We start from the raw sequence: 57,671 nt of genomic DNA on the forward strand, positions 1-57,671 counted from the left end.
CATAATGTCATATTTATCATAAAAGTGAGCATAGAACGTAGCACGGTTAACAGTTGCGCGTTCAGTTATATCCTTCACTGTAATGGTTTGTAACTTTTTTTCTTTAGCAATGTCACGAAAGGCATCCATCAATAATTTTTTTGTTCTAGTAATTCGTGGATCAATATGTGTTGTCGTCATTGACTTCGCACCTCCTTAAATAAGTTGCAAATAATATAATTTATACAAATTATCTGGCTTTAGTTCATGAATGTCAATGTGCTTGATTTGTAATGAGTAAAAATAAATATAAAATTGAACATTAAAAATAAGGGAGTGGGACAGAAATCTAATTTTTCTAATAAAATTTCGTCGTCCCACCCCGGCACAGCTGACTAGAATTGAAAAAAGCTTGATATAAGCGCATTTTCAATTCAGTCAGCCACTGCCAATATAAAAAACTGAGGCTAAGACATGTGATATGTCCCAGCCTCTTATTTATGGCTAGATAAAGTATATATCTAAATATATTATTATTTATATTTATTGAGCAATTCTTTCCCATTTTGGTATAATATGGCTTCTAAAGTTGAACTTGAGACAATGTCATTTTCTTCTAGTTGCTCTGAAAGTACATGAACTGCTTTATGTGGCGTGTATGGCGAATCAGAGCCATATATAATTTTGTTTTCATCGGCCCAAGGTAAAAGGTTAGCCAACTGATAAGGAATCACAATACCAGCCAAATCGAAATGAAGGTGTTTCATTACTTGCTCCAAATCATCAGTGTTGTTGCTATGATTAAACGTTTCATTACCTATCTTCACACGTTGCGCTATGATTGGTAATACAGCCCCACCATGAGGGACAATCCATTGAATATGAGGATACTTACTAAAAACGTTTTGCTGACTCATATAAATAATTGTACGGGTCGTATCAAAAATAAATTCCATTAAAGGTGGCAAGATCACATCTTTCATGACCGCTACACTTGGCTTTGGTTCATTTGGATGGATTGCAACAATCGCATGTCTAGCATTTAATTTAGCTAGTACATCGTCAATCACTGGCTCACCTAGATAAATACCTCTCGCATTTGTAGGTAATGTGAAACCTAAAGCGTTGTGTTTATCTAGTGCATGGTCAATGGTTTCAATACTTTCTTCCACAAATGGTAATGGTAATGTTGCGAGAAATCCTAACTTATCAGGATGTTCTGCCACAATTTGAGCGCCATATTGGTTCACTTCTTCTGTAAGTGGCAAGATATCTTCATCAAGTGCAGCACTAATATGTGGGCTAGAAATAGATAACACGCCAAATTCAATATCTAAAGCACGCATTAGTTTCAGATATGCATCCACTGAAAAAGTGGGCGTGGATATGCCATCGCCTTTACCTTTAAAACATTCATCTAAATAATCATTGTAACCAGGTGAAATATAATGCGCATGCCAATCTATTTTTTTCATTGATAACACTTCCTTTAATTTTTATAATTAGCACATGTTCTATAAATTTAATTACAGGTTTTTAGTAACACGTTAGCAAATTCATTAGCTTTTTAAACGTAGCCTAAACGATCAAGCTTATGTTTGTATCATTTAAATAAAAAATTTCATAATAACTCTTCAAATTTTTAATTACTATTGTAATTGTTCCCTGTTTTTTATTATTTTAAATATTTCATATTTGAATTATTAATATGGTTTTTGGTGTGAATATGGGTTAGTTATTGTTATTAATACCATGTTAAAAAGTAGTATGATAGTAATGTAGCAAGATTTCGAAATAAAGAATTGGAAATATCGCAAAGTTTAAGAGGAATATTTTGTTATAGCAAATTTTAGTATTAGTTATAATTTTAAGGTTTGAAATGAGCAGCACGTCTAAAATATTTTGATTGGAGTGAAGCATATGAGTAAAAAGATTATTATGGATTGTGATCCAGGACATGATGACGCAATTGCTTTAATTTTAGCTGGTGCAAAAAACAGCTCACTTGATGTCTTAGCAGTAACTACAGTGGCAGGTAATCAATCTGTTGAAAAAAACACAAAGAACGCATTGAATGTGCTTGAAGTTATGGGGAGAGGAGATATCAATGTCTCAGTTGGTGCAACACGTCCGTTAATTAAGCCAGCTTCATTTGCCTCGCAAATTCATGGCAACACTGGTTTGGATGGTCCAAAATTACCTGAAGTACCGTCTCTTAAACCTACGCCTGATCATGCTGCTGATGTCATTATTAAAACATTAAAGCAAAGTGAAGCACCAGTTACCATTGTTGCGACAGGCCCATTAACTAACATAGCAACTGCATTAATTAAAGATCCAAGTATCACGCAATATATCGATTCTATAACAATCATGGGAGGCGGTACGTTTGGTAGCTACCACCCACAACCCCCATCTAAATTTTATAGTCAATGTGCGTGACGTTCATTGAGTTAGGGGTGCGATTTTTACCGTGGCCATGTCCTCGATAGAAATTATATTCAATATTAGATATTGAGGCGTTTATCAAATCTTCTTTATCGTTGCTGGCCATCTTGTCCCATACATTGAGTATGAGGTCGTGGGTGGCCTCTATTTGTTTGTGATTGTCTCTCTTTTCCTTTTTCCTTAGTTGCTGTCTGTTGTGCTGGTCGAGCAGGTCGTCAGTTTCTTTGATTAGAGACTGAAACTCTTCATCACTCATTAAGTCCATAGCCCATGCTTGCTGGTACTTCTTACGCTGTCTCTTAATCTTGTCTACATCAATGACGCTTTGCTCTTCCTGCTCTTCTGTGTCCTCGACATTGACCTCTATTTCGCCGTGCTGAATAAAATCAATGAAAGCTCTCTCTACTTCTTTTGATTGTATCGTGATGTTCTCGGCTGACTTATCGCTCCGACAACGGTCACAAATGTAGCGTTCGTCATAATCAACTGAGCCGTCCCTTTTTGTCCGTTTGCTGGTGTTGAGTGTGAGTGAGTGGGCACAATTAGGGCAGGTCAGCTTGCCTCTGAAAATAGCAGTGTGCTTAATACCTCGTGAGTGTGTGCGTTGTGAAATGCTTTGCATGTAGATTGTATAATCCTCTTCACTGATGACAGGCTCGTGCGTATTCTCGACGTACACATCGCCTATATGCGTGTGGCCACGAGACACTGGTGCTGTCAGGACGTAACTAATCATTGACTTGTCCCAGCGTTGGCCTTTAGGTGGATTGTATATAGAGTTGTTGAGCTCTTCTGTAATGCCTCGTATGCTGACGCCAGCTTTTGCCCTCCTGACGATATAATGCACGATTTCTTTTTTGTCATTAGGGTAGAGTTTACCCTCAATCTTGTCATAGAAGAATGGGGGCACTGTTGTGTACACCCCTTTTTCTGTTGCTACTCGACGGCCTTGCGTAGTTCTCTCGGTAATTGTTGACCGTTCCCATTCGGCCATAGCACCTACCAGCGTTATGAACAATTTGCCGATTGCACTTGTAGTGTCGAATACCTCGGTTGCTGAACGGAATTTAACATCTTTTTCTTCAAAAGTATCAAGTAGACTCATAAGGTCACGCACTGAGCGTGTGAGCCTATCAAGTTTGTATACTAGCACGAGGTCAAACTCGTTTAATCTGTTGAGCAAGTTTTGCAGTCCTGCTCTGTTGATATTGCTGGCAGATTGCCCAGCGTCCACAAAGAACTCGAAATCTTCCCAATCATGAACTTGACAGTATGCTTTTAAGCGTTGCTCTTGTCCCTCGATAGAGTAACCCTCATTGGCCTGCTCTAAAGTCGAGACTCTTGTATAAATTGCAACTTTTTTCATAATATCGAAACCCTTTCTAAAATATAACTTAATTTAATTATCACAGAACACTGTTGAATTCAACCCTTTAAATCTGAAATAGTATTTGCTAAAGTGTTACATGCTTGACTAAAAATTCTGAAAAGAGGGATTGAATTTATGAAAAAGGGATTATTTGGGTGTTTAGGCTGTCTCGGTGTTGTGGTTGTAATTGTCATCATAATTGCTGTGATTGCAACCGTTTTTGGTGGTGGCGATAGCTCCAGCTCTAACAAAGATGAAACGAAAGACGCCAAAATAGGCGAAAAAGTAAAAGTTGATGACCTTGAGTACACAGTTAACAGTGTTGAAACGGCAGACTCAGTAGGTAATCAATACGTTTCAAGTAACGCTGACGGCAAATACATAGTTGCAGATGTTACAGTTAAAAATAATGGCGATAAAGCTATTACTATTGATACAGAATTGTTTAAAATAATTGATGGCGACGCAACAAATGGTGCAGATGCCTCAGCATCTACTGACGCCAACACGTCAGCCTCAGACCCGAGTGACATTGGTTTCTTTTTAGAAAAACTTAACCCTGGTAATGAAAAAACAGGTAAAGTAGTGTTTGATGTATCTGAGTCAACTGCTCAATCAGATAAGACAAAAATGCAAGTCAAATCAGGCATGTTCGGAAATCAAAAAGCTAACATAAAACTGAATTAATACATTTTGACCTCACATACTATGTGGGGTTTTTTGTTGTTTAAAAATCACAAGCTCTTAAAAAATTAATATAGCCGTCAGGTGTTCTCAGTTGTGGCTCTGTGAGATATTGGTCAATGCCACTAGCAAGACAATCCTCGAGCTGGTACATAGAGACACGGACGGCTTTAAAACTTATATTGAAAGTATTTGCTATTTCATACGAGCTTTTCCTCCTATATTCGTAGCGTTTATGCAATGGAAACAGCAAATTTCCTGCAAATGTATCGGCCTCAAATTCTTCTTTTGTGTACTCAATGTCAGACTTATCAGGGTCATATATAGACTTTCCTGTATGGTTTAGTTTGACGTGACCGTATTCGTGAGCAAGCGTAAAACGTAATCTCTTTGAGTATCTCAAGGCATTATATACAATTATAGATTTTCTCCCTTTTCTAAAATGAAATGCCTCATAAGATTGGCCAATTTTGGAAACATCTGACCTGCTGATACCTGACAATTTAGCAAATTCGCCGAAAGTAAATAATTCGACATCAGGGTCGCTGTTAATAATCCCTTTTATATCTATTGGAAATTTATTCTCATATCCAAGTATCAGATTTGCAGTTTCTATTGCACGCGTAAACGCCTCATTTTCTTCATAATTCAAATGTAAAACTCCCTTAACGATTAGTTACTTATCATCTTTTGTCATTTCTTCCCAATTTTCAAAGAACGCCTCAAATACTTTGATAGCTTTTTTCCTATCTTCTTCGCTCATGTTTTGAGCAGCACGTTGCATGATACGAATATCCTGAGACATTTCAATGTCAGATGGTTCTGTTGTATCGTCGGCTAAAAATTCCAAAGAAACATTGAAGTAGTTTGCGACTTTCTTTAAGTTCTCTACGCTAGGGCTACTTTTAGCCCAACGCTTAATTTGCCCGTTAGAAATACCAGTTTCACGTTCTAAGTGAGCTATAGAAATTCCTTCTTTATCACACATGTTTTTTATTTTCTCATATAAATTCAAAATTTTTTGCTCCCTTTAAAACACTGTCATATCAACGGTTAGTTAATTCTCTAACTACTCCAATAGCGAAAAAGCTAAAATTAATTGTTGCATTATAGCTAATTCTCTATTATAGTATGACATGTGCTATTGATTAGCTTACAAACACAGCAAATAGATATTTAGTTCTCCAAAACGTAAATTTCAATTATAAGGCTGTTGTTGTAAGGTTTTAACACGTAGCAACTAAAAAGCAATACTCAAAAAATGCAACCCCATCCAACGGGATAAGTATGTCTAATTAGCTAATTACTACATTTTTAATATTAGCATATTAGCTAATTCGGTGTAAAGAGTTTTCAGTAACATTTTAGAGTATACGCTAAAAAGGAGGTAAAAAATGAGCAGTTTCGGTTCAGATGTATTTGAAGAGCTTGAACGTAAAGGCATAACACAAAGACAGTTAGCTCAAGCGTTAGGCATATCAGCGCCATACTTAAACGACATATTAAATGGGCGTCGAGAGGCTACATTGCAGAAAGAACGAATTAGAGCGTATCTAAAAGAAAAAGAGGAGGCTAAGCATGGCCAACGATAAGAAAAGTCCTGAAGAATACATGCCTCAAAGAGTAGCTCAGTTTTGGTATGAGTTTATGAAAGCGAGGGGCTATGTATAGTGAAAACTCTAACAACAAGTTTTTATACAGTAACTTTGTCAGTGGCTATCGGTTTAGCAGTTGCGATGATGTTCGATGTTTATATCGGGACAGTTGTCTCATTTGCAGTCGGGGCTATGACAGAGCTCACATTCTCAGAAATGGAAGAAAACAAAAAAGGCCTCACTCGCTCCAACGAGTAAGACCAGCATTAAGAAAATTAATTGTACGAACATTGTAAATCAAATTAGGAGGTAGCGCAAATGCTAACTAAAGAAATCAAGGACATGTCAGAGAACGAAATCACAGAATTATTAAGCGATAAAACTAAAGAGTTGTATGAACTTGTAAACCAAATCAATAAAGAAACAGAACACACAGCTGTGACCTTAGCACATGCTGGGCTTGCCCAAGACCTTGAAGAGGGTACGCAAATAATCGGACAAGGGACAATGGTCGGAAGTTCTCAACACCTAACAGCTCTACTAAGCAATGATGAAGATATGGAGCATATAGCCTATATGCTAACAATGAAAAGTATCGTATCAGAAATGCAAGAGGAGGCTGACGAGTAATGTTAGAAACTATCCTACAAGAAATCAGAGACGAGCTAAGACGCTCTAACGATTTGAAATCTAAACAGTTGCAGGACTTCACTAACACAGCAGAAGAGCCAGCAGGCTGGACGCAGTTGCCACAAGAAGAGCCTAAACAAGAGGCGCCAGCTAAGGAAGAGCCTAAGCGAGAAGAGGCACCAGCAACAGCTGAGGCACCTGACGAGGCTACATTCAAGAAAGCTATTGCTCAAATCATCAAAAGTGGTACTAAAGAGGAAAAAGACAAAGTTAAGGCTCTAATCAAAGAGTCAGGCGCCTCTAAGGTAAGCGACGTTCAAACTGACAAGCGTCAAAGCATTATGGACGCTATTGAGGCGATGTAATGACTTCACAAAACCACTCAAGCAGAAAGCACGCATATTTGTCAGCGAGTAGTGCCAATCAGTGGTTGAATTGTCCTCCCAGCATTAAAGCAAGTGAGGGCATAGGCGATAAGACAACAACATTTGCAGAAGAGGGAACATTCGCTCATGAGCTGTCAGAGCTGTATTTCGTAAGGCTCTACGATGGTATGACTGAGGATAAGTTCCAGCAAGAACTAGAACGGTACAAGCAAAATGAATATTACTCAGAAGAGTTAAGAGAATACGTTGAGCAGTATGTCGATATCGTAGAGGAAAAAGTCAACGAGGCAAGAGCTCAAGACGAGCCTATCCTGTTTTTTGAACACAGACTTGACCTCACGAGATATGTACCCGAGTCATTCGGTACAGGCGACGTAATTATCTACTACAACGGCACAGTTGAGATTGTAGACCTCAAATTCGGCAAAGGCGTCGAAGTGTCAGCCCTTAACAATCCGCAGTTAAGGCTGTACGGGCTAGGTGCCTATGAGCTACTCAAAGACTTTGAGGACGTTCACACAGTCAAGACAACAATCATACAGCCGAGGTTGCACAATGTATCATCTGAGAGCATGACAGCTGACGACTTAGTCAGTTGGGGGCTTAACGTAGTTAGGCCTCAAGCCTTGAAAGCCATCGAGGGCAAGGGCGAATTTAAACCAGGCAATCATTGCCGTTTTTGTAAGATACGCCACTCGTGCAGAGCTAGAGCAGAGGCAAACTTGAACGCCAGCAAAGAGCAGACGACCCCAACGACGCTCACTGACGACGAGCTTGCTGAGCTACTTCACAAACTACCTGATATTAAACGCTGGGCTAGTGATGTTGAAGAGTATTGCAGAGAGCAGGCGCTTGAAAACAATCGCAATTTTGACGGCTGGAAAGTGGTCGAGGGCAGAGCAAGTAGAAAATATGTTGATAACGAACAGGTTTTTGAAAGGCTCAAGGAGCACTACGACCCTGATGAAGTATCAGAAACAAAAGTGTTAAGCATATCTAAACTAGAGAAACAAATCGGCAAGAAGAAAGTCGCTGAGCTATTAAGTGACCTAGTAGAAAAGCCCCAGGGCAAACCGACTCTAGTGACTGAGGACGACAAACGTCAACCTATCACTAACAGTGCTGAAAGTGATTTTACTGAGTTTATTAATAAATAAAAGGCTACGGCCATTAATACTATATTATGCAACAAATCAAACTATATTATAAATCAAATTTAAAGGAGTTTTTCACAATGGCAGAACAATTAAAAACAAGAGTAATGGTATACGCAAGAGCGAGCTACGCACACATTTTTGAACCTCAAGCAATCAACGAGGGCGATGAACCTAAGTACAACGTGAGCTTAATTATCGACAAAAATGACGAAAAATCAATAAACAATATCAACAAAGCAATTGAGAACGCTAAGCAAAACGGTAAGGAAAAATTCGGTGGTAAGATACCAGCTAACCTTTCAACACCTTTACGTGATGGCGACACAGACAGAGAGGACGATGAGGCTTATCAAAACGCTTATTTCTTAAATGCTAAAACGAAACGTAAACCTCAAGTATTAGACATGGACGGTCAACGCACTGACGACCCTGACGAGGTTTACAGTGGTTGCTATATCCGAGTAACAGTCAATTTCTATCCTTATGCAGTATCAGGAAGTAAAGGCATTGCGTGTGGATTAGGTAATATCATGAAAGCTAAAGACGGCGAACCACTTGCTGGTGGAGGCGCTAAAGCAGAGGACGAGTTCGCAGAGTTTATCGACCTTGATAACGACAACCTAGATGAACTGTTTGACTAATCAATCAAGGGAGGCAACGTCATGACAGTAATGCACATTGATATTGAAACCTACAGTAGTTATAACTTGAAAGATACAGGGGCTTATCGGTACGCCGAGGCTCCTGACTTTGAAATATTAATCATTGCTTTTTCTATTGATGGCCAGCAAGTACAGGCTATTGATATGCACGACATAGATGACAGATTGTACAAACAATTTAAATGGCATTTACTCGACCCCGAAGTCGAGAAACGAGCTTTTAATGCGTCATTTGAGCGTGTTTGTTTAGCAAAGCATTTCAGAACAGCAATGCCACCTGACGAGTGGGCTTGTGACATGGTCGACGCAACTCGTGTTGGCCTACCAGCCTCACTTGAAAAATGTGCAGAGGTGCTGGAAGTAGATGCACAAAAAGACAAAGCAGGTAAGGCCTTAATCAGATATTTTTCAGTTCCTTGCAAACCAACAAAAGTGAACGGTGGCCGAACTCGAAATCTACCTGAACATGACACAGAGAAATGGAAACAGTTTATTGATTACTGTATCAAAGACGTTGAGGCTGAAATGGCCATCGGCGAAGAGATATCAGACTTTGAGGTGCTACCTAGTGAGCAGGAATTGTGGACGATTGACCAACACATAAATGACAGAGGCGTTCACATTGACCGTCAGCTCATGCTGGGGGCTTATGAACTAGATAAAATCAGCCAGGCACAACTCGCAGAACAAGCTCAAAAGCTGACAGGGCTCGACAATCCTAATAGCCAGCAACAACTCATGGCATGGTTTCGTGAGCAGGGCGTTGAGATTGAGAACTTGCAAAAGAAAACAGTCGGCGAGTACCTAGAGAAAACGTCAGGCAGAGCTCACAAGATGTTAGAGCTACGACAGCAAATGAGCAAGACCAGCGTAAAGAAATACAACAAAATGTATGACATGGCATGTGAGGACGACCGTATTAGAGGCATGTTCCAATTCTTCGGAGCTGGCACAGGCCGATGGGCAGGCAGGGGGGTTCAAATGCAGAACCTCACTAAGCACAAAATGACTGATGAAGAGCTAGACATAGCAAGAGAGTCAATCAAACAGCAGGACTTCGATTGGTTAGACCTGACACTCGAGTACAGCTATCAGGATATACTCAGCCAGCTTGTAAGAACGACATTTACAGCAGAACAAGGCTATCAGCTAGCTGTCAGTGACTTCTCAGCCATTGAGGCTCGAGTCATTGCATGGTATGCAGGCGAGCAGTGGCGATTAGATGTGTTCAATACACACGGCAAGATATACGAGGCGTCAGCGTCTCAAATGTTCGATGTTCCTGTAGAGAGTATCGGCAAGGACAGCCCTTTGAGGCAAAAAGGTAAAGTAGCCGAGCTTGCACTCGGTTATCAAGGAGGAGCAGGCGCCCTCAAATCAATGGGAGCCCTAGACATGGGCATTGCTGAGGACGAGCTCAAGCCCTTAGTTGATAGCTGGCGAGAGGCAAACCCGAATATCAAGTCATTTTGGTATAACTGTCAGAACTCAGCAATCAAAGCTATTCGTAGTGGTAAACCACAAATGGCAAACGGGGTTAAGTTCTACACTTATCGAGGCCACCTAATACTAGAGTTGCCAAACGGTCGCTGTATTGTCTACAGAGACGCAAAGACAACGCAAAACAGCTGGGGCTCGACAGTCGTTGAGTTTCAAGGCTTAGACATAAATCGTAAATGGACGACAGTTAAAACATATGGAGGCAAGCTGGTCGAGAACATTGTACAAGCTACAGCACGAGACCTGTTAGGCGTATCAATGGCCAGGCTCGAGAAACAAGGCTACAAGATAGTGGCTCATGTGCACGATGAACTAATTCTCGAAGTACCTGACGACCAGCACGACCATTTGAAAGATATAGAGGATATTATGAGCCTGCCTGTTGATTGGTCTGAGGGCTTGAACTTAAACAGCGACGGCTTTGTGAGTCCGTTCTACATGAAAGATTAAAAAGAGCTAACTAATGACTAAATTTTTAGAGATAGTTTCCCAAATAACATTTTACCTATTAGTCGGTTTGGTATACGGAACAGCTCTTGTGGCGTTTCTTTTTGGGATTATCTTACTTATATTGCTAGTTATCCTATAGGAGGTAAAACATGAGCGCACTAGATGGCGTGAGCGAGTGGGGCACTTACAAGGTGCCTGTCAAGCTCACTATTGAATATGACGCAGAGGTTACTGTTACAGCGAATAACTGGGACGATGTCTCAGAGAAAATAGACGAATATGTAAGCGAATATTATGACGACATGGCAAGTGAAGTTATGGCCATGACTGGAAAATCAGAGTTGAAGAAATGGGAGGAACGAATGTAATGCACTTTGAGGGAAGAACCAAATACCCAACAACACCGAACGGCGAGATTATATGGCTAGATGACGCAGACAGAATGAAATTAAAATCGTTATTCGTGTCATTAGACGATGTTCAGACAAGACTCGACAACGGCTGGAAACCTTACGAGGCTATCAATTTCAGTAATAAATATAAAATACATGACGGGGGAATTTGCTATTCGCACAATACAGGCGAGCGCACAGTCTACATTCCTGCTGATGAAATGGAAAAGGCAGAAATTGAGGTCGGGCTTGACCCAAGAACAATTGCTAAACGTTTGAACAGAGGTTTTTCAGTACAAGAGGCACTGACAAAAGCACCTGTGACCAACGACTTTAATGAAGTGAAAAAGGACATTGAAGAGCAGAAAATCAAACAGCGTAAACAAGAAGAGCGCAGACGTAGAAAAATGGAAGAGTACAAAGCTCGTAAGTACAGAGAGCGTAAACCTCATTTATTCGATGGCACACCCCAACAGCACACGCTGGGCGAGTATACACAGCATTTAATGGAAAATAACATATTCCCAAAGGTGGTTAAATAATGACAACAATAAACATGTTAAATAAAGGCGATATAGTTTCTTTCGAGTACCCTATCGACTCAGGTTTTGAGGTTACAGCAGAAGTAACTGAGCTACACCATGATGTTATGAGAGCAACGGTCTACGATGGAACAGAAACGTATCAAATAGACGACTCATTGAAAATTACAGTTATACAGCCATCTGAGACAGTTGAAGAGCAACACTATCAGAGCAATACTGATGACGGCATAGACCTCATTGACTTTTGGTACATGCAAATGACACCCGAAGAGTTTCAAGGTGCTATGAAGTCAAATCTGCAAAGATATTCAACTCGTTTAGGTCGTAAAGATGACCGTATAAAAGAGCTCAAGAAAATTGAGGATTACGCAAGACGCTACAGAGAGAAACTCGAGCAGGAGGCTAAATAATGGATATCGAAAACATTGAACTCGGCGACGTTCACAGAAAGCTAGCAGACATTATGGAACAAGCCGAGAACTTAATCCAGGAAAAGAACGAGCTCAAGAGACACAACGAGCACCTCAGAGAGCTGGCGCGAGCTCAGCAGGACAAACTCAACAATATCTATGAGGCGTCAGCTAGGGCGCAACATGAGGCTAAGTTGTGGGAATATCGCTATCGCCACATTGAGCGCTGGGTGCAGGGGCGACTTGAAATCACACCAGCAAGCATACATTACGACAGCATGAGACTAGCCCTAATTAGATTTAAGAAACTCGACTTGCATGAACTATATTAAACAAGCCTTAAAGGTTAAGGGCGTGAGAGCGTCAATCATAAGGAGGAATAGCAAAATGGAAAACATGCAAACATTAGTAGAAAGCATAGAAGATTGGTCAGTAGATAAAGGGTTAAACAACTCAGACCCTAACAAGCAAATGCTTAAAGTAGTCGAAGAAATCGGCGAGTTAAGTCAAGGCCTAGTGAAAGACGACAGAGACCAGGTCGTAGACAGCATAGGCGACGCAGTTGTGACCCTTGTCATCTTATCTCAACAGCTAGGGTTATCTATCGAAGATTGTACGGCCTACGCTTATGACGAAATTAAAGACCGTAAAGGCGAAATGCGCAACGGTTCATTTATCAAGGAGGCTGACCTTAATGACTGATTTAATAAATGCAACTTTTCACGGCGTAACTATTGCTACTAGCACTGCAAAGTATATTTTCTTTGTTGATGTACAAAAGTAAATAAGCCTCAAAGCGGTTTTAGGTAGGCGAAATCTTATTTTTTGAGCGACATGTATACAGTGAAACAAAAGGCTATAGATGCTCCGATTGCTGACAAAATACTAAAAATAATAGTAGTATCTGAGGGTTTAGTTGATAGTAAAACTATAGTGAAAATAAAAACAATAATAGGCACGCCAACATAACAAAAAAATAATAATTTTAAGAATAGAGGCTTAGTTAGCAACTTTGTTACTGATCCCCAAAAAAATATAACTGCTAATGAAAGAAGAACTAAAGTAAAGGATACCTGCACCCCGATTAACCAATTATTTTGTAGAGCAGTTACTATTATTCCTAAATTCGTATTACTAGCTTCTTTATTTATGTTAAGGATTGTAAGTTTTGCGTATTTAAAAAAATTGTAAAAAATACATACAGCTACTGTAAAGCAGATTATACGAGAAATAACTACTGTTAAAGGTTTATTTACTACAGATAAAATTTTATTCCAATAGGATTTAACATTATTTATTTTCAAAATATTACTTCCCCTTTTCACTCCGTTTATTTAGACATAATTATGCAAGAAAATTTTGAATTTAGCAAAACAATTTTAAAAAATATAAACATTACATTAGGAGGACGTGTAAATAATGGCTAGTAAAACAATACAGCAAATTGAAGATGAATACGAATTATCAAGACATTATGAAATTAAGGTCGATGGCGACGCAGTATTAAGAGATAACAAGAATGTCTATGAGGCTTTACAACATCTTGAGGCAATAGAGAAATACTTAGTCGTTGAGCCTGACAATTGGGCAGGCCACATCTATATAGATATAAACGATTAGAAAGGAGCAAAACAGCTATGCACGAATTAGACAATATCACTCCATTAGAGCAGCTACAATATAATGGCAAAATGACATACGCACAAGCGACTAGCAGGCTATCAAGCTATTGGCGTAACACTGAGAAGAGTTGGAGCGAATTATTGCAAAAGCTCTCAGTGACTACTAGAACACAGGAAACTATCGCAGAATACAACACAATGAAAAAAGCTGAGCAATCAGAAATTAAAGACGTGGGAGGCTTTGTCGGAGGATATCTCAAAGAGGGCAAACGCCGTAAAGGCTATGTGATGAACCGTTCAATGCTGACGCTAGACATTGACTTTGCTGACGAGAACATGGACGAAATCATCGAAATGTTTTTCGGTTACGCCTACGCTGTGTACTCAACGCATAAGCATAGAGCTACGACGCCACGCCTGCGCTTTGTTGTTCCACTTAAAAGGCACGTCAACGGCGACGAGTATGAGGCTGTAGCTCGTAAGGTTGCAGAGTCAATCGGCATTGATTACTTTGACGATACGACCTATCAGCCACACAGGCTCATGTATTGGCCAAGTACAAGCGCCGACGCTGAATATCTGTTCACGTATCAGGACGCACCTTTTATCGACCCTGACGACGTGCTGGCTGAGTACAAAGACTGGAAAGACCCTCTTGAATGGCCGTACTCAGAACGTGAAACAGCAAGCTACAAACGACTAGCTGACAAGCAAGGCGACCCACACAATAAACCTGGTATCGTTGGTGCGTTCTGTAGAGCCTACGACATACACGACGTAATAGAGCATTACTTGTCTGACGTCTACGAGCAATACGACGACACACGCTACACATATGTAGGAGGCTCAACAGCTGGGGGCTTAGTAATCTATGAAAATGGCAAGTTCGCCTATTCTCATCATGGTACAGACCCAGCAGGAGGCGAGCTATGCAACAGCTTTGACCTATTACGTGTACACAAGTTCGGCATACAAGACGAAGAGACGCCCGAAGATACGCCAATTAATCGCCTACCATCTTACATTTCAATGCAGAAACTCGCACAGAACGACGGCGAAGTTAAAATAAATATGATGATGGAAACATACGAGGCTGAGGACGATTTCAGCGATTACATTGATAAGGCTGAACGTGACGAGCGTCGTGAGCACTACAAATGGGCGACACAGCTCGACGTGGATAAGCAAGGTAATGTGCTGGCCACAACGCCTAACATTGGCTTAATCCTACGCCATGATGACAAGCTCAAGGGCAAGATTGCCTACGACGAGTTTAACAATCGCCTTAGTGTCCTGGGCTCAACGCCGTGGCGCAAAGAGGACACAGTGAGCTATTGGCGTGACGCTGATGACGCAGGACTGCGCATTTACTTAGAGCAGGAGCACGGTATCTACAATAGAAGTAAAACAGATGACGCTGTGAACGAAATCGCTACAGAGAACAAGTTCCACCCTGTCAGAGATTACCTTGACGGGCTAGAGTGGGACGGTGTCGAAAGATTAGACACGTTATTCATTGATTATTTAGGCGTGGAAGATACAGAGCTCAACAGAGCTGTGACGAGAAAAGCCTTTACGGCTGGTGTAGCTCGTATTTACCAGCCTGGTATTAAGTTCGACTACATGACAACGCTATACGGTGGTCAAGGTCAGTATAAATCAACGGTATTGCGCAAAATGGGTGGTGCATGGTTCAGTGAGTCTCTTACAAGCGTGACAGGCAAAGAGGCCTATGAGGCATTGCAGGGAACGTGGCTTATTGAAATGGCTGAGCTGGCTGCTACCAAAAAAGCAGAGGTAGAGGCTATTAAGCACTTTATCAGTAAACAGGTCGACTCATTCCGTGTAGCTTACGGGCGACATGCTGAGGACTTCCCTCGTCAATGCGTATTCTTCGGAACAACGAACAAAATAGATTTCTTACGTGATGAAACAGGAGGGCGTCGCTTTTGGGCGTTAGCCGTAGATAAGCGCAACGCTAGCAAGAACATTAATGAGCTAGATGACCCAGCACTCACTAAGCAGTTATGGGCAGAGGCAAAACAACGCTACAACGACGGCGAAAAACTGTACTTGCCTAGTCACTTAGAGGACAAAATGGGCGAACGTCAAGCCGTGCATACCGAAGAAAGTGTTTATCAAGGTATCGTTGAGGAGTTCATCGACACGCCTGTTCCTTACACACAGGACTACAGCTGGCGTGACTTAGACCTAGACACGAAACGTGCGTATATTCAGTCAGGCAATCCTGACGTGTTACCTCAAGAGCCAGCAGGTTATGAGTACAGAGACCGTATTTGTGTATCTGAGGTGTGGTGTGAATGTTTAGGAAAAGACAAAGGTAATTTCCCTAGAATGATACAAACTGAATTGAAATCAGTGCTAAAAAGTTTAAAAGGTTGGGAACCTTATACGGGAAATAATCGAGGCAGATTGAAATTTGGTATAGGATATGGAGCCCAAAAAGCGTTTTCAAGGGTCGAAAATGAGTAAATTGTCAGACTTCTTGCGTTGCCCATGCGTTGCCCTGCTTTTTGGAGCTGGGACACGGGGCAAGCCCTTGAGCCTGTAAGGCTGGGAGGCTAACGTTGCCCTGGTTCCATAAAAGTTGCCATCTTCTCAAAAACCACTCACAGGCAATTTATTGCGTTGCCCTACTTTTGGGACACGCAGAAAAACCTGCGTTGCCCTGGTTCCACTTGGTTGCCCTAAAATTTTAAGCAGGGCAACGGCCTCAGCCCTTATATATCAAGTGATTGAGCCCTATCGTTGCCCTGGTTCCATAAAAACTCCCTCTGAGTTAAAGAATAGAGTATAGGGAATATAGAGAGTGTAATAATATACCCTGTACTCCCTAACACGTATTTTTATAAGTTTGGCGAAAAAATTTAGAGATTTTTGGGCAACGCAAGGGTTTAGCCTTACGGGCAGTAGGCGTGAGGGTAGTTGCCATGTAAAATTACATTAAAAATGGGTATAAAACTACATTTTAGCAAGGAAATGATGAAAAAATGAGAGAAAGCAAAATCGAAGAATATCTCAAAAATGAAGTTGGGAAATATTCAGGGTTATGTCTGAAATTTACTTCATCTGTTTCAGGTGTTCCTGACAGAATTGTGATACTTCCTGAAAATAGAATTTATTTTGTTGAGTTGAAACAAGAAAAGGGTCGACTCTCAAAAATACAAAAATATATGCACAGACAATTTGAGAAAAGAGGCGTACCTGTTTATGTTCCTTACTCAAAAAGTGATGTTGATAAATTTATAAATGAGGTGGTCAAGAATGGCAATTGATTTTAAGCCATATGACTATCAGGCTTATGCGATAGATAAAATCATAGATAACAAAAGGTTCGGACTCTTCTTAGATATGGGACTCGGTAAGACAGTTTCAACTCTAACAGCAATAGAGCAACTCAAATATGATTATCTCGATGTAGACAAAGTGCTGGTCATAGCTCCTAAGCGTGTAGCAGAGGACACATGGGCACAAGAAGTTGATAAATGGACGCACTTAACTCATTTAGATGTTTCGCTTGTGCTGGGCACACCTAAGCAACGAGAGCAGGCACTAGAGAGAAACGCAGACATATATGTCACGAACAAAGAAAACACGAAATGGATATGTGAAAGATTTAAAAAAGATTGGCCGTTCGATATGGTCGTGATTGATGAACTATCCACATTCAAGAACTCAGACAGCCAACGCTTTAAGATACTTAAAAAGAAATGGCCATTGTTTGATAGGTTCGTAGGACTTACAGGAACGCCAGCACCTAAAAATATTATGGACTTATGGGCTCAGATATATTTGATTGATGGAGGCGAGCGTTTAGGAAAGTTCAAAACACATTTTAGACAAAGATACTTTTATCCAACGCACCAAATATCAGATAACGTTTTTAATTGGGAATTGAAAAATGGCTCGAAAGATGAAATCTACAAAATGATTAGTGATGTTACAGTCAGCATGGAAAGTAAAGACTATTTGAAAATGCCTGAACGTGTCGACACAGTCAAAGAGTCTAAGCTAAGTAAAAAAGAGAGAGCCTTGTATGACGAATTAGAGCAGAACATGGTCATAGAGAACGACATAGACGACGATAAAGATATAGTGGCATTAAACTCAGCCAGCTTGAGTAATAAGCTGTTACAAATGTCTAACGGTGCCGTTTATGCTGACGATGGTTCTATTACTCACATACATGATAAGAAATTAGAGTTGTTAGACGAGATAGTCGAAGAGTCACAAGGCCAGCCAATACTTGTTATGTATAACTACAAACATGATAAAGAGAGATTGCTAGAACGCTATAGCTTTGCTGAGACCTTAGACAGTGACGACTATATGGAGCGCTGGAACAATGGCGAAATACAAATGCTTATCACACACCCAGCAAGTGCAGGACACGGGCTCAATTTACAGTATGGAGGTTCAATCATGGTTTGGTTTGGCCTAACTTGGAACCTTGAATATTATGAGCAGGCCAATGCTCGACTGTACAGACAGGGTCAAAAGAAAACAACTGTTATTCATCATCTACTTACTGAGAACAGCATTGACCAAAAAGTCTATGAGTCACTCAAAAATAAGAAACTTGGTCAGAATGAACTTATGAACGCAGTAAAAGCACGTTTACTTTAATTCTGAGGCCTCTCAGCCTCCACACATTGAACATAAATACAAAATAGGATAAATACCCTAAAAATAGATTAAAAGCTAAAATAAGGCTTTTAAATTAGTTTATACGCTATGGAGGTTAAAACATGAAAATATTTCAAAAGTTGATTGAGATTTTAATATACACAGTTTTTACAGCAATTATTCTAGGAATAGCATTGATAATACTAGGGTTGTTGCTTGCAGGAATACAAAGCATTTACACATTCTTATTTTAGGAGGTCACATCATGCAAGAATTGAAAAAGGTTGATTATGCAAAATTAGAGGATTACATCGAGAACTTAGACAGATACAGAGAAGAATTGAAGTTCAGAGAATATGAGCTCATGAGTAATCATGAACCTGACAACCCCGAGGGTGGCAAAGCAAATTTTGTTAGCAATCCTATTGAGCAACATGTCATTAAATGTAACCAGGACGCACAATATAGACGCTTGCAGGACGTTGTGAACGGTACTGAAAAATACTTAAATCAATGTGACGATGAAACGATAGAGATATTTAGGCTCAAGTTTTGGGACAAGCCCTTTGATTGCAACACATGGAACGCTATTGCTGATAGATACTACATAAGCCACTCAGGAATGAGACGATACAAGACAGCACAACTTGAAAAATTAGCAAAATTTATTGGTTATATTTAAATTTGGTTTTTATACCTATGGAAAACCAGGAATTACGGGGTTATTATGGTAATGTGTTCAAATTTGATGGACACTAGCAGTGATTACGGATAATCTTGGCTTGTTTATTCGACTTCTTCTAATTTTATATTGCGACACAGACCTAATTTTTCTTTTATAGTACATTCTTATTTTACTCCTTTAAGTCGGCTGAGAGCACCTCAGTCGGCTATTTTAATGCTATAATTTAATTAGTATATTGTAAAAGGGGTTTTTAAATGGATAATGAAAAATTTAGAGCAGGATTAGGGAAATCGTTTGACCATACTAAGAAACCAAAAGCACTTGGTGCCTTTTTTGAAAGTGCGAGTCATATAGAACCATCAAGTGAGACTATGAAAGAAAAGATGAAACCAGCAAATCATTCAACATTAATGTCTACTCCCGAACCAGTTATATTTGATAGAATTAGCGAGCTTAGAGAACATTTGAATGAAACATATTATATAGAGATGGCAGACAAAGCTGAGACGAAACAACTACAAATCAAGCAAACCCAGTATCTAAAAAGTATAGCAGAAAATATGGATTTCATAGCAAACCAATTTAAAATGACTTCAACGGCTTTAATTACATTGAACGCTACTATGGATAAAATGGGAGTAACATTTTCTGATATACAAAAAGACGTAGAAGAAAATAAAGCAATAAATGCTGAAATCTTTGAAGTATTAGAAAAGACCCGTATATCTAATGAAGAAGAGAGACTAAAAGCGACTGAAAGTCTGTTAACTAAAATAAACGACAAGGCTAAACTTGCAGAAATACCAGCCAATATAATAAGTCTTATAAATTTTATAATGCAGTTTTACAAATAGATTTCCCACAGCACCCGTTGAGGTGCTATTTTTATGGTAAACTTACTGTATAAAATAAAGGGAGGCAATAAAATATGAATAACGAAATTAATTCTGAAAATGAAAACAATATCGCTTTAGTGAATGGGACTATAGGAAATGAGATAAGCCCTACTTTAACCAAATTAATTAAACAATATTACAACGATATCGAAAAAATCATGACAAGCGCCTATGAAAATTTCTTTATTCTAAAAGGTTTTATCGAAACTGAAAATGGTGAAATTACAGACGAACTTTATTCAAGAGTGTTCGTTAAGGAAAAAGAAAGAATTAATATTTTTACTGAGCGAGATAACAGCTCGGAAACAGTCGTTACAACTATTCCAACAAAGCGAGTTGATAATACAGAGGCTCACTATAAGGTTATAGATGATGAACACGTAATGGCAGGCTTTACTGTTTACTATGAAAACGGCCAATCGTACGAACTTCATATACAGCCTGATAGTACAAGAGTTGAGGTTGTAGCTGACTTGTTCCAATTTTTAACAGACGATTCTCGTTACGTTTAAAATAAATAGATTTCCCCAGCACCCGTTGAGGTGCTTTTTTTATACATAAATTTAACAAGTTATTAACGTGAAAGAGGTGGTATTTGGCATGGCACGTCAAACATTATACGAAAAACTAGATATTAAAGATAAACTGACATTAGTTGAGGGCTGGAAAAGAGACGGCCTTACAGACGAGCAGATTGCTCACAATTTAGGAGTGTCTAAGCACTCAGTTATCAAGTGGAAAAAAGAGAAACCCGACTTTATGGACGCCATAAAAAAGGGCAAAGAAACGTCAGACTATGAGCTAGAGAACGCTCTACACAAGAGGGCAACAGGCTATTATTACAAAGAGGAAACAGTGACAAATAAAGGCGATGTAGTCGAGATTGAGAAATACGAACACGCAAACCCTACCAGCCTAATATTCGCACTGAAAAACAGGCTCCCAGCTAAATATAGAGATAAGGTTGAGCAAGAAATTACTCAGCGTAACATTGATTTGAATATCGGAGCTTATGACGATGACGACGGCGACAATTAATCTTAACTTTCCTAAGCCAGCAAAAGTGTTTAACAGAAATATTTTCAATATCCTAACAGACTACAGCCATTTCACAGAGGTGCATTATGGAGGTGGTTCGTCAGGTAAGTCGCACGGCGTAGTTCAGAAAGTCGTGCTCAAAGCCTTACAGGATTGGAAATATCCACGCAAGATACTTTGGCTCAGGAAAGTCGGGGCAACGATTGCAGACAGCCTATTCCAGGACGTGAAAGGTTGCCTGGTTGACTTTGCAATTTGGGACTTTTGCGAGTGGAACAAAACAGATAATCGTATCACATTGCCTAATGGGGCTGTGTTCCTGTTCAAGGGTATGGATAATAGCGAGAAAATCAAATCAATTAAAGGTATCAGTGATGTAGTTATGGAAGAGGCCTCAGAGTTTCACTTGAACGACTACACACAGCTCACTTTAAGGCTGAGAGAACGTAAGCATTTAAACAAACAAATATTCTTGATGTTCAACCCTGTGAGCAAGCTCAATTGGGTATATAAATATTTCTTTACAGGCGAGCCACACAAGAACACGCTTATACAGCAATCAAGCTACAAGGATAATAAGTTTCTTGATGAAATGACTCGTCAGAACTTGGAGGACTTGGCCAGCAGGAACCCAGCCTATTATAAAATATATGCGCTGGGCGAATTTGCTACGCTCGATAAGCTGGTGTTTCCTAAACATACTGAAAGGCTCATAAGCCCTGATGAAGTTAAGCACCTACCGTCATACTTCGGCTTAGACTTTGGTTACATTAATGACCCTAGTGCTTTGATACACGTCAAAATGGACACTAGGAACAAACAGCTATATATCGTTGATGAATACGTCAAAACAGGCATGTTAAACGATGAAATAGCAAACGTAATCAAGCAGTTAGGCTATGCAAAAGAACGCATAACAGCAGACAGTGCTGAGAAGAAATCAATTGCAGAGATAAAGCGTAAAGGCATTGAGCGTATTAAGCCAGCAATGAAAGGCGCTGACAGTATCATGTCAGGCATACAGTTTATAAGCCAGTTCGACATTATAGTCGACGAGCGCTGTACTAAGACGATTGAAGAGCTTAATAACTATACTTGGAAAAAAGACAAGAACACAGATGAATATTACAACGAACCAGTTGATACATACAATCACAGCATAGACGCCCTACGCTACAGCGTTGAAGAGCTTATGTTGAGAGATAAAAAGGGCAAGAAATCAGCCAATCAGTTAAGACGAATAAAAAACCATTTCTAGGAGGTGCGACGTTTGGGCTCACACTATCACGTAACTAACAAACATAAATACAATTTGAAGTTTGGCAGAGAGGCAAACAGAGACATTCTTGCTAACTCGGCCGAAGAGCTAGAGAACATTGACGTGCTTAACAGCATTGTCAGTGAGCACAAGAACAACCAAGTGCCCCGTTTGCAGGTGCGGAGGATTACTTCCTAAGCCAAAACACAGGCATACTTGAGGGACAGCGCAGAAAAGACTCAGAGAAAGCTGACCATCGTGCAGTTCATAACTTTGCTAAATACATATCGCAGTTTATTGTTGGGTACCTGACAGGCAATCCGATAACGTTCACTCACAAAGATGAAGAGACGCAACAGGCAATCTATGACCTGAACGACCAAAACGACGGCGACGCTGTGAACAGTGATGTCGCATTAGACTTGAGCATATACGGCCGTGCATATGAGATTGTGTTCAGAGACGAATACGGGCTCGATAGGTTCATGACCTTAGACCCTAAGAGCACATTTGTCGTATACAACCACGACATTGATAAGAAAGTCATTGCAGGCGTTCGCTACTATGACACAGTAGACAAGGAAAACCTCAAGACAAATCACATTGATGTGTACACAGATACGCACATTCACCACTATGTAATCAAGGACGGCGCAACTCAGACAGTTGAGAGCTACCAGCACTTTTATAACGATGTACCAATTGTTGAGTATCTGAACAATAAATTTAAGCAGGGCGACTTTGAGAACGTGCTCAGCTTGATTGACTTGTACGACTCAGCACAGTCAGACACAGCAAACTACATGAGTGACACTAATGACGCAATGCTGGCACTAATCGGCAACGCTGAACTTGATGGCGAGGACGCTAAGGCGTTCAAAGACGCCAACATGATACATATTAGACCTGAAATCAATGCAAACGGTGGCGAGGGCAAAGCTGACGCTAAGTACATATACAAGCAGTATGACGTGCAGGGCTCAGAGGCCTACAAGACTAGATTGCAAGATGACATTCACAAGTTCACGAATACGCCTGACATGAACGACGAGAAATTCTCAGGCCAGCAGTCAGGCGAGTCAATGAAATACAAACTATTTGGCTTAGAGCAATCAAGAGCCACTAAAGAGCGACTGTTCAAAAAAGGCTTAATGAAACGCTACAAGTTGCTACTCAACAACAAGAACATTGAGGGCACTAAGACACATGACCATGAAATAATTGACATAGCGTTCACGCCTAACTTACCGAAGTCTATGAAAGACAACGTGGAAATGGTCAACATGCTTGCTGGTACCGTATCAGAGAAAACTCGACTTGGCCTCTTAGACTTTATCGACGACCCTAGTGCAGAGCTAGAGAAGATACAAGATGAAGAGGACGAACAAATCGACAGAGCTGACAAACGTGAGTATAGTTTCGAGGCACCAGCAACGAGTGACGACCCACTGAAAGAGTGATAAGCTATGACAGAAAGTAAAAAGTATTGGCGTGAGAGAGCAGAGCGAATAATGGCCATTGAGGCTAAAAAAGATGACGAGGTTATCGAAGAAGTTCGCAAGATTACCAGCTCGACAATGAGCCACTTAGCCAATGAGATATACAGCTTTTATGCTAAGTATGCAAATGCTGAGGGCATAACAGTCGACGAGGCTAAGAAGAAAATACAAAAGACTGATATCAGAGAGTTCGAGGACAGAGTCGCTCAATACGTTAAGAATAAAGATTTCAGCGAGAAAGCCAATGCTGAGCTGAGACAATACAACACTAAAATGTATGTCAGCAGAGAGCGTATGCTCTTGCAACAGCTATCAGTAATCATGGCCAATGGCACAGCCCTCACAGAGGTTGAGCTTGAGAAATACCTGACTGAGTCAGTAGACAGAGAAGTCGAAAGGCAATCAGGTATCTTAGGCCAATCAGTGAGGATAAAGCCGAACCATGTCAGAGCGATTGTAAACTCTGATTTCTACGGGCAAACGTGGAGCGAGAGACTTTGGGGCAACATGGACGAGACACGCAAGCAGGTGCTCAAGACCGTGCAGAACTCATTGCTACGAGGTCGACACCCCAACGAGTTTGTTCCTGAACTTAAAAAGAAAATGGGCGTATCTACCTCAGACGCTAAGCGATTGCTTATCACTGAAACGTCAAGAGTTCAGTCAGAGGCTCAAAAGCTACACTATCAAGCTACGATGGACGGCGACTCTGAAATCGAGTTCGTTGCTAAGCTAGATGAGAGAACCTCAGACGAGTGCAGGCACCACAACGGCGACAGAATAAAAGTAAAAGACATTGTGGTCGGTGTGAACGTTCCACCACTACACGCTCATTGCAGGTCGACAACGATACCAGCTAAGACAAATTGGCGTGACGAGTTCTTCAAAGAACGTGAGGGACGCTATAACCTTGATGACTTCGAGCTCATAGACGATGAGGACGAAAAGGACGACGTTATCGACTTAGGCATGGATTGGGACGAAGAGGACAACGAGCCTGACGAGCACAAGTTCAACGACAACCTATCAGACGCATTAGGCGAAGAGCAAACAGCAGAGCTTAAACGCAAGCTAGATATTAATATGAACGCTGACGGTGCTCAAGAGTATCGCAAAATATGGAACCACTTCGCAGATGATATGGTTATCGAGCGACCTAATGGACGCAAAGGTGCCCACTTCAACCCAATGAGTGAAAAGGTTGTAATGAGTACGGACAACCTAGCTGAGCGTGATGTAATCGGTATAGGCAACAATAAACGTGAGGGCGATGACAACTACAGCACAGTAATTCACGAGTTCTCACATATGATTGACCACGCAGTTATCAGAGACCTGAAAGGCTCTAAGAACTTGTTGAGTGGTGCTTTCTCAGCAGACCCTACCAACTATGAGGCAGATGAAAAAGGGAACGTTGAGACGCTAGCAGAGGTAATCAAAAAAGAGCTAGACGCTAAGGCAAAAGCAGAGCTCAAAGTGCTTAAAGACGCACACAAGAACGGCGACACTGAGACCTGGAACCATGCTTATAAGCCACGTTTAAATAATGGCCGTACAGTCATGGTCAGAAAGCTCAGAGAACAGTATCATGTAGGACATTCAAGTGGTTTGTCAGACATGATTGAGGCAGCGACAAATGGCATATTCAATATTGAATACGGTCACGGTAAATCTTACTGGAAGAAACACCCAGCATACAAAACACCTCTACAAGCGAACCTCGAGGCCTTTGCAGAAATGTCAGAGGCGTTTATGGACGAAAACAAGAGGGAAATATATGAAAAAGAATTACCTAAATCGTACGCTCTCTATATTCAAATGATTAAAACAATTGTTGAAAGGTTGGGGCTGTAAATGGAAGAGCTAGAACAAGCAAAAAAAGATTACAAGGATAAGTTCGGCGAGTTGCCACCTATGATGTTTTTAAGAGGCATGACACCAGCAGAGCAAGTCAGTGCTATCAATGAACGTATTGCAGATGGTAAGGACTTCGGGGAACACGCCAATGAGGAGGACGAGCTATCATGAACGGACAAGGCATAGGCTATTTGAAACTGATAGCACAGAGCCTACACGGCATACACAAAGAGCTTATCAAGCTAAACAACACGCACCCAGCCAACAGAGCTGAGGGCAATGCAGAGAAACCAAAAAGCACAAGAGAGTTAGACCCTAAAGACTTTATATAAGCTACTTCCCTATTGCTGGGAGGTGGCTTTTTATTATGCCCAAAACGTGCTGATGGCGTAAAAAGCATGTATGGAAATCAGAGCCGACGGGCTATAAATGGAGGCAAATACATATGAGTAAAAAACTAAGATTAAACTTACAGCACTTCGCTGAGCAAGGCGACAATCCTCAGGGCGAACCTGACACAGATAACCAAACAGACGAAAACCTTGAGGGCAAGGACGACCAGCAAGGCGAAAAGACGTTCACACAAGAAGAGGTTGACCAAATTCTTAAAGAACGTTTAGCACGTGAGAAGAAAAACAAAGAGGACGCAGTCAAAGAGGCTGAGAAGTTGGCGAAAATGAACAAAGACCAAAAGGCTGAGTATGAGCGAGAGCAAATGCAAAAAGAGCTGGACGCTTACAAGGCTAAAGAGGCACGCAACGAAATGAAACAGACAGCTAAGGACATGCTCAAGGAAAAAGACATTGGAGCAGATGACGAGTTGCTTGAGATTGTTACAGCTGACACAGCCGACCAAACAAGCGAGAACGTTAAGGCTTTTACAGATGTACTTAACAGAATGGTTAAAGAGCAGGTTCAAGCTAAGCTGACACAGGGCACGCCTAAGAGCTTTCAAGCTACAGGCTCATTGAGTCGTGAGGATATCATGAACATTCAAGACGACTCACAGCGACAAAGAGCAATCGCTCAAAACAGACACTTATTCTAAATAAACTATCGGAGGTTTTACATAATGGCAGTAGAAAATAACTTAATTGATGTAGAGGCATTAGGCGAGGCAAAGTCGATTGACTTCGCAAACAAAATGGGCGAGCGCTTAAACAAATTATTTAAGGCATTAAGTATCACAAACAAAATTCCAATGAACGTTGGTTCAGCATTAAAACAATATCGTTTCAATGTAGTAGAGTCAGAGGCTCCTAACGGCAATGTTGAAGAGGGCGAAATCATTCCGTTAACTAAAGTTGAACGTGAACTTGTTAACATCACAGAGCTTGAGTTCCGTAAGTTCCGTAAGTCAACATCAGCTGAGGCTATTCAGTCACACGGTTATGACTTAGCAATCAACCGTACAGACGCAGAGCTTATTCGCTATGTGCAGAAGAAATTCAGAACTGACTTCTTTAACTCTATTGAGGACGCTGTGAACAACGCAGACCGTACAAACACTGAGGCGTTATCAGGTAAGAATTTACAAGGTGCGTTATCTCGTGGCCGTGCTAACTTATCAGTATTACTTGATGATGAAGTGACGCCAATCGCATTAGTTAACCCTAACGACGTAGCAGGCCACTTAGCAGATGGTTTTATCAACTCAAACGGTTCTCAATTCGGTTTAAACTTATTGACACCATATGTAGGTGTGCAAGTAATCGAGTTCGCAGACGTACCACAAGGCACTGTATACATGACTACAGCTGAAAACTTAAACGTTGCTTACGCTAACCCACAAGGCGAAATGAGCAGAGCGTTCAACTTTGCCTCAGACCAAACAGGCTTTGTAGGTGTCATTCATGACATTCAACCACAACGTTTAACAGCTGATACTGTATATGCGTCAGCAATCTCAATGTTCCCTGAAAACGTGGACGCAGTTATCGCTGTAGACATTACAGGCGAGCAAGCTGACGGTGGTTCTACAGACCAATCAGCAGAAACAGTCTAATACATAGGAGGCTACAATCGTATGAAAGTTCAATACAAAGTAGTCCGACCGTTCATTGATAAAGACACTCAAAAGCGTTATGCAATCGGGGACATTTACGAGTGTTCCCTTAAACGCTTTAAGGAGCTGTTTTTTAAAGACAATGCTCACAATGAGCAATACATATCAGTAGACGTGACGGACAATGCAAAGAAAGCTGAATTGTTAGAAGTAGCAGAGGCGCATGACATCAAAGTTACTGAGGACAATACGAAAGCTGAAATATTAAAAGCATTGGAGGGGTAATATGGCGTACATTGACGGCGTAAAGCTCCTTATAGGTTTGAATGATAATAAGCAAGATGACCAGCTTGAAAAGATAATCGACGTTACGGAAAAACGCTTAATATCCATGTTCCCTAAAGACGTAGAGGCAGTGCCTAGTTCCCTTGATTGGGTCGTCGAAGAGGTAGCAGTTAAGCGTTACAACCGTATAGGCGCCGAGGGTATGAGCTCCGAGAGCATTGACGGTCGCTCAACAAAGTTTCAAGAGAATGACTTTGACGAGTACCTATCAATCATCGAGGACGAGTTCCCGTCTACTTCCAGCAAAAAAGGGAGTATCAAGTTCTATTGAGATATGAACATAGAGCTACCCTTGTTAAAGAGGGACAAAAGCAATACAACCCTGACACTGGGAAGTATGAAAATGCTGGTCAGCAAATTTACGACTCAGTTCCTTGCAACAAGTCGCCTCTCTCGCCTCAGCGTACAGCTGTAGAGTTCGGGGAGGTTACTCGTGATATAAGTATCATAAGACTAAACAATCGCTTTGACGAGGCTGTGACGCACGCCTATATAGATGGCGTTAAATACCTCATAGTTAGGCCTGTTAGATATAGACGAGACACAGTTTTCTATATTGAAGAGGTTAACTAAATGAGGATAACAGGCGTTAACAAACTCATTAAGAGAATACAGAGAAACCAACAGACCATTGACGACGACGTCGACCACATTCTGAAAGAAAACGCTAAAGAGTTTAGAGCAGATACAGTGCTGGAGGCTCGTAAAGTCATGGTCAAAGGTTACTGGACGGGCAATCTCGCCAGCATGATTGAAGATACTAAGCAGGAAAAAATGAGTTACATTATCACATCAAACGCACATTATTCAGGCTTTCTTGAGTACGGCACCAGGTACATGGAGCCTGAAACATTCATGAAACAGATTTACCAGCAATATGGTGCTCAGGTAAACGCAGACCTTGAGAGATTGCTCAACTAAGGAGGGACAAAAACTAATGGCTAAACAATCAGCAAAATTCGAGTTATTTAACTATCTTTTTAAATCTTTCAGAGCGCTGGGGGTTCCCGTTGTACGAACGAAAGAGTTACATCAAGAGCTACCCTATCCATTTATCGTGCTTGAGGACGTCGAGGACAGTATCGGCGTAATGAGTATTGATAATTATTCAGGTACGCCAACAGTGAGAGCTCACTTGTGGTGCACGGAGGACGACCTTGCCAGCGCTGACAGGGTATACATACAGATACAAGAAACTCTACTTAATGTTGAAATGCTCCCGTCCTACAGAGTGACTCTCGAGAATTTAGAGACAGTAGACGCAACAGACACAACAACAAACCAAGTATTACAGCATACAGTTATAGACGCAACTTACAGAGCGTCATAGGGCAGGCCTGGTCTAGGGCTTGCCTTTTATTATGTTGAAAAACAGGAGGGCATTTATATATGGCAATTAAACAAGGTTCCGACGAGTTAGCGTTAATCCGTAAGTTAGGCGACGCTACAGAGGCAGACAAAATCATGTGGATTACAGAGTTAGAACGTGAAACAGAGCGAGACACGGACAACGAGGCTACAGTTGACGGCTCAGTTAGCTCAGGAGGTACTCGTGAGTCGACAGTAACTATCACGTCTTATATGGACGTTGACGACGAGCTAAGCGACGAAATCGAGGACGCTACAGAGGACGCAGTACCTTATGAGTTATGGGTTATCAATAAGCGTGTTCAAGGTACAGGCGAGAATGAGGGCAAATACAAGGCTGAGTATCGTCAAGGACATTTCAACTCAATCACTCGTACCAACGAGGCTGACTCCATTGCAGAGTTTGAGACTGAGTTCGGCGTTTACGCTAAGAAACAAAGAGGCTGGGCGTCATTACCTGAAATTGTTGAACAAAACAAACAGGCTTATGGTTTCCACGACACTACAGCAGATGACCCAGCAGACGACGGACTTGCTGACGCACCTGACGAGAATATCCCACAACCTGACGAGGGTGCAAGTGAAGAGCAAACAGACGACTCAGGAGCAACTGAGGACACAGGAGCAACTGAGGACACAGGTTCTACAGAGGACACTACAGAAACAGTCTAACTACATATGAGGGCGCAAAGCCCTCTCTTTTTTATTACTAACTAAAACATACAAGCGAGGTTATTTTTATTATGGAAATTCAATTCAAAGGCAAAACTATCGACTTATCATTCGGCTTTAAAGCATTATCTATCATCGACAAACGTTTAGGCATGGAAATCGAACAAATGAGTATCGGACAAGGCTTACAGCTTTTAGTTCCTAACTTAGCTCAAGGAAACCCAATCACTATTGGCGAGGTTATTCTTGCAACTACAGCACATCACAAGAAAGCACCTAAAGAGTCAGACCTTGACGAAATTCTTGACGAGATTGCTGAAAATGAGGGCTTTGAAGAGTTCGGCGAGAAAATCATCAAGGAACTGGGAAAGAGACCTACAACCCAAAACCTAGTACCCGACGAGTACAAACCGAAGAAACAAAGCAAGTAAGTGAAGAGTCTGACCCACTCACATATGACCGTGTAGTCGTTCTGTGTATGAGTGAGTTAGGCATTTACGACATTGACTACATCGACACTATGACTCTACGTGAGTTCAACTATCGCATGTACGCCTTAGAGTATGAGTTGCTCAAAGAAGAGTATCAAACATACAAATTGGCGTTTGCAATCAGAGACGTTGAGGCTAAACGTGAGGTTGGCGTCGGTAAGAACAAGAAAGAGGAGTATATCCTCAGCTCAGTCAATGACTTGATAGATTATCAGAAAAACGTTAAGCGATTGAATAAAGGCTTGCCTATTGAACTTGAGAACCCTGACAGTAAGGCAGATAAAAACAAACCATCGCTAGACGTTTTAAAACAAATCAAAAACCATAATAAAAAATAGATTGGAGGGTATATCGTGGCTAAATCTGAATATAAAATCAGTGCTGAGATAGACGCAGATACGTCCAAGTTTAAAAAGCAAATGAAGTCAGCAGAACAAGTTGCAAAGAACTTTAAACGTGTTGCTGAGAGTATTAGAGACGCTGACATTGGTGCGAACATAAAAGACTTTATGGCTAAAATGAAACAGGCCAAAAGTGAGCTAAACAACTTTGACGGCTCTGAGGCAGACGCCGACCTTGATTTGAACGCCTCTAGTTTCAATCGTAAGTTGAACTCAGCAAGTCGTTCACTGACAGACTTTAAACGTCAAGCAGAGAGTGTTCAGGACGCTCGTATCGGTGCGAACATAGCAGAGTTTCAAACTAAGATGGCCAGCGCTAAAAGGAGCCTAAATAGTTTTGATGGCTCGGACGCAGAGGCAAATGTCGACGCAGACACATCAAGATTTACAAGCAAAATGCAAAGAGCTAAAGCTATCGCAAGAGACTTCGAGCAAGTAGCAAAGAATATTCAAGACGCTCGTATAGGTGCCGACATTTCAGAGTTCCAACGTAAGATGGTCAGCGCTCGTAAGCAAATGGCGTCATTCAGCCGTATGAGAGCAAAGTCACGCCTAGACGTTGACAGCTCGTCAGCTATTTCGGCTATTGAAAGATTTAAAGCAATACTACGCTCTATACCAAATAGACATCGCACACGGTTAAGCATTGACTCAAGAGGCGCTCTCAATGCAGTCAGAGCTGTTTCAAGAGCAATTGATAACTACGGTAGTGCTCTCGACAGTTTAGCAACTCGTATCAGAACAGTTGGAACAGTAGCAAGTAACATGTTCAAAGGTACAATGTTTTCAAGTATCACGATGTTAGTACCAGCAATCGCCTCTCTTGTACCTGCTTTGATGGCAGTGCTTAACGCAATTGCTGTAGTTGCTGGGGGAGCAGTTGGACTTGTTGGTGCATTTGCAACAGCAGGTGCTGGCGTTGTCGGGTTTGGTGCTATGGCCATGAGTGCATTACAAATGGTCGAAGATGGCACGCTGGCAGTTACTCAAGAAGTTGAAGAGTATCGCTCAGCAGTCGACAGCCTTAAATCAGCATGGCAAGGTGTAGTTGCTCAGAACCAATCTGAGATATTTACGACACTTGCAAATGCAGTGAACACGGCAAAAGTTGCCCTGCAAGGATTAACTCCATTCTTAGATGGTGTGGCTCAAGGCATGGAAAAAGCCAGCCAGGCTACATTGAGATGGGCGAAAGAATCACAAACAGCAACTAGATTTTTCGACATGATGGGCTCTACAGGCGTTAAGATTTTTAATAATATGCTTAGCGCACTAGGTAACTTCGGTTCAGGCTTTGTTGCTTTGATTACCGAACTTGCGCCACTTACTGAGTGGGTGTCAAAAGGCTTTGAGAATATGGGCAAATCATTCAATCAATGGGCAAACAGTGTTGAGGGCAGTACAGCCATTCAGGACTTTACTAACTATGTTAAAACAAACCTGCCATTGATTAGAGAGATATTCGGCTCAACATTCAAGGGAATATTTAACTTGATGAAAGCATTTGCGCCTAACTCGCAACTTATTTTCGAGTCACTAGCTCAAATGGCTAACCGTTTCGAGCAGTGGAGTTCTACAATCGCAGAGTCAGACGGGTTCCAGCAATTTGTTGATTACGTTCAAAAAAATGGCCCGATACTTCTTAGTCTAATAGGAAATATCATAGACGTTATTATCAACATGGCAGTAGGCATGGCACCTCTTGCCTCAGCTGTCCTCAGAGTAGCAGACGCTTTTACTGAGTGGCTTGCTAATTTAACACAAGCGCACCCTATCATTGGTGCTTTACTTGGTGTGTTGGCCACTTTAGCAGGTGCGTTTATGGCTGTAATCCCAGCAATACTTGCAGTCACAAGTGGTATATTACCGTTGATAGCTCAATTCTTTGGCTTTACATCGGTAGGAACTATGGTTATTAGTGCATTATCAGCGTTGGCAACAGCCTTTGGGGCAATCACAGCGCCTGTTTGGGCAATTATCGGCGTAGTAACAGCAGTGATAGGAATATTTGTAGCGTTAATGGCAAGCTCAGAGCAGTTAAGAGCTCAAATGACTCAAGCGTGGGAGGCTATTAAGCAAGCTGTTATACAAGCAGTTCAGGCTATTGTGCAGTTCGTTTCTCAATTGATTTCAAGAATACAAGAAATTGTAGCGCCTTTAGTTCCTATATTCGTTAATACTTGGAACCAAATTGTTGCTGTAGTAGAGACGGCAGTAAACCTAATCGCACCAATCGTGCAACAGGCCTGGAACACCATTAAGGCCACGACGCAGGTTGTGTGGGAAATCATTAAAATGGTCATTACAGTTGCGATGGAGGTAATCGTTAGCACTATAACGGCATTACTTCAAGCTCTTTCAGGAGACTGGCAGGGTGCATGGGAAACTATCAAATCAGCTGGCCAAGCTATTTGGCAGGCCATCGTCACTATGGCGCAGAACATATTCGGTATTTTAAGAGATTGGCTTTCTAATTTATGGAACAGCATTACTCAAAACGCCTCGACAGCATGGTCAGCATTGCAGGGCATAGCCTCTAGCATATGGCAGGCCATTGTTACAGCGATACAGTCCGTAGTTCAAGGATTGGTAGGCGTACTTAGCTCTATTTGGTCAGCAATCACTAGCACAGCGAGCTCTATGTGGTCAGGATTGGTCGGCATAGCGTCCTCAATTTGGGGTTCCCTTGTCAGCACGATAAGCTCAATCGTTTCAAGTATCGTCAGTGCAGTGAGCTCAGCATGGTCAACGATTTCTAGCACTACATCATCAATTTTTGGAACGGTTGCGTCAATCGTATCGAGCATTTGGTCGTCAATCGTCAGCACAATAAGCTCAATAATCTCGAATATTGTTAGCGTAGTGTCGTCAGGTTGGAATAGCGTAATGAGCACGATTTCATCAATCTTAAGCTCAATTGCGTCGACCGTATCGAGCGTGTGGTCATCAATTGTTAGCACGATAAGCTCAGTCATTTCAACTATTGTTAGTGTAGTGTCATCAGGTTGGAATAGCGTAATGAGCACGATTTCATCAATCTTAAGCTCAATTGCGTCGACCGTATCGAGCGTGTGGTCATCTATCGTCAGTACAATAAGCTCGTTCATATCATCTATTGTCAGCACAGTAACATCAGGCTGGAACAATGTACTAAGTGCAATCACATCAGCAATGAGTGGCATTATCAGCGCAGTAACATCGGGCATGAGCAGTGTTGTCAGCGCAGTAACATCAGGTGTTCAAAATGCTGTGAGCTCAGCGAAGTCATTCGTTGGTGCGATGGTGTCAGCTGGTGCAGACTTAATCAGAGGTATGATAAACGGTATTAAACAGATGGCTGGCTCATTAGTGAGCGCTGCTAAAGGCGTTGTATCTAGTGCCGTTAATGGTGCTAAATCATTACTAGGTATTCACTCGCCGTCGAAAGTGTTCAAAGAAATCGGTCAGTACACTATGCAAGGTATGCAAATCGGACTTAATGACCGAGGTAAGAAAGTTGTACGTGACACAGGAAGAATTGCACAAGCTATGACAAGTGGGTTCAGTCCTGACTTGCAAGCTAAGCCTATGGTGCAAGGTATCAACCGAGAGTTGAGCAACCTTTCAACTAGAGGCCAAGTGCAAGCTAACCACACAAGCACTTTCAAGGCCGAACCTAGCAAGACTACATTACATATACAACTCGACACAGATGACGAAGTGCTAACAGCTAAAGTAAATGGCGTTAACGCTCGTGATGGCGAGGTACTTTCATTCTAGGAGGCTTAACAAATGGACTTAAAAATCACTAAGCTAGATGGCACCAGCTACACGCTGGGGCAATACGGCGTTACTGTGAAAGACGTTGTCATAAGTCCTATTGAGGTAGAGCACGAGAAAAGAGACATCAAAGGCTTGCACGGAACATTTGACGCAGGCATAACATTCAAGGAGCGCACAATAAGCGTTCCTTTTGTTTTTGTTGCTGAAACATTGGCGTCCTATCCGTTGTATAGAGATTTAATCTCAGAGCTGGTTTATGATGACCAGCCATTCTATGTGCAGGAAATGCGCAGACCTCAAAGACAACAATATGAATTTAAAGACACGTCATTCAATGATACAGCATTGTCGGTTGATCAATACGGATATGACACTGTTTTTGACAGTCCACAAGGCGACAATGAAATATCTACAGGCAAACGTTATTTTGTGCAACTTAGTGCTTGTGAAGAGTTAGAGCAAAAAGGCCTTAAAGGTACAGGCTCAATGACATTCACAACAACAGAGTTGCCGTTCGCTGAAAGTGTTGGAACTTCTCTCGACCTTGAGCGTGATGGATTGAACAGTACAAGCAATCCTATTTGGTCATATGGCATGGGGCTCTCACGAGACTCTGACACATGGCAGTATACATTCGATATCAAAGAGCAAAAAGAGCATGAAGTATACAACTTCGGCAACGTTCCTATAGACCAATTCAACCGCACTTAGTTATCAGGTTGAAATTTAACAGTGAGCCATCAGGCAAAATCAAGTTTGGCTTTAACGGCACACAGTGTGAAATTGACACAGAGGACGCAAACATCAAAAAAGGCGACGTAGTCACATACGAGTCTAGCAGTTACTTTAAAAACGGCCTTAGTATCTTAAACAGTACAAACTACGGCATACCTGTTATGCGTGCAGGCAGAAACGACTTACTATTCGATAGCAACTACAACATAGAGGCTCAAATCGAATGTAGGTACTACTATTATTAGGAGGTCATTTCAGTATGGCAAGAAAAGAAATCACTACGCCTTTAGACCTTAATAACATGAATAACCACAACCAAAACTACAAGGAGCTATACAACGAGATACAAACAACTGATAAGCGACTTAGTGAGAACATGTGGGAAGAAATCAAAGGCGCTAACACAATGAAAATGCTCGAGCCTGTTCAAACATCTGACCAGCTCCCAGCAACAGCTGAGGACAAATCTCTTATCACTGTTATAGATGAGCAAAAAGTTTATGCGTACGTTCATGATGAATGGCAACCGTTCAACGAGATTGACCTCGACCCGTTCGAGCCGTTCAAAAAAGAGTTAGCAGAAATCGTCTCAACCTATGAGGCTAAAATACAAAGTATCACTCAAGAGGTGCAATCTACAAAAGACTCAGCAATAGGCTCTATAGAAAGCACACAGAACCAATCTGAGAGCAATATAGAAAATACTAAGCAAACGGCTATAGACTCAGTTAACAAAGCACAGCAAGAGGCTGAGAGCCAAATAGGCGAAACTACAGAGGCGCTGAAAGGTAAAACGTCAGAACTTACAACAATGTTCAATGATTACTTAGAGCAACTTACCAGCAATCGAGATACGACACTTGTTGAAGTTGAGAACGCTAAGCAAGACGCATTGGACGCTCTCAACGATTTTCAAAGTGTCGACACTAGCGACTGGCAGAAATATAAACTTACTACAGACGAGGGCGCTTATAGAACAATTTCATTGGCCGAGGATTATGATAAGCTACACGCCTTAGAGCCTGGTTTTCACTATACGACAAGTACACCAATAGACTTGCCTGTGACTTCAACAGCTGGCTTTACAGAGGTTTCTATTCGTAGTGATTATGATAATTTAAAACATATTAGGTTCAGACCTTACAACTCAAATCAAGAGTTTGTAAAGATATACTATAACGAGTGGAATGAGTGGGAGCCTGTAGGTGGCACTGAGATAGAATTATTTGACGGTAGTTTTTCGGACTCGAGCTCTCAACTGACGCTAAAAGACGACCCTAGAAAGTATAGTTATTTAATATTTGACTTAAATCATATAGGAGGTGCTGACTCAGCATTTGGCCGATTTCAGAGAGGTTATTATGTTATGAGAGTGTTCAACTTAGGCAACACAGGTAATGGGGCGACGTTGATTGAAACAAGCATGAGAGTCGACTCAAATAATCCATCTCATGTGAATATAGAGACGAGTGTACGTGTTGAGTCTGACACAGCGACGGGAAAAGATTATATGCCTGAAATAATTAGAGTTACGGGGGTTATGTAATGGAGTTTCAAAACGAAGATGAAAACAGAAATGATGAATTAAAATTAACTTTAAATGATAAAGACGAAGTTGTCGGTTATGCAATTATAGGGGGGATTTCAGGACAAATAGGCGTTTCCTATGAGAAAGCGCCAGCAAACTTTGTCGACGTCTTTTCCCCTAAATATTTTTTGTATAAAAAGGGAGAATTTGAAATTAATCCTGATTACAAAGAACCTACTAATGAAATGTGAGGGGTGCATTAAATGGCTTTAATACTTAAAGACCTAAAAGGGAACGCCTACCCTGTCGAGACTGTAACCAACCACACTGTGAGAATGAATGGCGACGGTATGCTGACATTCAATGTTATCGAGAACAGGCAAACAGAGAACTTTATCAATGATATATCTAAACTGTGGCAAGTTGAAAATGTGACAGGTAATGACGACAAAATGGTGTATGTTGTTGTGCTTGCAAAACGTAAGGCCTTAAAAGATAAGCAGATAATTGAGGTTACAGCGAAAGAGGAGCAATTCGACTATTTAGAAACTCATAGAGTGTATGAGAACATCACAGGCAGTCGCACAGCAGTAGATTATTTCAGTACAATATTTAACGGCACACCGTACAGCTACACTATGCTCGATGACGCATACGCTAAAGAGTGGGAAAATGCAGGCGACGGACAATCTAAGTTTGACATGTTCCTGAAAGGCTTAGAGCGTTACGGTTTTGAGTTCCAATATGAGCCAGCCTCAAAAACTTTCAAGTTGGGCGAGCGTATTTCACGCCGTCCAGCTTACTATGTTTCTAAAAGGCTGAACGCAAACGACATCAGCTTTGAAGAGGACGCAACTAATTTTTATACATATGCACGAGGTTATGGCGATTATGAGGGCGAGGACAACATGCACGAGGCCAACCTAACTCGTGAATATCCTGAAAATGCTGAAAGTCCTATGATTGAGTTATTCGGTATCAGAGAGGCGCCACCTATCACAGATGGTCGTATTACTAAGAGAGCGACTCTTGATAAGCAACTCGAGGACTTAGTCGAGCAGTCAGCTAAATTGTCAATCGAACTTGATTTCGTAGCGCTTGGCCAAAACTACCCATTTGCTCAACCTAAAATTGGCGATGAGATACCTGTCATTGACGACACAATTAATTTCAACAGGTTGCTAAGAATACACGAGATTAAAACAACAAGAGACGCACATCACATTGTTACTAAGCAATCAATTGTTGTCGGCGACCCTAAACGTGAAATCAGATACAGACAAAGTCAAGCAGGTGCGATTTCAAACATGAACGACCTGATTGCTGGGCGTACTAAAATACGTCAATCAGTTTTACCTAGAGCAATCAATGAGGCGACTGAAATGCTACAGAAAACATCGAGCGAGCTGACTTTCAGTGAGCAGGGCATTGTTGCTGTAGATAAAAGCAATCCTAACTATGTGACACTCTTAAATTCAAGTGGATTGGGTGTCAGTAAAGATGGAGGCGAAACGTTCCACAACGCTATCACTCGTGGAGCCATAAACGCTAGTTTGATTACAACAGGCTCATTAAATGCTGATTACATAAGGGGTGGTACGCTAGACGCAAACCTTGTCAATGTTGTCGGAGGCGATGGCGACAAATATATAACCATGAAAAATGATGAAATGACGCTGTACGGAACTTATAAGCGTACTTGGCAAAGTGGTGTATCAACAAATAATGTTTTCACAAGATTTAAAGATGGCCATTTAAGATTTAGGAACAATGACAATGACCGTTCTGTCTACGTCTCTGATTTCGGAATTTCAACTTACCTGGACGGAAACCCTCGAGAGGCGTCAGGTACCTTAGAATTTTTCGACTACACATATGGGGGCGACGCAAGGGGTGTGACCTTACAATCAGGACTTGGCGTTGTCGCTCTAAGGTCTGACTCTAACAGAATGGTCATAGAGGCCGATGACACTGTAAACATAGGCAGTAACAAATATTCAGTTTATATGAGGCCATTTTCAAATACTCGAATGGGGGTAAATGAGTTTCAATTCTATGTTAAAGATAACCCCAGCGCATTAGAAACTGACGGGGCTTTATTGTATGGAAATCTCACGGGCTCAGGTACAAAAATGGGCTCAGGCATAAGATTTTCCAAACAGCTACCTGTTGTGTACGCCACTAACGACAACGGCGACATAGGCTCAGGGTACTTTTACGGTGCAGGTTTTCAGGGCGACTGGCTGACAAAAAACACAAATTTATATGCTTGTGTAAACGGTGCTTTGAGAGTTACTGATATGAACGGTTATAACAATGGGAACCCTATGTATAAAGAAGTTCAGGCCTCAGGTTTTAATAACAAATCACTTGAAAGATACAAAGAAAACATCAATCAATGGGAAGATGACGCATTGTCAGTAATCTCTAAAGAAACAGACCTATACACATTTAAATATAAAAATAATGATGATGATAAAAAGCATTATGGGTTAGTTATAGGCGACAGTTACAACACGCCTGGAAACTTTATTGATGGCGACGGGGTTAATTTGTATGACATGATTGCCCACTCATTTAGAGCAATTCAACAACTAAACGAAAAACTGGAGGCATTGGAAAATGGGACAAAACAATAACAGTATCAGTGAACAAGTATTAATGGCGAGATTGCAGGAAGAAATGCAAAAATCTATCAACTTACACATTCAGCTAGTAGAAACTACTAAAGAATTAGAGGCATACAAATCACAGTTAGAACATGACGATGAGTAATTGAGGGGTGTGCCAAATGGATAGTATAGACTCACGGCTCACAAATGTAGAAACTGAGCTGAAACGTATTAAAGACAGTGAAATAACAGATTTGAGAAATCAAGACAGAAAACTCGACCAAAAAATCGAGGATTATTTCACCCGTATTGACCAAAAAATAGACAGCAATTTTCAATCTCAAAAAGAGAGTTCAGACAATGTCAGAAACTCACTAGACGTGGTCAAAGAGGGGCAGTTCGAGCAGAAAGTTGTTAACAAAGAAATCACTTTAACACTTGAGCGTTTCAATGATGAACTTACAGCTCATAAAAAAGAGAGAGACGAGAGCCGAAAAGAGATTAAATCACAGCGCCGATGGGTCATTGGTATTGCTGTGCCTCTCATTGGCTCTTTTGTGATTGCAGTTATTCAAATGTTTGTGTGATAGGCATAGCGACTCTTTGAAAGGAGGTGCTTATCATGATGAAATCTAAGACATTTAAATTAGTTACTTTTGCAGGTTCATTCTTAACTTGCATGTGGTTCGGCGTAGGGTGTTAGCCGAGCTTAGGGTCATTGCCTGTCAGGCAGTGGCCTTTTTATTTTAATTACATTTAGGAGGCAAATTTTGGAACAGATAATCGCATTTGCTGGGGTAATCTCAGTTTTAACAATAGCAATAACAGAGGCAATAAAAAGAATTAAGGGTGTTCCTAAGACAGTTATCCCTGCGCTATCTATGCTTATCGGTGTAGTTATTGGAGGCGTCACTGTTTTCATTCCTGAAATCGTCACAGAGCTCTCATTCGGTGGTCGACTGTTAGCTGGTTTGATTAGTGGACTTATGGCCACTGGCTTATGGGAAACATTCAAAAAACGTGACGGCAGAACGAAAGAAAATACTAAAATTGGTGGGGGAAGTGTTAAGTAATGACAGAAAAATGGAATGGCGTGCCTGTACGCTACGAGTTATTACCTATCGGAACAAGACGCAGTGGCCAAAAGTTAACATCAGGAACGCCAGCATTTGCAGTGGCACATGACACGGGTAACTTAGACACTACGGCGCAGGACAACGTCGACTATTACAGAAACTCATTCAATATCAGCTGGGCGCTTGTTGCAAGTGCTCACATCTTTGTTGATGACAAAGAGGCAATCATTTGTATTCCTGTGACTGAGAAAGCGTGGCACGTGCTCTACAACGCAACAACGGACAACGCCTGGTACGGTGCAGACGCTAACGACGTAGCATTCGGTGTTGAGGGCTCTTATTTCACAGATAAGACACGCTCTAAGAAGTCGCTCGATAACTTGGCACGAGTGCTGGCATACCTTTGTGACTATTGGAAGATTGACCATAAGACAGAAATGCCAGGACATCAGGACTTGCAAGCAGGAAAAGTTGACCCTGGTAATTTGCTCGAACATGCAGGCTACAGCAGGAACATAAGCAGTTTAGATAAATTGGTTAATAAATACATAGGTGGCGTGAAAGATAGCTCAGAAGAGCCCTCAAAAGAATTGAGCGAACCAACAACAGAGAAACCTACAAAATCGCCTCAATCCAATGTTGAGCTTAAAGAGGCTATTGAGTACATGCACAGTATGAAAGGTCAGTACATTGATTTTGACGGCGAGTTTGCTTATCAGTGTGTCGACGTTATCACTGATTTTGTGCACCATGTTACAAACGGCGTACGATTTTGGGGTAATGCGAAAGACCTTATCAACAACGTTATGCCAAAAGGCTGGAAAGTAGTCGAGAACACAACTGACTATATCCCTCCTGTAACCTCAATCGCAGTTTACACAACAGGCATATATTCGAAATGGGGTCATACAGGCTTAGTGTGGGACAACTCAGGAGGCACAGAAACATTTACTATCCTTGAGCAGAACTATGACACTAACGCCAACACGCCAGCAATGCTAAGAGTCGATGACTACTCAGGCTTAACGCACTTTATCGTTCCTGACTTTGCTGACGACAGTGTCGACCTTGCTGACATAGGCACTGTTGCACCTAAAGAAACAGGCTCAGGCTCAGCATTGAAACTTAACTCAGTACCACCTAAAGAGTTGAGCTGGTCAAATCAAGCATATTTCAAAGCAGTTGCAGACAATGCAGGGGCTACGGTTTGCAGACCTAACCACAACAATGTGATGACGTTGACTAATGAAGTGTACGGCCAGGGCGATGTTTTCTATATCTATGAAATTCGTGATGGCTGGGCTCGTGTCTATAGTCCTGACAACGACGGTTATGTGTGGCATGAGCGTTTGCGTATTACTGAGATTTACAAGCCAGCAGGTGGCGACAGCAAGCACGACAAACCTGACAAGCAGGCAGTTAGCCAAAAAGAGAAAGCGAAACAAGCTAGCAAGTTAAGAGTTGGAGGTATTCCACCAGCTACAATCAAGTGGGGGCGTAAGGCGAAGTTTAGAGGTAAACTCGATTACTACGGCGCTACTATTGCAAAACGTTCAGGCAAAAAAGGCAACTACAGCTGGAACCTCACAAACGAAACATATCCAGCAGGCTATGACGATTTCTATATATTTGAAATCTTGGACGGCTGGGCTCGTGTGTATAGCTCAAGCAATAACGGCTGGGTGTGGCATGAACGCCTAAGAGTTATTGAAGTCTGTTAGATAAAAACTACATAATCAATACTATATTATATTTCAGGGTAGGCACTTTGGTTTGTGCTTGCCCTATTTTTTATGCTCAAGTTTGAAAAATAACGTTTACTACCTATTTAGAATTGTATAGAATATAAAAGTAAGCAATTTTCGGAGGGATATTTTTGTTATTACATTTAAGGGAATTAGTGAAAGCATTAGGGTTGGGGGCTCTAATCTTTTTACTATTTACAGTTACATTAGGGGTTGAGAAATGGCCAGGAGCTATCTACATGGCAATGATGTGTTTCTTAGGTTGTTATGTCTCATTCCTACACTCAAATTACTCAAGCGACCGTTCATAGGTCGTTTTTCTTTTATGCAAAATTAATACATTTTGTATGCAAAATAGGCACTTTCACTGCATAATTATGTGCGTTGCCCTAAAAATTATCTCGAATTCGAGGCGTTGCCCTGGTTCCGTTCGGTTGCCCTGAAATTCTGACCTGGGCAACGGGTAAACCCCAACAGCCCGTTGACTTTAGGGTCTATCGTTGCCCAGGTTCCATAAAAACTCCTATTGAGTTAAAGAATAGTATATAGGGAATATAGAGAGTGTAATATTACATAGGCTACTCCCTAACACGTATTTTTATAAGTTTGGGAATATTTTTCAGGGGTGTTTTGGGCAACGTAGGGGTTGAGACTTAGAGGCGCAAGGGGTTTGGTAGGTTTCCACCTTAAAAATGGGTGGCAACGCAGAAATTTTGTATAAAATGCATAAAAATTGTTGCAATATTGGTACAAAGTCTGTATAATGAATTTTGTAAGGTAATCAAACGCCTTACAAACTCTCTTGAAAAAGGGGGTGTAAAAGTGGAGGACATAATAAAAACGCTAGCGTTCGGAATTGCGCTCCGAATACCAGCGTTAATAAAACAACTTAGATTGTGGCACCTCGGTTATCTAGACCGAAAGCACAACAACCAAGATGAAAAATAATCCATTGTTACAAAGCCCGTTAATTCGGGCTATCCCTTTTTCAAAATTTATTATATTACATTCTCAGGGAGGTTTCAACATATCATGCTTATTACAATTGCTATATGTGTTGTATTAGTATTTTCCCCCGAAATCATCAAGTTAATCAGGAAAGTACATTTTAAATATATGGACAGAAAATAAAAAGGAGTAAGAATATGAGAAACATTAAGAAGTTTGCTAAAGATTTTAATTTAGAACACAGTGGTGACAACAAACACATGAGCCTAAGTTGTAATGGTTTAGATTTTGAAATACGCAAAGGGGGTAAAGGGTACGGAATAAGTTGCAAATTCCAAAAGGGGGATTTTGGTGTTGCTACACAAAAACATGCTTTATGGTCAATTACTGAAACTTTGAGATGGAAAAATTATATAGATGAGTCAACCTTACAAGAAATGCGTAAAAATATAAGTAGAATAGGCAGGCACACTATAAAAGCCAATGTCGGAAAAACTAAAAAGGGGTAAGAACATGGATAAAAAAGAACATGCAGTTTTTTCAGGCTTACTTCTCAGCCTACTAGAGATTATGGAAGAGTCGAACGACCCAGTAACGAGAGACAGACTTGACGAGGAAATCAAAGAAGTAATGAAAGAGCTAAACTTAACATGGGAGGATATAGGATAAATGAAATTCTTCATCGGCTTTATAACAGCAACGGTAATCATAGCCCTAAGCTTAACAGGGTTATACGCATATAAAGAACTTAAATCAAGCGACAACGATAGCGCACAAACAAATGAACAGAACAACCAATCAAATGAAACGCCAGCACAACAAGTTGATAACGAACAGACAGCACCAGCACAGCAAGAGGGTAATGAAAATGTAGGACAGACAGCACCAGCAACAATACCCTCACATGAAAATGAAAATACAGAGAAACAGGACATGAAACAAGGCATGTCTGATAATCAGTATATACAGGAGCAATATAACGGATTAATAAAACATATGAAAGAGAGAGCAAGCCAAGGTGCTGACGCAGACGAGTTACACGAACTACAGTCACAACTAGATGATTATGCAACACAACATGCAGACGAGCTAGACCTTGACCAAGGCTGGGCACAATAATATTGACTAGGAGGTGCAGGCGATGACTGATACTAAAATCAACACAGACACTACTCAGCGACTCACAGAGCGTATAAATCAAGTGTTAGAGTCAAACGTACCAGCAAACAGAATACAAGCTATAACAGGCCTACAACGTTCACTTATCACTCGTTTACGTAAGGGCGAGGTTAAACTTGAAAACGTAACATTTCAAAAAGCTATGACGCTATATGAATACTCTGATACAATTCTAAAAGAACAATAAAAGAGCCCAGCCTCAAATGAGGTTAGGCTCTTATTTTTATATCTGAATTAGGGCTGAGGCCAGGCGTGGCATATGTGGGGGTTTTGGCGATTTATTCGGTAATTGGACGCCTAACGCGGAATTCAATATTTGGGTAGATGCTGAAGCGGCTAAACGTGTCTTTGATAGTGGAGTGACGATTAATGTATTTGGACTAGATGTTACACACCAAGTATTGGCAACGGATGAAGTGATTAATCGATTTAAGCGAATCGACAATCAAATTGCTAAATTTGTCGTTGAACTTTTGGAGTTTTTCAAAGCAACTTACAAAACACATTTTAATATGGATGGCGGTCCAATACATGATGCTTGTACTATCTTGTATTTATTACAACCAGATTTGTTTACGATGCAACATACACACATAGATATTGAACATCAAAGTCCGCTTACATATGGGACGATGGCAGTCGATTTAAATGATATTACAGATAAAGAAAAAAATGCTTATTTTGCTACTGCAGTGGATGTTGAAAGCGTATGGAAACTGATGGAAAATATGCTTGGAAGTTATAGTGCTTAATGCAATGTGTAATTTTAAAATTTAAGAAGTGTAATCTAAAATAAGATTAGAGTAGTGAAAAAAGTCATTGTATAAACGATATACGATGACTTTTTTAGTTACGTCAAACTAAAGTATGAGCCTTGTCCAAGCTGTATGATTAGCGTATCAAAACTATAAAAAGTATACTAATATATCACAACTTAAATATATTAAAGGTGATTTGAATAGTGAAAAATACGATAAAAACAATTGTCTTACTTATTATTATTATAGTTCCGTTAACACTACTCATTATTAACATAGACGACATTCAAGACAGTATGAATAAAACTTTTACTGAAGAAAGTAGTAACGAGGCTGATGAAGATAGTGACAACTCATTTAGCATGTTATTTGATGGAAGTAGAGAAACAGAAACATTTGGTGAATACGAGAGAAGTAATTTTGATGGCAAACATTACGGTATAGATTATCATTTACCAGAAGATACGCCTATAAAAGCTGCTTCAGATGGTACGGTAACACGTACATTTAATAATGACTTAGGTGGGAAAGTCTTACAAATTTCGGAATCAAATGGTCAGTATCATCAGTGGTATATGCATTTAAATGATTTTAAGGTTGAAGTGGGTGACAAAGTGCAAGCTGGCGATGTCGTTGCACTTTCAGGAAATACTGGTGAACAAACTACAGGCGCTCATCTTCATTTCCAAAGAATGAATGGTGGCGTTGGTAATACGTATGCTGAAGATCCTAAATCATTTGTAGAAAAACTGCCTGATGGCGAAAAAAGTTTATATAAAAAATAATAAAAAGCTTTGGTAATATGTTGCCAAAGCTCAGAACGTAGACAAATCAAATGCTGTAAAGGCATTTGGTTTTTTTATAGATATTTTTCCTTGAGGCAATCTTTGTTCATTAATTTCAATGGCTAATTATGATTGGAAATGTAGGGAATATCTTTTCTCTAATTTAGTTATAAATTCAATTTTATTTTCGTTTGTCTTTACATAATTTCAACCAATGATTGATTATATTATTATTATTATTTTAAAAAGTGGCAGTGATTTGGGCCGACTCCTGCGGGAAAAGCACTAGCCGAAGACTACAGGCTGAGGCTGTGCCCGCGGAAAGCGTGCACAAAAAATGCCAACAAAGTCGTAGACTTTGTCGACATTATGAAGCTTTGCAGTTGGCAAAGCTTTCTGTATACATATTAGTCATTGATGTCATGTATGGAATCGTAAGCTAAATAATCTTGATGTATAGCTTCCCATAAATAGAACGCACCAATAGAAGCGCAATGCTCCCAACGTTCCGAACATAAAGAAAGCTGTGCTTTTCGTTGCGCTTTAGTTGTATCGTACAACCATTGCGCTGACCTTTGTAGGCCAACATCATGTACAGGGACAACATCTGGACGCTGTAATGTAAATAATAAAAAAACTTCGGCAGTCCATTGTCCAATACCTTTCACTTCAGTTAACGTACGAATAACTTCATCGTTGCTTAACTTGTGTAAATTTTCTAAATCTAGTTTTCCATGTTGTATATGTGTTACTAAATTATGAATATAATTAATTTTAGATTTAGATAAACCAAAAGATCTCATTTGCGTATCTTCGATTTCAGACAGTTTATCAACTGTCCATTCATCATTGAGAGCATCCGTTAACTGTTTGAAAATAGATGCGGCCACTTTTACTGTAATTTGTTGTCCTATTATAGAGCGAATTAAAGATTTTAATGGATCAGGACGAATATTGATTTGGATATTCCCAATTTTTTTAATAAGTAATGCTAATGTTGCATCTTTTTTTATTAATTGTTGAACACAGTTATCTTGTACATGAATATCCCATGTGGTCATTTCTAACATCACCTTATTTTAACAAGTCTTGAAGTACGACAGCTTGGTTATGCGCTTCATCTTTAGCTGCAAATAATAAAATAATATCTTTTTTAGTATTTGCTATGATTTCTTTAAGTTCGTTAAATGCTGCTTGCTGATCGTCATTTTCACGTAATTCTTTTTCATATTTTTCTTTGAAAGCGGCGTACAATTTAGGATCATGATCGAACCATTTTCTTAACTCAGATGTAGGCGCAAGTTCTTTTAACCAATGATCTAAATTTGCATCTTCCTTAGATACACCTCTTGGCCAAACTCGGTCTACAAGTATACGTACACCATCTTTTTGTTCATTATCATAAATTCTTTGAATGTGAATAGTCATACCATTCATCCTTTCTATAAATAAAAACCTCTTATAATACTTAATTACCTATAGTGAATAGAGAAAAACATAGTTATTTTAATTATAGAAGAATGAGAAAGGGTATATAGATACAAAGCGTAGAATAGGAGGGAGTTTAATGACAAATTTCGATAATGTGCAACCACCTCAACAATTCAAATATCGAGATAACGATGTATGTATAAAAAACTATTATGAATTCACATGTGACAATCGTATTTATTTCACTGAAAAATTCCACAAAGATTTAGAGCATCATTTATATAAATTTAACATTGAAATTTTATCTGCAATTGATGATTACGGTCTAGCAATGGATTTTAATGAAGTTGATAAGTTATATAAAAAAGAAATTGCGCCTTATCTAGATGGAAAATTAGTGAATCAAACGTTGCCGGATATGAATACTACTGCTGAAAATATCGCTTTTTGGATTTGGGAACAATTCGATAGTTTATTACCAAAAAATAATAAATTGCAAAAGCTGGAATTTTTTGAAACTGAAACACAAGGTCTTGTCATAACTTCTGAATTAATGGAAAAATAAAAGCTATTATGGAAGAAACTAAAAATCATAAGATACCAATTAAATATATAATGAAAAGCCAACAGATTACTTAATCGTTATCTGTTGGCTTTTTATTTGCTGTTTTACCAGCTTATTTTAAAAAATTAAATACAAAAGTAATATTCTGAAAATTAAGATAATATGATATATTAGTAATTATTACAACTTAGGAGGAACTGCTATGATGAAAATCAGTCCGAAACAATTTATAAATAATGTATTATCAGGTGTAGCAATAGCGATTGTTGCAGGTCTGATTCCAAATGCAATTTTAGGTGAACTGTTTAAATTTCTTTCACCAACGCATCCAATATTCGAAACCATGTTACAAGTAGTAGAAAGTATACAATTTACAGTACCACTTCTTGTAGGAGCATTGATTGCAATGCGCTTCAATCTAACGCCGTTAGCTACAGCAGTAGTTGCAAGTTCGGCATTTGTTGGTAGTGGCGTTGCACAATTCAATGATGGTGTATGGACGCTTGTAGGCGTTGGGGATTTAATCAATACAATGATTACTGCGGCAATTGCAGTGTTTTTTATATTAATAGTAGGAGAACGTTTTGGTAGTTTAACGCTAATTATTTTACCAACAATTGTTGGAGGCTTGGCTGCATTTATAGGCGTACTCATACTGCCATACGTACAAATGATTACTACAGGTATAGGTAATCTGGTAAATTCATTTACAGAATTACAACCTATATTAATGTCTATGCTTATTGCACTTGCATTCAGTTTCATAATTATTTCACCGATATCCACCGTTGCTACAGCCCTAGCAATAGGTATAAGTGGTTTAGCAGCTGGTTCTGCTTCGCTTGGTATCGTAGCGTGTGAAGGTGCACTTGTTGCAGGAACAATGAAAATGAATAGACCAGGCGTGCCGATCACAATTTTTCTAGGCGGCGTTAAAATGATGATACCGAATATGGTAAGACATCCTATTATTTTATTACCGATTTTTACAAATGCACTTATCACAGGATTTGTAGGTGGACTTATTGGTATAGAAGGTACAAAAGAATCTGCCGGATTTGGTATTATCGGACTTGTAGGACCCATTAGTGCCTTTAAATTTATGGAAGACTCGATATTAATGAATTTATTACTTGTATTTATCACATTCTTTGTAGTTCCATTTATTATGGGGTATTTAATTAATCTTTTCTATATGAAGGTATTAAAACTATATGATAGTAATATTTATAAATTCTTAGCATAAGAGGTTATATATTTTGAATATGAAGCGAGTAATGATTTGTAATAAACTAACATACAAATTAATTTTTTAAAAATGTATTTAGATAATCTAAAAGGCCACATAACAGTGGTCTTTTTTTATATTTCGACAAAATTAATTGCAAGTTTCGCCCCAAATTATAAATTTTATGTCGAATTTTAATTTTACAGTTTGATAACAGTAGATGGATTTGTAATATTTCAGACTATATGAAAAATTCGTAAGAAAATTGATATAAAGCGCAATATAATAACATTTAGAGGTATATGAAAAGTATATTTTATTTGTTTAGAGCGTAACAAAACAAAACGATTATATTTCAATGTTACAAAGAGAAGCTTTATCTGTAACGTTTTGTTATCTTAGTGTAATATAATTGACCGAAATTTATGGTATATTATTTGTGGCGAAAAAATAATACATAAAAATTAATTGCTTGAAGCACATAGGATAATTTAATTAACGAAAATATAATTTTACTTAAAAAGATTTAAATGGAGGATTTTTTAATTATGAAGAAGACAATTTTAGCATCATCATTAGCAGTAGCATTAGGTGTAACAGGATACGCAGCAACAGCAGACAACAATCAAGCTCACGCTTCAGAAGAAAACATCGACAAAGCGCATTTAGCTGAATTAGCACAAAGTGGTGCTGCAGAATTAAATGAAAAGCCATTACACGCAGGTGCATACAACTATGATTTCGTATTAGGTGGTTATGAATATACATTCACTTCAGATGGTCAATCATGGTCATGGGAATATGATGTAGCAGGTGCTCAAACTGCATCTTCTAACGTTTCTACAAATACAACTCAAGACGTTAGCGCGCAAGCAACTACTAACTCGAACGAAAAATCAACAAGCGAAGTAAGTACGCAACAACAATCAAGTAATGTTGACGTAAAACCAGTTGCAGCTCCTAAAGCTTCAACTACTACAAAAGTTGAAACTACACAAACAAGTACAACTACTAAAACTTACGAAGCTGCTAAAACTTCAGCTGCTGCAACAGGTGGATCAGTTAAAGCTCAATTCTTAGCTGCTGGTGGTACAGAAGCTATGTGGAATACTATCGTATTACCTGAATCAAGCGGTAACCCAAATGCTGTTAACCCAGCTGGTTACAGTGGTTTAGGTCAAACTAAAGAATCATGGGGTACTGGTTCAGTATCTACTCAAACTAAAGGTATGTTAAATTACGCTAAAGAACGTTACGGTTCAATTGATGCAGCATTAGCATTCCGTTCATCACACGGTTGGTGGTAGGATTTATATCGCTAAATCATAAAATTTAGTGATGTAAATCAAGAGAGTGACTCACAAGAGTCGCTCTTTTTTTATATACTTTAAAGTTTATTGACAAGAGCGAATATTCTGATAAAATTAAAGCTAATTAAATAAACGAAAACTTATCCAGAGAAGTTGAGGGATTTGGCCCTATGAGACTTCAGCAGCAGACTTATGTCGTAAGTACTGTGCTACTTCCAACAAGTGACATGACTTGATAGATAGGTGACATGTGAAAACTATATGCCACTTCATTGGGTATATAGTTTTTTTATATAGGAGGACTTTTTAATGTCAATTTCAGATAGATTAGCACAAATTCCCGATAGCTACTTTGGTAAAACGATGGGGCAAAAGGTTGAACATGGGCCTTTACCATTAATCAATATGGCAGTCGGTATCCCTGATGGCGAAACGCCAAAAGGTATTATTGATTGTTTCGCCGATGCGATACGTCTTCCTGAGAATCAGAAGTATGTAGCATTTCATGGTAAAGATAGCTTGAAACAAGCAATTGTAGATTTTTATGAAAGACAGTACCAAGTAGAATTAGATAAAGAAGAAGAGGTTTGTATTTTATATGGAACGAAGAATGGTTTAGTAGCACTCCCAACATGTATTGTTAATCCGGGAGAAAATGTATTACTACCAGATCCTGGTTATACGGATTATTTGGCAGGTGTGATGTTGGCTGATGCGCAGCCTGAGCGACTGGTGCTTAAAGCGCCGTATTATTTACCTGAATGGGATAAAGTAGATAAAGATGTGTTAGCTAATACACGTCTAGTTTATTTAACATATCCTAATAATCCAACGGGTTCAGTAGCTACAAAGGCTGTATTTGATGAAGCTGTCGCAAAATTTAAAAATACAAAAACTAAAATTGTTCATGATTTTGCATATAGTGCATTTGGTTTTGATGGTAAGAACCCAAGTTTGCTTCAATCTGAAGGTGCGAAAGATTTAGGCGTAGAAATTTTTTCACTATCTAAAGGTTACAACATGTCAGGATTCAGAGTGGGTTTTGCAGTAGGGAATAAAGACATGATTCAATCATTGAAGAAATATCAATCGCATACACACGCTGGTATGTTCGGTGCGTTACAAGATGCAGCTACTTACGCGCTGAATCATTATGATGATTTTTTAGAAGAACAAAACGAAACATTTAAAAGACGTAGAAACCAATTTGAAGCAAAACTCAAAGCAGTAGATATACCTTTTGAACCGATGAAGGGCGGTATTTTCTTATGGTTGAAAACACCATCTGAATACGATGGCGAAGCGTTTGTTGAATATTTATTACAAGAACAATCTATACTTGTTGCACCTGGCATACCTTTTGGTGAACATGGGCGTAACTATGTACGTATTTCATTGGCACTTGATGATCAAGCATTGATGGAAGCAGCAGAACGTATTCAATCGCTTAAATATCTTTATCAATAATAAAATAGGAGTGAATTTAGATGACAAGAATCAAACTTTTTGGCGTGCGTGAAGAAGATATTCCTTACATAGAAGCATGGGCAACAACAAACAAAGTAGAGGTGGATTTAGATAAAGATTTACTTACTTTAGATACAGTAGATCGTGTAGAAGGATTTGATGGTTTATCTTTATCACAGCAAATTTCATTAGATGAAGCAGTATACGAAAAATTACATGATTTTGGTATTAAACAAATTGCGCAACGAAGTGCAGGTTTTGATAGCTATGATTTAGAGTTAGCTCAAAAATATAATTTGATTATTTCAAATGTACCTTCATATTCACCACATTCAATTGCAGAATATACAGTGTCTCAAGCACTTAACTTAATTCGTAATTATAATGATATTCAACAAAAAACAGCATCTTATGATTTTAGATGGCAACCTGCGATATTATCACGTTCTATCAGAGATTTAAAAGTCGCCGTAATCGGCACAGGACGTATTGGTTCTATTGTAGGTAAAATTTTTGCTCAAGGGTTTGACGCTGAAGTTGTGGCATATGATATTGAACCGAATGAGCAATGCGAAACATATTTAACTTATAAAGATAGTGTGACTGAAGCTGTAAAAGATGCAGACATTGTCACTGTACATATTCCAGCTAGTAAAGAAAATGATTATTTATTTGATGAAGATTTATTTAATACGTTTAAGAAGGGGGCAGTATTTATCAACTGTGCACGTGGCACGATTGTAAAGACAAGTGCACTTATAGCAGCCTTGGATAATGGAATGTTAAAAGGTGCAGCGCTTGATACTTATGAGGGAGAGAAAGGATTGTTCCCTAGTGATCAAAGAGGCACAGAACTTAAAGATGATATTTTAACTCAATTAATTGAAAGACAAGATGTTATAGTGTCTCCTCATATTGCATTTTATACAGATGCAGCAGTCGAAAATTTAATTGTGGATGCACTAGATGCAACACTAGAAGTATTGAACACGGGTGATACAGGACTGCGTGTCAATACTTTATAAAGTGGTTTTAACATAATATTAAAAGTAATATAAGTAATAAAAAAAGTGGGCGCATCAAAGATGAGGCGTCCACTATATTTGTGTACTATTCATTTATTTTACATCATAACCTTGGTCTTCGATTGCTTCTTTCATATGAGACATTTCGACTTTGCTGTCATCATAATCTACTTTAACATTATTTTCTTCAAGGCTAACATCTGCTGTGTTAACACCATCAAGGTTAGTAAGTGCTGACTCTACTGCTTGTTTACAGTGATCACAACTCATGCCTTCTACTTTAATTGTTTCTGCAGTCATACAAATCACCTCCTTAAAATAATGAATGTCTCTATTATGATTATTTTAAAATTGAATTATAATTTCATGCGTTTAAGTCTCAATGCATTAGTGACGACACTCACAGAGCTTAACGCCATTGCGCACCGGCAACCCATGGTGCGAGTAAGCCTAATGCTGCAATCGGTATACCAGCTACATTGTAACCAAATGCCCAAAATAAGTTTTGACGAATATTGCGTATCGTTGCTTTACTGGCTTTCATGGCTTTTGGAATTAATAATAAGTCTCCACCAAGAATTGTAACGTCAGCAGCTTCTATGGCAACTTCTGTACCTGTACCAATTGCAATACCAATGTCTGCTTGTACAAGTGCTGGTGCATCATTGACACCATCACCAACCATGGCTACTGTCTTGCCTTGATCTTGTAGCGCTACAATTTTTGAGGCTTTTTCTTCAGGTAGTACGTCAGCAATTACTGTATCGATGCCTACCTGTTTTGCAATGGCTTGTGCAGTACGTTCGTTATCTCCAGTGAGCATCACGACTTCAATATTTAAATCATGAAGTTGTTGAATTGCTTCACTCGTTGAAGCTTTAACAGTGTCTGCAACAGCGATTGTTCCTTTTAATTCGCTATCTATGGCAATCATCATTGCTGTTTTTCCATCTTGTTCAAAACGTGATAACTGTGTTTCTGCACTGTTTATTGCAATATCTTGTTCTATCATGAATTTGCGATTACCAACGCGTAATGATTTACCATCAATCGTTGCTTTTATACCGTGACCTGGTATTGCTTCGAAATGTGCTACTTCTAAAAATGGTATATGGTTCTTTTTAGCGTAATTCACAATAGATTCCGCTAAAGGATGTTCAGAACCTTTTTCTGCACTTGCGAGTAGTTGTAACACGTCATCATCACCATCGAAATCAGTGACTACGGGTTTACCATTTGTAATTGTGCCTGTCTTATCTAATACAACAGTATTGACTTGGTGTGTACGTTCAATATGCTCGCCACCTTTAAAAAGAATGCCATTCTCCGCAGCTTTTCCAGTACCTACCATAATAGAAGTAGGTGTAGCTAACCCAAGTGCACAAGGGCAGGCGATTACGAGCACTGCGATGGCAGCAACTAAGGCAGGTTCGAATTGTCCTGTTTGTACGAGTGTAATCCATATAATAAATGTGAGTAAAGCAATGCCAACTACAATTGGCACAAAATAGCCAGAAATAATGTCAGCAAGGCGTTGAATAGGTGCTTTAGATCCTTGTGCTTCTTCCACAACTTTAATAATCGAAGCGAGCGCTGTATCTTTCCCAACTTTAGTTGCTTCTACTGTAATAGAGCCATTTTTATTCATTGTGGAACCGATGACATTATCATTTTGAACTTTCTCAATGGGTATAGATTCACCAGTTAACATAGATTCATCTATAGAAGTGGTTCCTTTAATGACTTTACCGTCTACAGGTATTTTCTCACCAGGTTTAATGACAAGGTAATCACCTTGTACAACCTCACTTAATGGAATCATTAGTTCTTCTTGATTACGTAACACACGTGCTTCTTTTGCTTGAAGGTTGAGCAATTCACTTAAAGCGTTTGTAGTTTGTGTTTTTGCGCGCGTTTCTAAATATTTTCCGAAGAGAATCAATGTAATTAGCACTGCACTCGTTTCAAAATATAAATGCGGTGTATAATTCGCAAAGCTTAACCATTTAATCATTTCATATAAACTATAGAAGTATGCGGCACTTGTACCTAAGGCGACAAGCACATCCATGTTGGCAGAGCCATTGCGTAAATTTTTATAGGCACCTACGTAAAATTGCCAACCGATAATAAATTGGATGGGTGTAGCTAATGCAAATTGAAACCATGGGTTCATAAAAATATGCGGAATTTGCATACCAAAAAGATGCACGAACATTGTAAGCAATAAGGGTGCTGCTAAAATTGCTGAAATAATAAGTGTAGTACGTTTGTGTTGTAACTCTTGTTCTTTTTGAGAACTTTTTTCACTGGCAGCTTGTTTCGGTTTTGCGTCATAACCTATTTTTTGAATTTTTTTAATCAAATCATCAATAGAAGTCATTTCTGGATTATAAGCAATCGTTGCATTTTCAGTAGTTAAATTGACATTAGCATGTGCAACGCCAGTGTCACGGTTTAATACTTTTTCAATCCTATTCGAACATGCGGCACAAGTCATGCCGATAACATCGAGTTCCGCTTTTTCGGTTAAGACACCATAACCTGTTTTTTCAATGGAATGCGTAAGATCTTCTATGGTTGTTGATTCAGGATTATAAGCAACCGTTGCTTTTTCAGTTGTAACGTTCACAGTGGCATCTACATCATTTATTTTATTTAAGTTTTTCTCTATACGATTTGCACATGCTGCACAAGTCATACCGGTGATACCTAAAGTCGTTTTTTTCTTTTCGGTCATGAAGACAACCTCCTTTCATATATATAATTAAATATTAGTGACAGAGTCGTTTGTTAAATTGCTATATTTTTAATATACCCACACTAGGTATAAATGTCAATTTTTGTGTTTAAAAAAAGAGATTGAAATAAGGGCTTAGTTTTAAAAACTTACCGATATTTCAATCTCATAGATTCATATTTTATAAAAGATGTTGTTTGTTTACTTTGCTTAATTCTGAAACAATTTTACGACTGTCTTTGTTGAGGTGTTGTACATAAATTGTATTTTTTTTCTTATGATAGTTTTCTATTAAAGTATCAATCGCATTCACTGCGGAATCATCCCATAAGTGAGCTTGACTAAAATCTAAGTAAATTATTTTATTACGTAATTCTAAATCAAGTTGATTCATCATAGAATCTATAGAGACAAAGAAAATCTGTCCTTTGATTTTGTAGTGAATAGTTTCATCGACTTCTTCATAATCTACAGTAACATTTGAAATTTTTGTAGCAAAACAAAGGGCACTTACAATGACACCAACGATAACACCTAAGGCAAGGTTACTCGTGAATAGCACAATAGCTACAGTAAGTATCATGACTAATGCATCAGTGCGTGGTGCTTTTTTCATAAATTGGAATGAATGCCAATCAAACGTCCCTACGGATACCATAATCATGATACCAGCTAATATAGGCATAGGAATTTGAACGACCCAATCACCAAATACGATAATTAAAACAATCAAAAATACACCAGCTGTAAAAGTAGAAAGGCGCGTTGTTGCACCAGAGCGAACATTAATTACGGATTGACCAATCATAGCACAGCCACCCATTGCACCAAAGAATCCTGTAATGAAGTTGGCAATACCTTGTCCACGTGATTCTCTATTTTTACTACTATACGTATCAGTTGCTTGGTCTACGATACGTGCAGTTAATAAACTTTCCACAAGTCCAACAATTGCCATAGATAACGAATAAGGCAAAATAATTTGTAATGTTTCTAAGTTAAATGGCACATCAGGAATGAAAAATTGTGGCAATGAACGTGTGATTTGTCCTAAATCACCAACAGTTTCGACTTTTGCGCCAGTTGCTAAGTAGACAATAGTAAGCAAAACAATTGCGATAAGTGGCGCGGGAATTTTTTTGAATACTCGTGGCAATAAGTAAATAATGAGTAGTGTAGCAATAACAAATAAATATGTAGGTATCGATATACCAAATATATGTTTAATCTGTGTCATAAAAATAAGAATCGCTAAAGCATTAACGAAGCCAATCATGACAGAGTTTGGGATGAACTTCATTAAACGACCAACTTTTAATACACCAAAAATAATTTGTATAATACCCATTAAGATTGTTGCTGCCAGTAAATATTGAACGCCATGGTCCTTTACTAATGGCACAATGACTAAGGCAACAGACCCTGTAGCTGCTGAAATCATTGCTGGTCTACCGCCAACAAAAGAAATAACAACTGCTATAATAAATGAAGAATATAGACCGACCATAGGATCTACGCCGGCAATGATAGAGAATGAGAGGGCTTCAGGAATGAGTGCGAGCGCCACAAGGATACCAGCTAGGATATTGGTGCCCGGAGCAGTGAGCCATTCTCGTTTAAGTTTATTTAACATCTTCTTGTACTCCTTATTTAAAATTCAATTAGACTATTATATCATATGACAGAAGTGTAGATTTAAAAAATTAGAATCAAAACAATTTCATATAAGTGACAAAGTTGTCATTTTAAAATAGCTTTTTGTTAGTTATAACAAACGAAAAGAAAA

General features: G+C 39.6%; 64 protein-coding genes, 4 pseudogenes and 1 riboswitch (1 of these 69 only partly in view). Of the genes and pseudogenes, 57 read left to right on the plus strand and 11 right to left on the minus strand.

Annotated features, from left to right (window positions below):
• A protein-coding gene (locus AAA453_RS03125) for a TetR/AcrR family transcriptional regulator (RefSeq protein WP_427706204.1) crosses the window boundary here: on the minus strand, window positions 1-180 show its 5' portion. It extends 384 nt beyond the left edge of the window; only the first 180 of its 564 coding nucleotides appear in the window; it begins with the start codon at window positions 178-180; its stop codon lies off the left edge, out of view.
• Between the two features lie 332 nt (window positions 181-512).
• On the minus strand, window positions 513-1,454 hold the full coding sequence (locus tag AAA453_RS03130; protein ID WP_427706206.1) for an amidohydrolase family protein: 942 nt from the start codon (window positions 1,452-1,454) through the stop codon (window positions 513-515).
• 445 nt (window positions 1,455-1,899) lie between these two features.
• Between AAA453_RS03130 and AAA453_RS03135 the strand changes: the two are divergent.
• Window positions 1,900-2,385, plus strand: a pseudogene (locus AAA453_RS03135) (nucleoside hydrolase); the annotation flags it as partial.
• Between the two features lie 10 nt (window positions 2,386-2,395).
• On the opposite strand, the gene AAA453_RS03140 reads toward AAA453_RS03135, so the two are convergent.
• Window positions 2,396-3,793, minus strand: coding sequence for a recombinase family protein (locus AAA453_RS03140; RefSeq protein WP_427706208.1), 1,398 nt, complete (start codon window positions 3,791-3,793; stop codon window positions 2,396-2,398).
• A gap of 138 nt (window positions 3,794-3,931) precedes the next feature.
• On the opposite strand from AAA453_RS03140, the gene AAA453_RS03145 reads away from it, so the two are divergent.
• A complete protein-coding gene (locus AAA453_RS03145; RefSeq protein ID WP_081225182.1) occupies window positions 3,932-4,483 on the plus strand; it encodes a DUF4352 domain-containing protein in 552 nt (183 codons plus the stop codon).
• 40 nt (window positions 4,484-4,523) lie between these two features.
• Here AAA453_RS03145 and AAA453_RS03150 read toward each other — a convergent pair whose 3' ends face one another.
• Together AAA453_RS03150 and AAA453_RS03155 are read right to left on the minus strand one after the other, a co-directional pair.
• A complete protein-coding gene (locus AAA453_RS03150; RefSeq protein WP_427706210.1) occupies window positions 4,524-5,132 on the minus strand; it encodes an ImmA/IrrE family metallo-endopeptidase in 609 nt (202 codons plus the stop codon).
• A gap of 24 nt (window positions 5,133-5,156) precedes the next feature.
• A complete protein-coding gene (locus tag AAA453_RS03155) occupies window positions 5,157-5,495 on the minus strand; it encodes a helix-turn-helix domain-containing protein (protein WP_081225180.1) in 339 nt (112 codons plus the stop codon).
• A gap of 379 nt (window positions 5,496-5,874) precedes the next feature.
• Here AAA453_RS03155 and AAA453_RS03160 point away from each other — a divergent pair, with 379 nt between their 5' ends.
• The 12 genes from AAA453_RS03160 (at window position 5,875) to AAA453_RS03215 (ending at window position 12,909) form a co-directional block, all read left to right on the plus strand.
• On the plus strand, window positions 5,875-6,072 hold the full coding sequence (locus AAA453_RS03160) for a helix-turn-helix transcriptional regulator (protein ID WP_427706212.1): 198 nt from the start codon (window positions 5,875-5,877) through the stop codon (window positions 6,070-6,072).
• A 78-nt stretch (window positions 6,073-6,150) separates the two neighbouring features.
• Window positions 6,151-6,333 carry a hypothetical protein gene (locus AAA453_RS03165; protein ID WP_081225178.1) on the plus strand — a complete coding sequence of 61 codons (183 nt, stop codon included), beginning with the start codon at window positions 6,151-6,153 and terminating at the stop codon, window positions 6,331-6,333.
• 60 nt (window positions 6,334-6,393) lie between these two features.
• The gene (locus tag AAA453_RS03170; RefSeq protein WP_427706214.1) at window positions 6,394-6,705 is read left to right on the plus strand and encodes a DUF2482 family protein; all 312 of its coding nucleotides are present in this window, start codon (window positions 6,394-6,396) and stop codon (window positions 6,703-6,705) included.
• Window positions 6,705-7,070, plus strand: a complete 366-nt coding sequence (locus AAA453_RS03175; protein ID WP_427706216.1) for a hypothetical protein — start codon at window positions 6,705-6,707, stop codon at window positions 7,068-7,070. Before AAA453_RS03170 ends, AAA453_RS03175 begins: the two co-directional genes overlap by 1 nt.
• Complete coding sequence (locus AAA453_RS03180) at window positions 7,070-8,248, plus strand: DUF2800 domain-containing protein (protein ID WP_427706218.1); 1,179 nt, start codon at window positions 7,070-7,072, stop codon at window positions 8,246-8,248. Before AAA453_RS03175 ends, AAA453_RS03180 begins: the two co-directional genes overlap by 1 nt.
• Before the next feature lie 77 nt (window positions 8,249-8,325).
• Window positions 8,326-8,889, plus strand: coding sequence for a DUF2815 family protein (locus tag AAA453_RS03185; RefSeq protein WP_427706220.1), 564 nt, complete (start codon window positions 8,326-8,328; stop codon window positions 8,887-8,889).
• 21 nt (window positions 8,890-8,910) lie between these two features.
• Window positions 8,911-10,860 (plus strand): DNA polymerase, encoded by a 1,950-nt coding sequence (locus AAA453_RS03190; RefSeq protein WP_081225173.1) that lies wholly within the window; start codon window positions 8,911-8,913, stop codon window positions 10,858-10,860.
• 149 nt (window positions 10,861-11,009) lie between these two features.
• Window positions 11,010-11,228 (plus strand): hypothetical protein, encoded by a 219-nt coding sequence (locus AAA453_RS03195; RefSeq protein ID WP_427706222.1) that lies wholly within the window; start codon window positions 11,010-11,012, stop codon window positions 11,226-11,228.
• Window positions 11,228-11,794: an SA1788 family PVL leukocidin-associated protein gene (locus tag AAA453_RS03200; RefSeq protein WP_427706224.1), complete on the plus strand. Its 567-nt coding sequence runs from the start codon at window positions 11,228-11,230 to the stop codon at window positions 11,792-11,794. The genes AAA453_RS03195 and AAA453_RS03200 overlap by 1 nt, the downstream gene beginning before the upstream one ends.
• A complete protein-coding gene (locus tag AAA453_RS03205) occupies window positions 11,794-12,207 on the plus strand; it encodes a DUF3310 domain-containing protein (protein WP_427706226.1) in 414 nt (137 codons plus the stop codon). The genes AAA453_RS03200 and AAA453_RS03205 overlap by 1 nt, the downstream gene beginning before the upstream one ends.
• Window positions 12,207-12,539, plus strand: a complete 333-nt coding sequence (locus AAA453_RS03210) for a hypothetical protein (protein WP_427706228.1) — start codon at window positions 12,207-12,209, stop codon at window positions 12,537-12,539. The genes AAA453_RS03205 and AAA453_RS03210 overlap by 1 nt, the downstream gene beginning before the upstream one ends.
• Window positions 12,540-12,594: 55 nt before the next feature.
• Window positions 12,595-12,909, plus strand: coding sequence for a MazG-like family protein (locus AAA453_RS03215; protein ID WP_427706230.1), 315 nt, complete (start codon window positions 12,595-12,597; stop codon window positions 12,907-12,909).
• 116 nt (window positions 12,910-13,025) lie between these two features.
• Here the strand turns inward: AAA453_RS03215 and AAA453_RS03220 are convergent, their stop codons facing one another.
• Window positions 13,026-13,511 (minus strand): hypothetical protein, encoded by a 486-nt coding sequence (locus AAA453_RS03220; protein WP_427706231.1) that lies wholly within the window; start codon window positions 13,509-13,511, stop codon window positions 13,026-13,028.
• 115 nt (window positions 13,512-13,626) lie between these two features.
• Here AAA453_RS03220 and AAA453_RS03225 point away from each other — a divergent pair, with 115 nt between their 5' ends.
• The 38 genes and pseudogenes from AAA453_RS03225 (at window position 13,627) to AAA453_RS03410 (ending at window position 46,119) form a co-directional block, all read left to right on the plus strand.
• Entirely contained in the window at window positions 13,627-13,827 is a 201-nt protein-coding gene (locus AAA453_RS03225; protein WP_427706233.1) for a hypothetical protein, read from the plus strand.
• A 17-nt stretch (window positions 13,828-13,844) separates the two neighbouring features.
• A complete protein-coding gene (locus tag AAA453_RS03230; RefSeq protein WP_427706235.1) occupies window positions 13,845-16,322 on the plus strand; it encodes a VapE domain-containing protein in 2,478 nt (825 codons plus the stop codon).
• Between the two features lie 518 nt (window positions 16,323-16,840).
• A complete protein-coding gene (locus AAA453_RS03235) occupies window positions 16,841-17,125 on the plus strand; it encodes a VRR-NUC domain-containing protein (RefSeq protein WP_427706237.1) in 285 nt (94 codons plus the stop codon).
• Complete coding sequence (locus AAA453_RS03240) at window positions 17,115-18,476, plus strand: SNF2-related protein (RefSeq protein ID WP_427706240.1); 1,362 nt, start codon at window positions 17,115-17,117, stop codon at window positions 18,474-18,476. Before AAA453_RS03235 ends, AAA453_RS03240 begins: the two co-directional genes overlap by 11 nt.
• A 265-nt stretch (window positions 18,477-18,741) precedes the next feature.
• The gene (locus tag AAA453_RS03245) at window positions 18,742-19,158 is read left to right on the plus strand and encodes a transcriptional regulator (protein WP_427706242.1); all 417 of its coding nucleotides are present in this window, start codon (window positions 18,742-18,744) and stop codon (window positions 19,156-19,158) included.
• Between the two features lie 257 nt (window positions 19,159-19,415).
• Entirely contained in the window at window positions 19,416-20,015 is a 600-nt protein-coding gene (locus tag AAA453_RS03250; protein WP_427706244.1) for a hypothetical protein, read from the plus strand.
• Between the two features lie 74 nt (window positions 20,016-20,089).
• Window positions 20,090-20,569: a hypothetical protein gene (locus AAA453_RS03255; RefSeq protein WP_427706246.1), complete on the plus strand. Its 480-nt coding sequence runs from the start codon at window positions 20,090-20,092 to the stop codon at window positions 20,567-20,569.
• A gap of 88 nt (window positions 20,570-20,657) precedes the next feature.
• Window positions 20,658-21,095, plus strand: coding sequence for a helix-turn-helix domain-containing protein (locus tag AAA453_RS03260; protein ID WP_427706248.1), 438 nt, complete (start codon window positions 20,658-20,660; stop codon window positions 21,093-21,095).
• Window positions 21,076-22,353 (plus strand): PBSX family phage terminase large subunit, encoded by a 1,278-nt coding sequence (locus AAA453_RS03265; RefSeq protein WP_427706250.1) that lies wholly within the window; start codon window positions 21,076-21,078, stop codon window positions 22,351-22,353. Before AAA453_RS03260 ends, AAA453_RS03265 begins: the two co-directional genes overlap by 20 nt.
• 12 nt (window positions 22,354-22,365) lie before the next feature.
• Window positions 22,366-23,813, plus strand: a pseudogene (locus AAA453_RS03270) (phage portal protein).
• Window positions 23,814-23,819: 6 nt separating this feature from the next.
• Complete coding sequence (locus AAA453_RS03275) at window positions 23,820-25,706, plus strand: minor capsid protein (RefSeq protein ID WP_427706252.1); 1,887 nt, start codon at window positions 23,820-23,822, stop codon at window positions 25,704-25,706.
• Window positions 25,707-25,880: a hypothetical protein gene (locus AAA453_RS03280; RefSeq protein ID WP_427706254.1), complete on the plus strand. Its 174-nt coding sequence runs from the start codon at window positions 25,707-25,709 to the stop codon at window positions 25,878-25,880. It begins immediately after the preceding gene.
• Window positions 25,877-26,041 carry a hypothetical protein gene (locus AAA453_RS03285; RefSeq protein ID WP_192573695.1) on the plus strand — a complete coding sequence of 55 codons (165 nt, stop codon included), beginning with the start codon at window positions 25,877-25,879 and terminating at the stop codon, window positions 26,039-26,041. Before AAA453_RS03280 ends, AAA453_RS03285 begins: the two co-directional genes overlap by 4 nt.
• Window positions 26,042-26,154: 113 nt before the next feature.
• Window positions 26,155-26,757: a DUF4355 domain-containing protein gene (locus AAA453_RS03290; RefSeq protein WP_427706256.1), complete on the plus strand. Its 603-nt coding sequence runs from the start codon at window positions 26,155-26,157 to the stop codon at window positions 26,755-26,757.
• A gap of 24 nt (window positions 26,758-26,781) precedes the next feature.
• Window positions 26,782-27,714 carry a capsid protein gene (locus AAA453_RS03295; protein ID WP_427706258.1) on the plus strand — a complete coding sequence of 311 codons (933 nt, stop codon included), beginning with the start codon at window positions 26,782-26,784 and terminating at the stop codon, window positions 27,712-27,714.
• 21 nt (window positions 27,715-27,735) lie between these two features.
• Complete coding sequence (locus tag AAA453_RS03300; RefSeq protein ID WP_081225155.1) at window positions 27,736-27,999, plus strand: hypothetical protein; 264 nt, start codon at window positions 27,736-27,738, stop codon at window positions 27,997-27,999.
• 1 nt (window position 28,000) lies between these two features.
• Window positions 28,001-28,330 carry a phage head-tail connector protein gene (locus AAA453_RS03305; protein WP_081225154.1) on the plus strand — a complete coding sequence of 110 codons (330 nt, stop codon included), beginning with the start codon at window positions 28,001-28,003 and terminating at the stop codon, window positions 28,328-28,330.
• Window positions 28,331-28,632: 302 nt separating this feature from the next.
• Window positions 28,633-28,980, plus strand: a complete 348-nt coding sequence (locus tag AAA453_RS03310; protein ID WP_427706260.1) for an HK97-gp10 family putative phage morphogenesis protein — start codon at window positions 28,633-28,635, stop codon at window positions 28,978-28,980.
• On the plus strand, window positions 28,961-29,389 hold the full coding sequence (locus AAA453_RS03315) for a hypothetical protein (RefSeq protein WP_427706262.1): 429 nt from the start codon (window positions 28,961-28,963) through the stop codon (window positions 29,387-29,389). Before AAA453_RS03310 ends, AAA453_RS03315 begins: the two co-directional genes overlap by 20 nt.
• A gap of 59 nt (window positions 29,390-29,448) precedes the next feature.
• Window positions 29,449-30,099 carry a phage major tail protein, TP901-1 family gene (locus AAA453_RS03320; RefSeq protein WP_427706264.1) on the plus strand — a complete coding sequence of 217 codons (651 nt, stop codon included), beginning with the start codon at window positions 29,449-29,451 and terminating at the stop codon, window positions 30,097-30,099.
• 71 nt (window positions 30,100-30,170) lie between these two features.
• Window positions 30,171-30,530, plus strand: coding sequence for a tail assembly chaperone (locus tag AAA453_RS03325; protein ID WP_358246585.1), 360 nt, complete (start codon window positions 30,171-30,173; stop codon window positions 30,528-30,530).
• Window positions 30,531-30,646: 116 nt separating this feature from the next.
• The gene (locus tag AAA453_RS03330) at window positions 30,647-30,928 is read left to right on the plus strand and encodes a hypothetical protein (RefSeq protein ID WP_427706266.1); all 282 of its coding nucleotides are present in this window, start codon (window positions 30,647-30,649) and stop codon (window positions 30,926-30,928) included.
• A gap of 15 nt (window positions 30,929-30,943) precedes the next feature.
• Window positions 30,944-34,750, plus strand: a complete 3,807-nt coding sequence (locus tag AAA453_RS03335; RefSeq protein ID WP_427706268.1) for a phage tail protein — start codon at window positions 30,944-30,946, stop codon at window positions 34,748-34,750.
• A 75-nt stretch (window positions 34,751-34,825) separates the two neighbouring features.
• Entirely contained in the window at window positions 34,826-35,464 is a 639-nt protein-coding gene (locus AAA453_RS03340; protein ID WP_427706270.1) for a phage tail domain-containing protein, read from the plus strand.
• Window positions 35,465-35,747: 283 nt separating this feature from the next.
• Window positions 35,748-37,034 carry a hypothetical protein gene (locus AAA453_RS03345; RefSeq protein WP_427706272.1) on the plus strand — a complete coding sequence of 429 codons (1,287 nt, stop codon included), beginning with the start codon at window positions 35,748-35,750 and terminating at the stop codon, window positions 37,032-37,034.
• Window positions 37,034-37,267 (plus strand): DUF2977 domain-containing protein, encoded by a 234-nt coding sequence (locus AAA453_RS03350; RefSeq protein ID WP_081225145.1) that lies wholly within the window; start codon window positions 37,034-37,036, stop codon window positions 37,265-37,267. Before AAA453_RS03345 ends, AAA453_RS03350 begins: the two co-directional genes overlap by 1 nt.
• Before the next feature lie 12 nt (window positions 37,268-37,279).
• Window positions 37,280-39,655, plus strand: a complete 2,376-nt coding sequence (locus AAA453_RS03355) for a DUF7643 domain-containing protein (RefSeq protein WP_427706274.1) — start codon at window positions 37,280-37,282, stop codon at window positions 39,653-39,655.
• Complete coding sequence (locus tag AAA453_RS03360) at window positions 39,639-39,791, plus strand: hypothetical protein (protein ID WP_155961215.1); 153 nt, start codon at window positions 39,639-39,641, stop codon at window positions 39,789-39,791. Before AAA453_RS03355 ends, AAA453_RS03360 begins: the two co-directional genes overlap by 17 nt.
• Before the next feature lie 16 nt (window positions 39,792-39,807).
• Window positions 39,808-40,215 (plus strand): DUF2951 family protein, encoded by a 408-nt coding sequence (locus AAA453_RS03365; protein ID WP_427706276.1) that lies wholly within the window; start codon window positions 39,808-39,810, stop codon window positions 40,213-40,215.
• 183 nt (window positions 40,216-40,398) lie between these two features.
• A complete protein-coding gene (locus tag AAA453_RS03370) occupies window positions 40,399-40,701 on the plus strand; it encodes a holin (protein WP_081225142.1) in 303 nt (100 codons plus the stop codon).
• Window positions 40,701-42,425 carry an N-acetylmuramoyl-L-alanine amidase gene (locus tag AAA453_RS03375; protein WP_427706278.1) on the plus strand — a complete coding sequence of 575 codons (1,725 nt, stop codon included), beginning with the start codon at window positions 40,701-40,703 and terminating at the stop codon, window positions 42,423-42,425. Before AAA453_RS03370 ends, AAA453_RS03375 begins: the two co-directional genes overlap by 1 nt.
• Before the next feature lie 846 nt (window positions 42,426-43,271).
• On the plus strand, window positions 43,272-43,397 hold the full coding sequence (locus AAA453_RS03380; RefSeq protein ID WP_411773959.1) for a hypothetical protein: 126 nt from the start codon (window positions 43,272-43,274) through the stop codon (window positions 43,395-43,397).
• 197 nt (window positions 43,398-43,594) lie between these two features.
• Window positions 43,595-43,906, plus strand: coding sequence for a hypothetical protein (locus AAA453_RS03385; RefSeq protein ID WP_081225140.1), 312 nt, complete (start codon window positions 43,595-43,597; stop codon window positions 43,904-43,906).
• 4 nt (window positions 43,907-43,910) lie between these two features.
• Complete coding sequence (locus AAA453_RS03390; RefSeq protein WP_427706280.1) at window positions 43,911-44,066, plus strand: hypothetical protein; 156 nt, start codon at window positions 43,911-43,913, stop codon at window positions 44,064-44,066.
• On the plus strand, window positions 44,067-44,516 hold the full coding sequence (locus AAA453_RS03395; protein WP_427706282.1) for a hypothetical protein: 450 nt from the start codon (window positions 44,067-44,069) through the stop codon (window positions 44,514-44,516). It abuts the gene before it with no gap.
• Window positions 44,517-44,538: 22 nt separating this feature from the next.
• A complete protein-coding gene (locus AAA453_RS03400) occupies window positions 44,539-44,763 on the plus strand; it encodes a hypothetical protein (RefSeq protein WP_081225138.1) in 225 nt (74 codons plus the stop codon).
• An 85-nt stretch (window positions 44,764-44,848) separates the two neighbouring features.
• Window positions 44,849-45,328: pseudogene (locus AAA453_RS03405) on the plus strand (nucleoside hydrolase); the annotation flags it as partial.
• Between the two features lie 209 nt (window positions 45,329-45,537).
• Window positions 45,538-46,119, plus strand: a complete 582-nt coding sequence (locus AAA453_RS03410; RefSeq protein WP_277575653.1) for a M23 family metallopeptidase — start codon at window positions 45,538-45,540, stop codon at window positions 46,117-46,119.
• A 407-nt stretch (window positions 46,120-46,526) separates the two neighbouring features.
• Here AAA453_RS03410 and AAA453_RS03415 read toward each other — a convergent pair whose 3' ends face one another.
• The gene (locus AAA453_RS03415; RefSeq protein ID WP_427706284.1) at window positions 46,527-47,180 is read right to left on the minus strand and encodes a DNA-3-methyladenine glycosylase family protein; all 654 of its coding nucleotides are present in this window, start codon (window positions 47,178-47,180) and stop codon (window positions 46,527-46,529) included.
• 13 nt (window positions 47,181-47,193) lie between these two features.
• Entirely contained in the window at window positions 47,194-47,547 is a 354-nt protein-coding gene (locus AAA453_RS03420; protein ID WP_427706286.1) for a DUF488 domain-containing protein, read from the minus strand.
• 139 nt (window positions 47,548-47,686) lie between these two features.
• Here AAA453_RS03420 and AAA453_RS03425 point away from each other — a divergent pair, with 139 nt between their 5' ends.
• The 5 genes from AAA453_RS03425 (at window position 47,687) to AAA453_RS03445 (ending at window position 53,145) form a co-directional block, all read left to right on the plus strand.
• Window positions 47,687-48,115, plus strand: a complete 429-nt coding sequence (locus AAA453_RS03425; RefSeq protein ID WP_427706288.1) for a 6-pyruvoyl trahydropterin synthase family protein — start codon at window positions 47,687-47,689, stop codon at window positions 48,113-48,115.
• Window positions 48,116-48,317: 202 nt separating this feature from the next.
• On the plus strand, window positions 48,318-49,361 hold the full coding sequence (locus AAA453_RS03430) for a PTS transporter subunit IIC (protein WP_427706290.1): 1,044 nt from the start codon (window positions 48,318-48,320) through the stop codon (window positions 49,359-49,361).
• A gap of 530 nt (window positions 49,362-49,891) precedes the next feature.
• The gene (locus AAA453_RS03435; RefSeq protein ID WP_427706292.1) at window positions 49,892-50,650 is read left to right on the plus strand and encodes a transglycosylase; all 759 of its coding nucleotides are present in this window, start codon (window positions 49,892-49,894) and stop codon (window positions 50,648-50,650) included.
• A gap of 140 nt (window positions 50,651-50,790) precedes the next feature.
• Window positions 50,791-50,899, plus strand: a riboswitch (SAM riboswitch).
• Window positions 50,900-50,962: 63 nt separating this feature from the next.
• Window positions 50,963-52,120 carry an aminotransferase class I/II-fold pyridoxal phosphate-dependent enzyme gene (locus tag AAA453_RS03440; RefSeq protein WP_427706294.1) on the plus strand — a complete coding sequence of 386 codons (1,158 nt, stop codon included), beginning with the start codon at window positions 50,963-50,965 and terminating at the stop codon, window positions 52,118-52,120.
• Between the two features lie 20 nt (window positions 52,121-52,140).
• The gene (locus AAA453_RS03445; RefSeq protein ID WP_427706296.1) at window positions 52,141-53,145 is read left to right on the plus strand and encodes a D-lactate dehydrogenase; all 1,005 of its coding nucleotides are present in this window, start codon (window positions 52,141-52,143) and stop codon (window positions 53,143-53,145) included.
• Between the two features lie 93 nt (window positions 53,146-53,238).
• On the opposite strand, the gene copZ is transcribed toward AAA453_RS03445, so the two are convergent.
• From copZ to AAA453_RS03460, 3 genes and pseudogenes are all read right to left on the minus strand, one after another.
• Window positions 53,239-53,445 carry a copper chaperone CopZ gene (gene copZ, locus AAA453_RS03450; protein ID WP_069818151.1) on the minus strand — a complete coding sequence of 69 codons (207 nt, stop codon included), beginning with the start codon at window positions 53,443-53,445 and terminating at the stop codon, window positions 53,239-53,241.
• Between the two features lie 56 nt (window positions 53,446-53,501).
• Window positions 53,502-55,885: pseudogene (locus AAA453_RS03455) on the minus strand (heavy metal translocating P-type ATPase).
• A 181-nt stretch (window positions 55,886-56,066) separates the two neighbouring features.
• Window positions 56,067-57,518 (minus strand): SulP family inorganic anion transporter, encoded by a 1,452-nt coding sequence (locus AAA453_RS03460; RefSeq protein WP_427706298.1) that lies wholly within the window; start codon window positions 57,516-57,518, stop codon window positions 56,067-56,069.
• Window positions 57,519-57,671 lie beyond the last annotated feature (153 nt).

Source organism: Staphylococcus parequorum (genome assembly GCF_039237145.1).
Classification (GTDB): domain Bacteria; phylum Bacillota; class Bacilli; order Staphylococcales; family Staphylococcaceae; genus Staphylococcus; species Staphylococcus equorum_A.

Bases quoted from the DNA above. Each gene is read 5' to 3' on its own strand.
- AAA453_RS03275 (WP_427706252.1), top strand. From the start codon at position 23,820: ATGACAGAAAGTAAAAAGTATTGGCGTGAGAGAGCAGAGCGAATAATG.
- AAA453_RS03305 (WP_081225154.1), top strand. From the start codon at position 28,001: ATGGCGTACATTGACGGCGTAAAGCTCCTTATAGGTTTGAATGATAAT.
- AAA453_RS03185 (WP_427706220.1), top strand. From the start codon at position 8,326: ATGGCAGAACAATTAAAAACAAGAGTAATGGTATACGCAAGAGCGAGC.
- AAA453_RS03245 (WP_427706242.1), top strand. From the start codon at position 18,742: ATGCAAGAATTGAAAAAGGTTGATTATGCAAAATTAGAGGATTACATC.
- AAA453_RS03230 (WP_427706235.1), top strand. From the start codon at position 13,845: ATGCACGAATTAGACAATATCACTCCATTAGAGCAGCTACAATATAAT.
- AAA453_RS03145 (WP_081225182.1), top strand. From the start codon at position 3,932: ATGAAAAAGGGATTATTTGGGTGTTTAGGCTGTCTCGGTGTTGTGGTT.
- AAA453_RS03190 (WP_081225173.1), top strand. From the start codon at position 8,911: ATGACAGTAATGCACATTGATATTGAAACCTACAGTAGTTATAACTTG.
- AAA453_RS03375 (WP_427706278.1), top strand. From the start codon at position 40,701: ATGACAGAAAAATGGAATGGCGTGCCTGTACGCTACGAGTTATTACCT.
- AAA453_RS03400 (WP_081225138.1), top strand. From the start codon at position 44,539: ATGACTGATACTAAAATCAACACAGACACTACTCAGCGACTCACAGAG.
- AAA453_RS03170 (WP_427706214.1), top strand. From the start codon at position 6,394: ATGCTAACTAAAGAAATCAAGGACATGTCAGAGAACGAAATCACAGAA.
- AAA453_RS03445 (WP_427706296.1), top strand. From the start codon at position 52,141: ATGACAAGAATCAAACTTTTTGGCGTGCGTGAAGAAGATATTCCTTAC.
- AAA453_RS03320 (WP_427706264.1), top strand. From the start codon at position 29,449: ATGGCAATTAAACAAGGTTCCGACGAGTTAGCGTTAATCCGTAAGTTA.
- AAA453_RS03420 (WP_427706286.1), bottom strand. From the start codon at position 47,547: ATGACTATTCACATTCAAAGAATTTATGATAATGAACAAAAAGATGGT.
- AAA453_RS03325 (WP_358246585.1), top strand. From the start codon at position 30,171: ATGGAAATTCAATTCAAAGGCAAAACTATCGACTTATCATTCGGCTTT.
- AAA453_RS03435 (WP_427706292.1), top strand. From the start codon at position 49,892: ATGAAGAAGACAATTTTAGCATCATCATTAGCAGTAGCATTAGGTGTA.
- AAA453_RS03440 (WP_427706294.1), top strand. From the start codon at position 50,963: ATGTCAATTTCAGATAGATTAGCACAAATTCCCGATAGCTACTTTGGT.
- AAA453_RS03260 (WP_427706248.1), top strand. From the start codon at position 20,658: ATGGCACGTCAAACATTATACGAAAAACTAGATATTAAAGATAAACTG.
- AAA453_RS03160 (WP_427706212.1), top strand. From the start codon at position 5,875: ATGAGCAGTTTCGGTTCAGATGTATTTGAAGAGCTTGAACGTAAAGGC.
- AAA453_RS03195 (WP_427706222.1), top strand. From the start codon at position 11,010: ATGAGCGCACTAGATGGCGTGAGCGAGTGGGGCACTTACAAGGTGCCT.
- AAA453_RS03215 (WP_427706230.1), top strand. From the start codon at position 12,595: ATGGAAAACATGCAAACATTAGTAGAAAGCATAGAAGATTGGTCAGTA.
- AAA453_RS03395 (WP_427706282.1), top strand. From the start codon at position 44,067: ATGAAATTCTTCATCGGCTTTATAACAGCAACGGTAATCATAGCCCTA.
- AAA453_RS03345 (WP_427706272.1), top strand. From the start codon at position 35,748: ATGGCAAGAAAAGAAATCACTACGCCTTTAGACCTTAATAACATGAAT.
- AAA453_RS03200 (WP_427706224.1), top strand. From the start codon at position 11,228: ATGCACTTTGAGGGAAGAACCAAATACCCAACAACACCGAACGGCGAG.
- AAA453_RS03460 (WP_427706298.1), bottom strand. From the start codon at position 57,518: ATGTTAAATAAACTTAAACGAGAATGGCTCACTGCTCCGGGCACCAAT.
- AAA453_RS03280 (WP_427706254.1), top strand. From the start codon at position 25,707: ATGGAAGAGCTAGAACAAGCAAAAAAAGATTACAAGGATAAGTTCGGC.
- AAA453_RS03430 (WP_427706290.1), top strand. From the start codon at position 48,318: ATGATGAAAATCAGTCCGAAACAATTTATAAATAATGTATTATCAGGT.
- AAA453_RS03285 (WP_192573695.1), top strand. From the start codon at position 25,877: ATGAACGGACAAGGCATAGGCTATTTGAAACTGATAGCACAGAGCCTA.
- AAA453_RS03180 (WP_427706218.1), top strand. From the start codon at position 7,070: ATGACTTCACAAAACCACTCAAGCAGAAAGCACGCATATTTGTCAGCG.
- AAA453_RS03355 (WP_427706274.1), top strand. From the start codon at position 37,280: ATGGCTTTAATACTTAAAGACCTAAAAGGGAACGCCTACCCTGTCGAG.
- AAA453_RS03265 (WP_427706250.1), top strand. From the start codon at position 21,076: ATGACGACGGCGACAATTAATCTTAACTTTCCTAAGCCAGCAAAAGTG.
- AAA453_RS03295 (WP_427706258.1), top strand. From the start codon at position 26,782: ATGGCAGTAGAAAATAACTTAATTGATGTAGAGGCATTAGGCGAGGCA.
- AAA453_RS03250 (WP_427706244.1), top strand. From the start codon at position 19,416: ATGGATAATGAAAAATTTAGAGCAGGATTAGGGAAATCGTTTGACCAT.
- AAA453_RS03240 (WP_427706240.1), top strand. From the start codon at position 17,115: ATGGCAATTGATTTTAAGCCATATGACTATCAGGCTTATGCGATAGAT.
- AAA453_RS03290 (WP_427706256.1), top strand. From the start codon at position 26,155: ATGAGTAAAAAACTAAGATTAAACTTACAGCACTTCGCTGAGCAAGGC.
- AAA453_RS03365 (WP_427706276.1), top strand. From the start codon at position 39,808: ATGGATAGTATAGACTCACGGCTCACAAATGTAGAAACTGAGCTGAAA.
- AAA453_RS03390 (WP_427706280.1), top strand. From the start codon at position 43,911: ATGGATAAAAAAGAACATGCAGTTTTTTCAGGCTTACTTCTCAGCCTA.
- AAA453_RS03255 (WP_427706246.1), top strand. From the start codon at position 20,090: ATGAATAACGAAATTAATTCTGAAAATGAAAACAATATCGCTTTAGTG.
- AAA453_RS03425 (WP_427706288.1), top strand. From the start codon at position 47,687: ATGACAAATTTCGATAATGTGCAACCACCTCAACAATTCAAATATCGA.
- AAA453_RS03300 (WP_081225155.1), top strand. From the start codon at position 27,736: ATGAAAGTTCAATACAAAGTAGTCCGACCGTTCATTGATAAAGACACT.
- AAA453_RS03210 (WP_427706228.1), top strand. From the start codon at position 12,207: ATGGATATCGAAAACATTGAACTCGGCGACGTTCACAGAAAGCTAGCA.
- AAA453_RS03415 (WP_427706284.1), bottom strand. From the start codon at position 47,180: ATGACCACATGGGATATTCATGTACAAGATAACTGTGTTCAACAATTA.
- AAA453_RS03140 (WP_427706208.1), bottom strand. From the start codon at position 3,793: ATGAAAAAAGTTGCAATTTATACAAGAGTCTCGACTTTAGAGCAGGCC.
- AAA453_RS03385 (WP_081225140.1), top strand. From the start codon at position 43,595: ATGAGAAACATTAAGAAGTTTGCTAAAGATTTTAATTTAGAACACAGT.
- AAA453_RS03175 (WP_427706216.1), top strand. From the start codon at position 6,705: ATGTTAGAAACTATCCTACAAGAAATCAGAGACGAGCTAAGACGCTCT.
- AAA453_RS03130 (WP_427706206.1), bottom strand. From the start codon at position 1,454: ATGAAAAAAATAGATTGGCATGCGCATTATATTTCACCTGGTTACAAT.
- copZ (WP_069818151.1), bottom strand. From the start codon at position 53,445: ATGACTGCAGAAACAATTAAAGTAGAAGGCATGAGTTGTGATCACTGT.
- AAA453_RS03330 (WP_427706266.1), top strand. From the start codon at position 30,647: ATGTACGCCTTAGAGTATGAGTTGCTCAAAGAAGAGTATCAAACATAC.
- AAA453_RS03310 (WP_427706260.1), top strand. From the start codon at position 28,633: ATGAGGATAACAGGCGTTAACAAACTCATTAAGAGAATACAGAGAAAC.
- AAA453_RS03360 (WP_155961215.1), top strand. From the start codon at position 39,639: ATGGGACAAAACAATAACAGTATCAGTGAACAAGTATTAATGGCGAGA.
- AAA453_RS03350 (WP_081225145.1), top strand. From the start codon at position 37,034: ATGGAGTTTCAAAACGAAGATGAAAACAGAAATGATGAATTAAAATTA.
- AAA453_RS03235 (WP_427706237.1), top strand. From the start codon at position 16,841: ATGAGAGAAAGCAAAATCGAAGAATATCTCAAAAATGAAGTTGGGAAA.
- AAA453_RS03205 (WP_427706226.1), top strand. From the start codon at position 11,794: ATGACAACAATAAACATGTTAAATAAAGGCGATATAGTTTCTTTCGAG.
- AAA453_RS03225 (WP_427706233.1), top strand. From the start codon at position 13,627: ATGGCTAGTAAAACAATACAGCAAATTGAAGATGAATACGAATTATCA.